Annotated in this window: 29 protein-coding genes, 1 tRNA gene and 3 pseudogenes; 21 read left to right on the top strand and 12 right to left on the bottom strand. The window is 43.8% G+C overall.

Features of this window, described 5'->3' with window-relative positions:
• Nucleotides 1-27: 27 nt before the first annotated feature.
• Nucleotides 28-222: pseudogene (locus tag H9653_RS09160) on the top strand (transposase); the annotation flags it as partial.
• Here the strand turns inward: H9653_RS09160 and H9653_RS09155 are convergent.
• Nucleotides 204-746 (bottom strand): hypothetical protein, encoded by a 543-nt coding sequence (locus tag H9653_RS09155; RefSeq protein ID WP_191692012.1) that lies wholly within the window; start codon nucleotides 744-746, stop codon nucleotides 204-206. The pseudogene H9653_RS09160 and the gene H9653_RS09155 sit on opposite strands and share 19 nt — an antisense overlap.
• 167 nt (nucleotides 747-913) lie before the next feature.
• The gene (locus H9653_RS09150; RefSeq protein WP_191692010.1) at nucleotides 914-1,924 is read right to left on the bottom strand and encodes a hypothetical protein; all 1,011 of its coding nucleotides are present in this window, start codon (nucleotides 1,922-1,924) and stop codon (nucleotides 914-916) included.
• A 254-nt stretch (nucleotides 1,925-2,178) separates the two neighbouring features.
• Between H9653_RS09150 and H9653_RS09145 the strand changes: the two genes are divergently transcribed.
• The 6 genes from H9653_RS09145 (at nucleotide 2,179) to acnD (ending at nucleotide 10,736) form a co-directional block, all read left to right on the top strand.
• Entirely contained in the window at nucleotides 2,179-3,156 is a 978-nt protein-coding gene (locus H9653_RS09145; RefSeq protein WP_068404719.1) for a LysR substrate-binding domain-containing protein, read from the top strand.
• 339 nt (nucleotides 3,157-3,495) lie between these two features.
• Entirely contained in the window at nucleotides 3,496-4,794 is a 1,299-nt protein-coding gene (locus H9653_RS09140; protein ID WP_404814810.1) for an NRAMP family divalent metal transporter, read from the top strand.
• Nucleotides 4,795-5,179: 385 nt separating this feature from the next.
• Nucleotides 5,180-6,070, top strand: coding sequence for a methylisocitrate lyase (gene prpB / locus H9653_RS09135; protein ID WP_144297896.1), 891 nt, complete (start codon nucleotides 5,180-5,182; stop codon nucleotides 6,068-6,070).
• A 108-nt stretch (nucleotides 6,071-6,178) separates the two neighbouring features.
• Nucleotides 6,179-7,318: a bifunctional 2-methylcitrate synthase/citrate synthase gene (gene prpC, locus H9653_RS09130; protein ID WP_102076568.1), complete on the top strand. Its 1,140-nt coding sequence runs from the start codon at nucleotides 6,179-6,181 to the stop codon at nucleotides 7,316-7,318.
• 78 nt (nucleotides 7,319-7,396) lie between these two features.
• Complete coding sequence (locus tag H9653_RS09125) at nucleotides 7,397-7,792, top strand: hypothetical protein (protein ID WP_191692008.1); 396 nt, start codon at nucleotides 7,397-7,399, stop codon at nucleotides 7,790-7,792.
• A gap of 310 nt (nucleotides 7,793-8,102) precedes the next feature.
• Nucleotides 8,103-10,736 carry a Fe/S-dependent 2-methylisocitrate dehydratase AcnD gene (gene acnD, locus H9653_RS09120; RefSeq protein ID WP_191692014.1) on the top strand — a complete coding sequence of 878 codons (2,634 nt, stop codon included), beginning with the start codon at nucleotides 8,103-8,105 and terminating at the stop codon, nucleotides 10,734-10,736.
• 110 nt (nucleotides 10,737-10,846) lie between these two features.
• Here acnD and H9653_RS09115 read toward each other — a convergent pair whose 3' ends face one another.
• Both H9653_RS09115 and H9653_RS09110 read right to left on the bottom strand, forming a co-directional pair.
• Nucleotides 10,847-11,137, bottom strand: coding sequence for a type II toxin-antitoxin system RelE/ParE family toxin (locus H9653_RS09115; protein ID WP_191692007.1), 291 nt, complete (start codon nucleotides 11,135-11,137; stop codon nucleotides 10,847-10,849).
• A gap of 31 nt (nucleotides 11,138-11,168) precedes the next feature.
• Nucleotides 11,169-11,390 carry a TA system antitoxin ParD family protein gene (locus H9653_RS09110; protein ID WP_068404729.1) on the bottom strand — a complete coding sequence of 74 codons (222 nt, stop codon included), beginning with the start codon at nucleotides 11,388-11,390 and terminating at the stop codon, nucleotides 11,169-11,171.
• A gap of 106 nt (nucleotides 11,391-11,496) precedes the next feature.
• Here H9653_RS09110 and prpF point away from each other — a divergent pair, with 106 nt between their 5' ends.
• From prpF to H9653_RS09090, 5 genes are all read left to right on the top strand, one after another.
• Nucleotides 11,497-12,750, top strand: a complete 1,254-nt coding sequence (gene prpF, locus H9653_RS09105; protein ID WP_191692006.1) for a 2-methylaconitate cis-trans isomerase PrpF — start codon at nucleotides 11,497-11,499, stop codon at nucleotides 12,748-12,750.
• 153 nt (nucleotides 12,751-12,903) lie between these two features.
• On the top strand, nucleotides 12,904-14,751 hold the full coding sequence (locus H9653_RS09100) for an ABC transporter ATP-binding protein (RefSeq protein WP_068404733.1): 1,848 nt from the start codon (nucleotides 12,904-12,906) through the stop codon (nucleotides 14,749-14,751).
• A gap of 76 nt (nucleotides 14,752-14,827) precedes the next feature.
• A complete protein-coding gene (locus H9653_RS09095) occupies nucleotides 14,828-15,418 on the top strand; it encodes a GNAT family N-acetyltransferase (RefSeq protein WP_191692005.1) in 591 nt (196 codons plus the stop codon).
• A gap of 139 nt (nucleotides 15,419-15,557) precedes the next feature.
• On the top strand, nucleotides 15,558-15,749 hold the full coding sequence (locus tag H9653_RS12660; protein WP_318242165.1) for a hypothetical protein: 192 nt from the start codon (nucleotides 15,558-15,560) through the stop codon (nucleotides 15,747-15,749).
• Between the two features lie 37 nt (nucleotides 15,750-15,786).
• Nucleotides 15,787-17,070 carry a bifunctional 2-methylcitrate dehydratase/aconitate hydratase gene (locus H9653_RS09090; protein ID WP_318242166.1) on the top strand — a complete coding sequence of 428 codons (1,284 nt, stop codon included), beginning with the start codon at nucleotides 15,787-15,789 and terminating at the stop codon, nucleotides 17,068-17,070.
• Nucleotides 17,071-17,258: 188 nt separating this feature from the next.
• Here H9653_RS09090 and H9653_RS09085 read toward each other — a convergent pair whose 3' ends face one another.
• Entirely contained in the window at nucleotides 17,259-17,900 is a 642-nt protein-coding gene (locus H9653_RS09085) for an SDR family NAD(P)-dependent oxidoreductase (RefSeq protein WP_318242164.1), read from the bottom strand.
• A 372-nt stretch (nucleotides 17,901-18,272) separates the two neighbouring features.
• On the opposite strand from H9653_RS09085, the gene H9653_RS09080 reads away from it, so the two are divergent.
• A complete protein-coding gene (locus H9653_RS09080) occupies nucleotides 18,273-19,679 on the top strand; it encodes a DUF2868 domain-containing protein (RefSeq protein WP_191692004.1) in 1,407 nt (468 codons plus the stop codon).
• A gap of 59 nt (nucleotides 19,680-19,738) precedes the next feature.
• Nucleotides 19,739-21,424: a DUF3482 domain-containing protein gene (locus tag H9653_RS09075; protein WP_191692003.1), complete on the top strand. Its 1,686-nt coding sequence runs from the start codon at nucleotides 19,739-19,741 to the stop codon at nucleotides 21,422-21,424.
• A 53-nt stretch (nucleotides 21,425-21,477) separates the two neighbouring features.
• Here H9653_RS09075 and H9653_RS09070 read toward each other — a convergent pair whose 3' ends face one another.
• The 3 genes from H9653_RS09070 to H9653_RS09060 form a co-directional block, all read right to left on the bottom strand.
• A complete protein-coding gene (locus H9653_RS09070) occupies nucleotides 21,478-22,521 on the bottom strand; it encodes an ArsA family ATPase (protein ID WP_191692002.1) in 1,044 nt (347 codons plus the stop codon).
• A 52-nt stretch (nucleotides 22,522-22,573) separates the two neighbouring features.
• Nucleotides 22,574-22,885, bottom strand: a complete 312-nt coding sequence (locus H9653_RS09065; protein ID WP_093070887.1) for a cory-CC-star protein — start codon at nucleotides 22,883-22,885, stop codon at nucleotides 22,574-22,576.
• Between the two features lie 115 nt (nucleotides 22,886-23,000).
• Nucleotides 23,001-24,683 carry a carbon starvation CstA family protein gene (locus H9653_RS09060; RefSeq protein WP_191692000.1) on the bottom strand — a complete coding sequence of 561 codons (1,683 nt, stop codon included), beginning with the start codon at nucleotides 24,681-24,683 and terminating at the stop codon, nucleotides 23,001-23,003.
• 302 nt (nucleotides 24,684-24,985) lie between these two features.
• Between H9653_RS09060 and H9653_RS09055 the strand changes: the two genes are divergently transcribed.
• Together H9653_RS09055 and H9653_RS09050 are read left to right on the top strand one after the other, a co-directional pair.
• A complete protein-coding gene (locus tag H9653_RS09055; protein ID WP_105245835.1) occupies nucleotides 24,986-25,654 on the top strand; it encodes a hypothetical protein in 669 nt (222 codons plus the stop codon).
• 102 nt (nucleotides 25,655-25,756) lie between these two features.
• On the top strand, nucleotides 25,757-26,320 hold the full coding sequence (locus H9653_RS09050) for a hypoxanthine-guanine phosphoribosyltransferase (RefSeq protein WP_068404752.1): 564 nt from the start codon (nucleotides 25,757-25,759) through the stop codon (nucleotides 26,318-26,320).
• A 99-nt stretch (nucleotides 26,321-26,419) separates the two neighbouring features.
• On the opposite strand, the gene recD is transcribed toward H9653_RS09050, so the two are convergent.
• The 3 genes from recD to H9653_RS09035 all read right to left on the bottom strand — a co-directional run bounded on the left by recD (nucleotide 26,420) and on the right by H9653_RS09035 (nucleotide 38,012).
• On the bottom strand, nucleotides 26,420-28,627 hold the full coding sequence (gene recD, locus H9653_RS09045; protein ID WP_191691999.1) for an exodeoxyribonuclease V subunit alpha: 2,208 nt from the start codon (nucleotides 28,625-28,627) through the stop codon (nucleotides 26,420-26,422).
• Between the two features lie 101 nt (nucleotides 28,628-28,728).
• Nucleotides 28,729-33,279, bottom strand: a complete 4,551-nt coding sequence (locus H9653_RS09040; protein ID WP_191691997.1) for a UvrD-helicase domain-containing protein — start codon at nucleotides 33,277-33,279, stop codon at nucleotides 28,729-28,731.
• Nucleotides 33,280-33,503: 224 nt separating this feature from the next.
• Entirely contained in the window at nucleotides 33,504-38,012 is a 4,509-nt protein-coding gene (locus H9653_RS09035; RefSeq protein ID WP_191691995.1) for an exodeoxyribonuclease V subunit gamma, read from the bottom strand.
• 468 nt (nucleotides 38,013-38,480) lie between these two features.
• On the opposite strand from H9653_RS09035, the gene H9653_RS09030 reads away from it, so the two are divergent.
• From H9653_RS09030 to H9653_RS09015, 5 genes and pseudogenes are all read left to right on the top strand, one after another.
• Complete coding sequence (locus H9653_RS09030) at nucleotides 38,481-39,053, top strand: hypothetical protein (RefSeq protein ID WP_144297910.1); 573 nt, start codon at nucleotides 38,481-38,483, stop codon at nucleotides 39,051-39,053.
• A 65-nt stretch (nucleotides 39,054-39,118) separates the two neighbouring features.
• Nucleotides 39,119-39,949, top strand: coding sequence for a hypothetical protein (locus H9653_RS09025; RefSeq protein ID WP_191691993.1), 831 nt, complete (start codon nucleotides 39,119-39,121; stop codon nucleotides 39,947-39,949).
• Nucleotides 39,950-40,021: 72 nt separating this feature from the next.
• Nucleotides 40,022-40,097: transfer RNA gene (locus H9653_RS09020), tRNA-Arg, on the top strand.
• Nucleotides 40,098-40,274: 177 nt separating this feature from the next.
• Nucleotides 40,275-40,495: pseudogene (locus H9653_RS12710) on the top strand (integrase arm-type DNA-binding domain-containing protein); the annotation flags it as partial.
• A gap of 27 nt (nucleotides 40,496-40,522) precedes the next feature.
• Entirely contained in the window at nucleotides 40,523-41,476 is a 954-nt protein-coding gene (locus H9653_RS09015; RefSeq protein WP_404814811.1) for a tyrosine-type recombinase/integrase, read from the top strand.
• A 358-nt stretch (nucleotides 41,477-41,834) separates the two neighbouring features.
• Here the strand turns inward: H9653_RS09015 and H9653_RS09010 are convergent.
• Nucleotides 41,835-42,011, bottom strand: a pseudogene (locus H9653_RS09010) (IS3 family transposase); the annotation flags it as partial.
• Nucleotides 42,012-42,089: the final 78 nt, after the last annotated feature.

Genomic DNA, 42,089 nt, shown 5'->3' with positions numbered 1-42,089 from the left:
AAGCCATAATATGATCCCCGTCGTTTTCCTAAAAGGAAAAATGCCAAACAGCCTAATCCAGAGTTTGATAGCTATTTGTACAAGCTGCGTCATCTTGTTGAAAATATGTTTGCAAGGCTCAAGCACTTCCGTAGTATAGCCACTCGCTATGAGAAGTTAGCTCGTAATTTTAAGTCAATGCTTTATCTAGCGTGTACTATCGTTCATTGTAAGATGAATTGAAGACACGCCCTAGGGTCGGTTGCTAAGTTTGTATTCATTTGCTTGGCAGATGCCCTATTCTGAGCAACTGACGTGCTGTTAACTCCTAATGGTACCTGAGAATTTTTTGAGAGTAAGTAATTGAAGGCAAATACGGCAAGCAAGAAGACAGCGCAAAAGATAGCCATGACACTGAGAAACTTGGCATAATTAAGCGACCTACTCTTTTTAGGTTTCTTTGTAGATTTAGCCGTGTCAGCGTAAAATGGAGAGGTTGATTGGTGAGCTGTGACTGTTTCGTTAGAATGAATGATATCTAAGGATTGATGGTTCTCGCTCTGCTTATGTAGCTTATGTACCATAGTCGCATCCGCTGCAGAATTTTCTAACGCTTTTTGCTTATCTTGCTGCTGCATGTAGCGCTCATAGGGCCGACGCATACGCTTTCGACCCTCGATATTCAAGATAACATCATCACTGTTAAGGCTACTGCTAGGCAGCTTATTAGCGATATCAGGATTTCCGTCATTACTTGAGGGGTTCATAAGTCAGTACCGTATCCATATATATGATGAGCGGTATATATCCGCGTCTTTATATGATGATACGTAACCTATGACACGATGCAATGATTTTTGGAATGAGCGTAAGAATTAACAGATAAACGGTATCAAAACACAAGCTCGTTGCTCAAAATCATTATTATCACAGCTTAATCGTTGGTCTCACGATACAAGGTACTTTGTGACTCTTCTCTAAAGTCCTCGTATGTAATGGCTGGCTCAGATGCCGATTCATTTTCTGAATCATCGATAGCGGCGGCTGGTTTACGATTAACGTCTTTGTTGTCGGTATTTACCACCTGAGGCTGAGTATTTACAGGCTGTTGCTTGCTGGCATCATTCGAAGTATTTGTTGCATTTGCGGTATTATTATCGCTGTTATTACTACTGTTTGTCGTGCCAGCGTTATCAGACGCTGCCACCTTAGATTTAGGTTCAGGTTCAGGCGCTGTGGTTGACGTTGATAAGACCCCCGTAAAGATAAGGGCTAGTACCACCGCAGCAATGAATAATGAGCCCACTATCATGCCAATAATGAGCGGTTTTTTGCTACTTGCCAGCTTTTTATTTTTTGAGAGGGTAAATGCGGTTGGACTTTGTACTACCAAACCGTCGTTATCTATGTTCTCATTAGTACTTTTAGAATCATGATCTTGAATGTTTTCATCGTTTTTAGAATGGTTTTTAGAAATGTGCTTGGCATCATCTAAAGAGTCTGTACTGGAAAAGGAGGCTTTTTCTTTTACCATAGCATCATGAGGTAGGTCAGCTTCATTGCTTGCTGTACCACTTACCTCTAGACGCTCATCTTCATCAAAGAAATTCAAATGAACGCCGGTACTTTTACTGCTCGTTCGCTGTAGGCTGCTCTCTGGTTGAAAATCCTCTTGCTGGCTGGCAAACAATTCGAGCTCCGCGGCACTCAAAGGCTCGTATGAGGACAGTTTATCAGCGTTTTTTAGCGGTGCGAGCCTGCCGTTGCCGCTAATACTACTGGCTTGTTCGCCATCTTCATTGTCATTGCTGTCCACATTTTCGACACGCGTGATAAAGCGCTCATAGATATCGTTTTTACGCGAGCGTCTACGCGGCTTAGCATTAGCGATTTTAGCCAAATTTGCCTCTAGATCAGTGCTTTTCTTGCTTTTTTTGTCGCTCATGAAGAGATACCAGAACAGTGAATGCCACAAAAATTAGATGATTGCTAAAATTAAGGTATAAATGATTTTTTACGTTTTATCTATATAACTAATTTACATCAATTGTTTGCTAAATTGTAACACTATCGTTGCCACACAATATAGTGTGTCACTCCCTATCCTTCAAGTATAATTTTAGCTGGGTCGCTGCTATTTACATAAAATAGCTAACATATCTGATTAAATGAGCGTCATAAACAGGTGAGTATCATCATATGGATCTAAAACAGCTCAATGCCTTTATCGCTATCGCTGATCTTAAAAGCTTTAGCGCCGCTACTAGCAAGACGGGGTTGTCACAGCCGACGCTTAGCCGGTTGCTCAAGCAACTTGAAACCGATATGGGCGTAGAATTAATCGACCGCTATCATAGACCGCTCCACCTGACCGAAGCGGGCGCGTTTTTTTACGATAAAATCAGCACCATTCTGACAGAGATTGATACCGTCACCAGTATGACCCAGCGCTTATCGGCGCCAAGTGCGGCTTTAAATATTGGCTTTGTACCATCGGTGCTGTACGGGCTATTACCTGAGGTTATCGCCAAGCTAAAGCAGTCTCATCCTGATATTGAGGTCAATCTCAAGGACATCAGTTCCTATCAGCAAATTCACGCCTTAAAAAGCGGTGATATTGATATTGGCTTTGGGCGTTTTGCGCATCAAGATCCGTGGATTCAGCAAATACTATTGCGGCATGAGCGTTATCTGGTAGCACTGCCTAAAGCACATCCGCTCGCCGATAGCGATGAGCAGCGTCTGATTGACTTGGCAAATAACCGCTTGATTTTATACCATCAAACCCATCTGCCTATTTCGACGACCGCGATACCTATTAAGTCTTCTAACGATCAGCCTTCTTTTGAGCCAGTCACTGAGCCTTTGCTGCATTTATTTGCCCAATATGGTATTTCACCATTTATGACCACCACCGTCAGTGATTTACAAGTGGCGCTCGGTTTGGTTGCCGCGGGCGAAGGCATTACTTTAGTCCCTGCCAGCCTAAAAACGGTGCGTACTGAGCAAATCGTCTATCGTCGCCTATTGCATGAAAATGCTACCTCTCCTATCTACCTGCATACCCTTAAAGACTTTATCCATCCAAAAATCCCCGACTTACTTAGCGCGATTTATCAAGTCTATGAGCGCCGCGGTATCACTTATCGCAAGCAAAGTTTTACCTCGCAAGGGTAAAGAGTATTAAAGTACGTCGAAGCGCTTTAAATCGTGCGAAATGGCAGCTATCGGCAGCATATTGTGGTATAAAGAACCGGCAAAAAAATTGGCGCTAACCCTTGATATTCATAAACTATTATGCTAACCATCAAGAATAGGTATGCAAACTATTAGTAATAATAATTAAAATAATCCTTATCTTGCTCAGCAGCAGTATGCTAAAGTCGATACAAGATGAATCGTTTTATATTTATAGTTTAACTGCTATATATATCGTATAAACCATTTCTCTCATGATCACTGGCAAACTGACACAGGTAAGTGATGTTTTGCCGTTTTAACCATTTCGAGGTATTCATGACCACACAACCACTCAACACTCCAAGCGCCACCGACGATGGCGCAACTGGGTACGCTGTTCCCCAGCAAGAAGGATTTAGCTGGCGGATTTTTGGCCCCGGTATATTAATGGCGACTGCTGCTATCGGTGGCTCGCATCTGATTTCATCGACGCAGGCGGGCGCGCTATATGGCTGGCAGCTGGCGATTATGATTATTTTAGCCAACGTCTTTAAGTATCCGTTTTTTCGCTTCGGCACCGATTATGTTTATGATACGGGCGAGAGTTTGATCGCAGGCTATGCCAAACGCTCAAAGGCCTATCTTTGGATTTACTTTATTCTCTCCATCCTATCAGCGGTGATTAGTACGGGTGCGGTGTCCCTAATAGCAGCGGTTATCTTAGGCTTTATGCTGCCCGCCTCTGTTCAGCTCTCAACCATGAGCTTGTCGATGATTATCGTAGCAGTATCATGGTTCTTCTTGATTGCTGGTCACTATAAGCTGCTCGATGGCGTGACCAAGTGGATTATGATTGCCCTGACCACAGCAACGGTCGCCGCGGTGGTCATTGCCGCTGGCAAGCCAACTGTTATGGTGACAGATTTTGTCGCCGCATCTCCTTGGAATCTTGCGACCTTGGGTTTCATTGTCGCACTGATGGGCTGGATGCCAGCGCCACTTGAGTTTGCAGCGATTACCTCGATGTGGACGTCAGCCAAAAGAAAAACCGACAACACCACTCACCGCCAAGGTTTGTTAGACTTTAACGTTGGTTACGCAGTGTCGGCTATTTTAGCCCTGTTTTTCTTAGCGTTAGGTGTGTTCGTACAATATGGCTCGGGTCAAGAGATTGAACTGGTCGGCGGCGCTTATATCAATCAGCTGATTAACATGTATACCGCCACCATTGGCGAATGGTCACGCCTACTGGTCGCCTTCGTCGCCTTTATGTGCATGTTTGGCACCACGATTACCTGCGCTGATGGTTACGGCCGCGCCAATGCCGAATGCTGGCGTTTGATTAAAGGTCAAAGTGAGATTAATAAAAAACAAATCGCTTTTTGGACCACTTATGCGATTGGTGGCGGATTGGTGATTATCACTTTCTTTACCGGACAATTAGGGGTGATGCTTAAGTTTGCGATGATATCGGCGTTTGTCTCGGCGCCTATTTTTGGTTGGCTTAATTATTCATTGGTTAAAAACCATAAAAAACTATCAATGGGTATGAACGCTTTATCCATTGCAGGTCTGATATTCTTGGCAGGTTTTGCGCTCTTGTTCCTTGCTAACCTTGCAGGATTTATTGGTTAAGCAATATTTACCATTAAGATTTTATGATATAGAAGTAAAAAAAGCCCTTTTAGCCCTGCTATGAGGGCTTTTTATTGTTAAGTGATTATTTTTTTTAAGAGTTGACTGACAAAAAACCCAGCTATTTGTAACTAAATGTAAATTAATTAATATGGTAAAGATGACGACTTTAGTAATATGAATAACTATTATGATAAAGGTTTAAAAAATGGATATTACTATTCTACAATTGAATATATTTAATATAAGTAATCACTGTTTAAAGTAAATTTAATATAAGCTTGAGAAACACCGCTTTGCAGACATGGATAATTGGGTATAATCAAGCACAACAATTTTATCCTTCATCACACGATAAGATTACCCTCCACGTAAGGACGACGATATGACCTCTTCAGCTGGCGCTCGCTTTCGCAGTGCAATAAAACAAAAAAACGATAACAACCAACCATTACAAATTGTCGGCGCGATCAACGCTTATACGGCGATGATGGCAACCCAAGTCGGTCATCAAGCGCTATATCTTTCAGGTGCGGGCGTGGCCAATGCCTCATTTGGTCTGCCTGATCTAGGGATGACCAGCCTTGATAATGTCTTAGAAGACGCACGCCGTATTACTGATGCAGTTGAGACGCCGCTATTGGTCGATATCGACACTGGCTTCGGCGGTGCCTTCAATATCGCTCAAACCATTAAAAAAATGGAAAAAGCCGGCGTTGCAGCGGTGCATATCGAAGACCAAGTGGCGCAAAAACGCTGTGGACATCGCCCAAATAAAGAAATCGTTAGTATCTCTGAGATGGTTGATCGTTTAAAAGCGGCACTTGATGCCAAAACAGACAAAGACTTTGTGGTCATGGCTCGTACAGACGCCCTATCTGTTGAAGGGCTTGATGCAGCGGTTGAGCGCGCCGTTGCTTTCCAAGAGGCTGGTGCTGACATGATTTTTGCCGAAGCATTGACTGATATTGAGATGTACCGTAAGTTTACCGACGTACTTGATATTCCAGTGCTTGCCAATATGACTGAGTTTGGTCAAACCGACCTTTATACCACTGAGCAGTTATATGACGTTGGGGTTGATATGGTACTGTATCCCTTATCAGCGTTTCGTGCGATGAATAAAGCGGCACTAAACGTTTATCAGCATCTGCTTGATGATGGTACGCAAGAGAAAGTCGTCGATACCATGCAAACGCGTATGGAGCTTTATGACTTCTTAAACTATCATGAGTTTGAGCAAACGCTAGATAAGCTGTTTGCCAATAGTAAATAAGCATTAAGTCAACCATAAGCAAAATCATCTACCTTTGGTTTTGCTTATTCACTTTTAGTCATCTTTATTTTTTAACTCAAAAAGAGCTACCAACAAAAGGAATTTAACATGGCAGCACAGAACCAATCAACAAAAGTATTGTCAGGCGCAGGTCTACGTGGTCAGGTCGCGGGCAAGACGGCACTATCGACGGTCGGTAAATCAGGCTCAGGTCTAACCTATCGTGGTTATGATGTGTCAGAGTTGGCCGATAAATGCGTCTTTGAAGAAGTGGCTTATTTGCTACTTTATGGCAACTTGCCAACCCAAAGTGAGCTTGATGCTTATCAGACTAAATTGAAAGGTTTACGCGGCTTACCTCAAGCATTAAAAGATGTGCTTGAGCGTATTCCTGCGGACGCCCATCCGATGGATGTATTGCGTACCGGCTGCTCAATGCTTGGTAACCTTGAGATGGAAACCGACTTCTCACAACAGAACGATAAAACCGACCGCATGCTAGCGGTATTCCCATCAATCATCAATTACTGGTACCGCTTTACCCACGACAATGTGCGTATCGAAACCGAAACCGATGATGATACGATTGGCGGTCACTTCTTACATCTGCTTAAAGGTGAAAAACCAAACGAGCTTCATACCAAGGTTATGAACGTCTCACTTATTCTTTATGCTGAGCATGAGTTTAACGCCTCAACCTTTACCGCGCGTGTTTGTGCCTCTACCCTATCTGATATCCACTCTTGTATCACTGGCGCGATTGGCTCGTTACGTGGTCACTTACATGGCGGCGCCAATGAAGCGGCGATGGATATGATTGAAGGCTTTAGCTCACCAGATGAAGCCGAAGAAGAGATGATGGCGATGCTGGCGCGAAAAGACAAAATCATGGGCTTTGGTCATGCCATCTATAGCGAATCAGATCCACGGAACGTGGTGATTAAAGGCTGGTCTGAGAAGTTAGCCGCTGACGTTGGTGATACTGTGCTATACCCAGTATCGGTACGCTGCGAAGAAGTGATGTGGCGTGAGAAAAAGCTGTTCTGTAATGCCGATTTCTTCCATGCCTCTGCCTATCACTTTATGGGTATTCCAACCAAACTATTCACGCCAATCTTTGTTTGCTCACGCTTAACTGGTTGGGCCGCTCACGTGTTTGAGCAACGCGCTAACAACCGTATCATTCGCCCAAGTGCCGAATATACTGGTGAAGAATTGCGCCCAGTACCAGAGATGAGTGCGCGTTAATTTTTCTTGATGTAGAAGCTACGTAGAGTGTGCCGATTTGATGCACTCTACCATTACTTTTAAATAAGTTAAAACCCCATGATATTTGACAATACTTTCGATATTAAATCGGCATTAAAGAATGCACCGTTTTTGCATACTTGGTGGTCTTGCGCCAAAGAGGGTACAGACTTTAAGAAAACTTTTACAGACGAACTGGAAAAAGAGCTTTATATAGGCCATCCGCTATATGGACTTGAGGTCGAGATCATTGCACGACGGGGCGCAAATGACGATTGCTTGTTTAAGATTACTCATTCAAACCAAGTGTGTGTTGTACACTTAACTTGGAAGAAGGATACTGAAATTCCTCCTTACCCACTAACGCATATATATGAAAGCTTAGACCACTGGTATGAAACAGACAAAATGTTATTGGTTATGCTATCGGTCTTATTACAAATTTGGACTTCGAAAGTTACATTTATGCTTTAGACAGCAAAGAATGTCTGTTGACGGATAATGAGTATCTAAGTTTTATTTCTTTAAATTTTGATAGTAGGTTTGAAGCATTGATAGCTTTTAATCAGTGGTTTAGAAAAAAATTCAAAGATGCTAGATACGATTTATTAGAGATGAATAAAAGATTTAATAAGTGATTGAATATTTTCCTCTACTAAGTTTTTTTAGCAAAGCTACTTTTTATTATTAAAAATGATTTTGCCAAACGAACTATTCTTTTCAATCCACATTGCAACCAGCCAACAGCCAAAGGTGACTTATGGACAACGCCCTCGTACAACCGATGAATGAACAATTTAAAAAACCATTACCCGATACTGATTTGTATTACTTTGACGCCCGTGAAGCGATTGAAAATATCGAAGCTGGCGCCTATGACAAACTACCGTTCTGCTCAAAAGTATTGTGTGAAAACTTGGTACGCCGCTGCCCACCAGAAGACTTAACCGCAGCCCTTAAGCAGCATATTGAAGGCAAGCAAGACCTCGATTTTCCGTGGTATCCTGCTCGCGTCGTCTGCCACGATATTTTAGGTCAGACTGCGTTTGTTGACTTGGCAGGTCTACGTGATGCTATCGCTGAGCAAGGCGGTGACCCATCAAAAGTAAACCCTATCGTACCGACTCAGCTTATTGTCGACCATTCACTAGCGGTTGAACATGCAGGCTTTGAAGAAAACGCTTTTGAGAAAAACCGCGCCATCGAAGAGCGCCGTAACGATGACCGTTTTCACTTTATCAACTGGTGCCAGTACGCCTTTGATAACGTCAACGTCGTACCGCCTGGTAACGGCATTATGCATCAAATCAACCTAGAGAAAATGTCGCCGGTTGTGCAAGTGGTACAAAATAAAGCCGGTGAACAAGTGGCGTTTGCCGACACTTTGGTTGGTACGGATAGCCATACGCCGATGGTTGATGCTTTGGGTGTGATTTCAATCGGTGTTGGCGGGCTTGAAGCGGAAAGCGTCATGCTAGGCAACCCCTCATACATGCGCCTGCCAGATTATGTTGGGGTCAAATTAACGGGTAAATTGCAAAAAGGCATTACTGGTACCGATTTGGTATTAGCTATGACTGAATTCTTACGTGATGCAGGGGTGGTATCTACTTATATCGAATTCTTCGGTGAAGGGGCACGCCAATTAAGCGTCGGTGACCGTGCGTCTATCTCAAACATGACCCCAGAATATGGCGCCACTGCCGCGATGTTTTATATCGATGAGCAAACTATCGACTATTTGCGTCTAACGGGCCGTAGTGAAGAACAAATCAAACTGGTTGAGCAGTATGCTAAGCAAACCGGTCTGTGGGCTGACGGTATGGAAAATGCTATTTATCCACGCGTTCTTGAGTTTGATTTATCAAAAGTCGTTCGTAATATGGCCGGCCCTTCACGTCCGCATGCGCGCGTATCAACCACAGACTTGGTTGCTAAAGGCATTGCTCATGGCGAAGGTGATAAATTACCTGAACCAAAAGATGGCTTAATGCCAGATGGCGCGGTGATTATCGCCGCGATTACCAGCTGTACCAATACGTCTAACCCGCGCAATATGGTTGCTGCTGGTCTTGTCGCCCGTAATGCGAATAAAAAAGGTTTGCTGCGTAAGCCTTGGGTGAAATCGTCATTAGCACCTGGCTCAAAAACGGTCAAGATGTACTTAGAAGAAGCTGGCCTGATGCCTGAGCTACAAGAAATCGGTTTTGACGTGGTTGGCTTTGCTTGTACTACTTGTAACGGTATGAGTGGCGCGCTTGATCCTGATATCCAGCAAGAAATCATCGACCGTGACTTATTTACCACCGCTGTACTATCGGGCAACCGTAATTTTGATGGTCGTATCCACCCGTATGCTAAGCAAGCATTTTTAGCGTCACCGCCATTAGTGATTGCCTACGCTATCGCCGGTAACATTCGCTTTGATATCGAAAAAGATTCGTTAGGTAAAGATCAAGCTGGCAATGACGTGTATTTAAAAGACATCTGGTTTGATGACGATGAAGTTGATGCTATCGTCGCCAAAGCGGTGAAGCCTGAGCAATTTAACGCCGTGTATATCCCAATGTTTGATGAAGCCAAAAAAGACACCGGCAAGGCGCTAAGCCCACTGTATGACTGGCGCGAGATGACCACTTATATCCGTCGTCCGCCGTATTGGGAAGGCAAAATGGCGGCGATGAATAAGCTAAAAGGTATGCGTCCACTGGCGGTGCTTGGCGATAATATCACCACTGACCATTTGTCACCGTCTAACGCGATTTTGGGCGATTCGGCTGCTGGCGAGTACCTTGATACCATGGGCCTGCCTGCGGAAGACTATAACTCTTATGCGACTCATCGCGGCGATCACTTAACGGCGCAGCGTGCAACATTTGCCAACCCTAAATTGCTCAATGAGATGGTACGCGACGAGAACGGTGACGTAATTCAAGGGTCACTTGCTAGAGTAGAGCCAGAAGGTCAGGTCATGCGCATGTGGGAAGCGATTGAAACCTATATGAACCGCGAGCAACCGCTGATCATCATCGCCGGCGACGGCTATGGTCAAGGCTCAAGCCGTGACTGGGCTGCCAAAGGTGTACGTCTGGCTGGCGTTGAAGTCGTGGTTGCAGAAGATTTTGAACGTATCCATCGTCAAAACTTGGTCGGTATGGGCGCGCTCCCCTTGCAGTTTAAAGAAGGGGTCAATCGCAATACCTTAAATATCGATGGTACTGAAATATTCGATATCGAAGGCGAAGTATCTGCTCGTGGTGAGATGACGTTAGTGATTCACCGTAAAGACGGTAGCGTCGATAAAGCACCTGTTATCTGCCGTTTAGATACCGCTGATGAGGTGAAAATGTATAACGCTGGCGGTATGCTACAACGCTTTGCCAAAGAGTTTATCGATGGCACGTTAGATATCGCGTAATCCGCATGAATTTTGAGTAATCAAAGAGCCGATGTTGTATAAATTATACGGCATCGGTTTTTTAATCTTTAGATATGAAAAATAATGAGCCTAGTGCTTTATAACGAGCATTAAAGTATTAATTTAACGTCCCGATAAAAGTTCTCATGTGGGCCAAACATTAACAAGGTAAGGACAAGTTGACCATCATCGATTTGATAAGCCAATAATGTTAACTGCTTTAGCATTTTAAACTTATAAATTCGTACGGACGATAAGTCACCTACCTTTTGCACACCTATATCAGGATGGTCAATGATGGCACGTACAGCATCATCTAAATCAGCTTTCTGATTATTGTGCAATTTTTTAACGGCTTTTTTAAAACTATGCGATTGAATAATACTTAAAGGCTGAGTCATTATTTATCCAAAGTAAACTATCCAAAGTAAACTATCCAAATTCGTAGGGTTCAACCATACCAGCATCAACTTCTGCTTGCGCAATCAAAAGCTGACGAACAAATTCGTAAGACAGATCAGGGTTGTCTTCCATAATTTGTCCAATGGTAGCCCAATGCTCTATTTGCTTTGGTGGGGTACGATGTTGTGCTTTAGATATCGCATAGGCTTTATCAACCAGCGCCTTGTTAAGACGTATGCTCGCAGTGGACATAACTTTCTCCATATTCAAATTCAAAATATTAACCCTTGTGGCATTTTACCACAAAAATAGTGTATTAACGACTCTCATCCTCATAAACAGATATAAGGAATAAGAAATGACCCAATCAACTTTAAAAAACACACCAAAATTTGCCCCACAAGTCTCAGTTCCTGCTACCTATATGCGCGGCGGTACTTCAAAAGGTACTTTCTTTAAACTATCTGATTTACCAGAGCGCTGCCAAGTGGCCGGTAAGTCGCGTGATAATTTCCTCTTGCGAGTTATTGGCAGCCCCGACCCTTATGGTAAGCAAATTGACGGCTTGGGCAATGGTAGTTCTAGCACTTCAAAGACGGTAATTTTGTCTAGAGCATCACGCGCAGATCACGATGTCAATTACTTGTTTGGACAAGTCAATATCGCCAAACCTATGATAGATTGGGCGGGAAATTGCGGTAATTTAACCGCAGCAGTTGGTGCTTGTGCGCTTAATATGGGCTTAGTTGATGCTGATAAAGTTACTAATAGTATTGATGACAGTAGTGAGAGTGGCATTTGCGAAGTACGTATTTGGCAAGAAAATATCAGTAAAACCATTATCGCTCATGTGCCTGTTTACTTAGATGCGCAAGGCAAGGTACAAGTGCAAGAAACCGGCGATTTTGAATTAGACGGTGTGACCTTTCCTGCTGCCGAAGTAAAGATTGAATTTATCGACCCGGTAGATTCATCAAGCGATATGTTCCCCACGGGCAACCTAATCGATGATTTTGATGTGTCTGGCTGTGGTTTAAGTACCGATAGCGTCAAGGCCACCTTTATCAGTGCCGGTATTCCAACCATCTTTATGAAAAGCGCTGATTTGGGCTTTACTGGTACGGAACTGCAAGGCGACATCAATAGTAATAGCGAAACCTTAGCTAAGTTAGAGGCAATCCGTGCCAAAGGTGGCGTTGCGATGGGGTTATTTAAAGACGTCAGTGAAGCACAAAGTAGTCAACATATTCCAAAGATTGCTTGGGTTGCCCCTGCACAAAGTTATAGCGCCTCAAGTGGCAAAGCCGTTGATGCAGCAGACATTGACTTAGTCGTACGCGCGATGAGTATGGGACAATTACATCATGCGATGATGGGTACGGCAGCGGTGGCGATTGCCGCAGCAGCAACGACGCAAGGTACATTGGTCAATGAAGCAGCTGGTGGTAGCGAATTAGGTGAAGTGCGCTTTGGGCATCCATCAGGAACGCTACTCGTCGGCGGTAAAACCGAACGCGTGAACGGACGCTGGCAAGCCAAAAAAGTCTCCATGAGCCGCTCTGCACGCCGTATTATGGTTGGTGAAGTTTTTGTACCAGCGGATGCTTTTTAATAACGACAATTTTTAGGAAACGAACTTAAAAGAAAATTAAAGGTAACAAGGTTTAAGATACTGCTTAAAGTCTTTATACTGGTGGTCGCTTATTATTATGAATAATAAGCAGTTAATACATGCCAATATCAAATTAAATAGCGCCTTAACCCTATGAGTACTCCGCCACGCCGTGTTCCTTTAGACATCAAGCCGCCCACCAAAAAAAAGGAACGGGGGGCTTTGCTGTGGTCGATTTTAAAAAGGCTCGGAGAGTTTGCAAGACCCTATCGCGGGCTTTTTATTTTAACCTTAATATTGACAGTGCTTGGGTCGTTTACCGCGCAGGTGAATGCCTTTGTCTTGCAATATACCATCGATACTTTGACCAATATTGTTGGTTTACCTGACCCATGGGTAGAAGGTATAAAATTACTGACGCTCATTAGCGTGATTTTATTGGTGAAAGAAGTCCTTAACGTCATCATTACCTTTGGTCAGCGCTATTTTGGTGAGCGTATCCGTATTAACCTATCGCGTGATTTGTCACAAAAGGTAGTTGACCGTATTTTGTCTTACAAAATGGCGTTTTATACCAGCGACGAGAACGCCAGCGGTAAGCTGCAAACCCGCATTGATTTGGGGGTCAGCAGTCTCACGCAATTGGTACAAAACTTCTTTATTGACATGCTGCCGCTGTTTGCCAGTGCTATCGTGTCATTAATCATTATGTTTAACGCCAATTTTTGGGTCGGTATGGTCGGTTTGATTATTGTGCCGATTTACTTTTTTGTCAGTCAGCGCCAAGCCAACCGTCTGCAAGGGTTTCGCAAACAAATGCGCCAATATCGCGAGACCAAAAGCGGCTTGGTGATTTCGATTATTGACTCTATCACGGTGATTAAATCCTTTGTGCGCGAGCCGATTGAGTCCGGTAAGCATTGGGACATCCAAAAGGATATGACCGCCAATCAGCTACGTATTCGCAGTATTGCGTTTATGTATAACGCTGGCAAAACCTTTATCGAGCAAATCGGCGTGGTGGCAATTATTGTCCTAACCTCATATTTTGTGCTCAACGGACAGATGACCATTGGCGCCATTATGTTCCATATCCTACTGTTTCAAAACGTCGCGGCTCCCATTCGCGAATTGCACCGCATTTACGACCAAATTAATAATGCCCTCACCTATGCCGAAGGCTTCTTTGATATCTTGGACGACGACCAAGCAATTGAAAACGAAGGTAAAGTCAAATGTACCGATTTAAAAGGTCATATCGAGCTAAAAGATGTCAATTTCTCCTACCCCAATGGCAAGCAGGCGCTGCATGATGTGAGTTTTAATATTCATCCCAATCGTATCACCGCTTTGGTCGGATTAAGTGGCGCAGGTAAAAGCACGATTATTAATTTATTGGTCAAATTCTATGACCCAAGCAGCGGTACTATTTGCCTCGATGGGCGTAATTTAGAGGACTACAGCACCCATGACTTGCGTGAGCAAATCGGCTTAGTGCTACAAAAGAACCATATTTTCTCAGGGACGATCGCCGACAACATTCGTTACGGGGCGATGGATGCCACCGATGAGGAGATTATCGACGCCGCCAAACAAGCCTCTATTCATGAGCAAGTCGTTGGTATGCCTGAAGGCTATGACAGTGAAGCCAAACTACTCTCCGGCGGACAGCAGCAGCGTATCGCGCTGGCAAGGATGTTTTTAAAAAACCCACCGATCGTATTTTTGGATGAACCAACGGCCAGCCTTGACGCTATTGCCACCCAGCAAATTAAGCACAGTCTAGATTTAATTAAAAAAGACCGTACGGTGATTATTGTCTCGCACAATATCTCGCAAATTATCGATGCTGATGATTTGGTGGTGATTGAAAACGGCCGTGTGATGGAGACTGGCACGCATGAGGAGCTTTATGCCAATCACGGTAAATACTATGAGATATTCAATGCCATGTCCGATAGTTTGAATTTAGATAAAATCAGTCAAACCTTAAATAGTTAATATAGGGCGAAATCGTTATAATGCTCAGTCTTTAAGACATTAAAAAACCCTTTAAATCGTTAAAAGCTAGCCGACTATGACCTGTGAATTTTCTATAAAAACCTTTGATGAGCTGACTACCGTTGATGTTTACCATATTTTAAAAGCGCGCTCACAAGTATTTGTGGTCGAGCAAAACTGCCCGTATCAAGACATGGACGAGTTGGATTTTGATTGTCTGCATCTGGTCGCCCATCAAGACGAAGCCTTGATTGGCTATTGCCGCATCATTCCGCCGCAATTTAATCATAAAAGATCCTCGGTTAATCCGTCAGGTCCGATACCGGCGATTGGCAGGGTTCTGGTGTTAGCAGAGCATCGCGGCTATGGCGTTGCCCGTCAAATGATGCTTGAAGCCATCAAATACTGCCGTAAAAAGTATGGTAAAAAAACCATCATCATCTCCGCGCAGACTTATTTGCTAAACTTTTACGAATCACTTGGATTTATCGTTGAAGGTGAACGCTACCTTGAAGACGGTATCGAGCATGTCACCATGGTTTTACCTGTCATTAAAAAAGTAAAGGTGAAAAAAGAAAGCTCGGGAATGGTGAGTAGTATTCTCAGTTTTTTGCTATTAATATTGGCACTTTTATTCATTGTCGGTTTGGTTTATCTCATGGTGTAACTTATGAAACGATAAAACAGTCTTACACGACTTCACTGTTGTTCGATATTGAGTATGTTATTTTTGATGCATCACTGATTGATAAATCATGTCGCTTATCAATCACTCCAATATTCGACTCAAGGAAGAGGTAACGATTATGTCTACGACTCAAAACGCTACGGTAGAGAGCAATATCCGTCCAGAGTATGACGATGAAATTCAAAAAATCGCCGACTATGTGCTTAATTACTCTATCGATAACGACTCGCCCAATAGTGCCGATGCTTGGAATACTGCTCGCCACTGTCTGATGGACACCCTAGGCTGCGGACTGTTGGCACTTTCCTGAATGTACCAAACACCTCGGACCCGATTGTGCTGATCAAATTACTCCTAATGGCGCGCGCGTCCCTGGTACGCCTCATAGACTTGACCCCATTAAAGCCGCTTTTGATATTGGCTGCATGGTGCGCTGGCTTGATTATAATGATACGTGGCTTGCTGCTGAATGGGGACATCCCTCAGACAACTTAGGCGGAATTTTGGCAGTGGCGGACTATATCAGTCAGCAAAACGTCAGCCAAAATAAAGCACCGCTCACCATGCGCGACGTTTTAGAAGCGATGATTATGGCGCATGAGATTCAAGGTGTGCTTGCCTTAGACAATTCATTTAACCGCGTGGGTCTAGACCATGTGTTCCTCGTCAAACTCGCCTCAACGGCGGTGGTCGCCAAACTCTATAAATTACCACGTGAGCGTATCATGGCGGCGATCTCGCAAGCGATTGTCGATGGTCAAGCGCTGCGTACCTATCGTCATGCGCCAAACGCTGGTAGCCGTAAGTCATGGGCGGCAGGTGATGCCACCAGTCGTGCGGTACGCTTGGTCGATATCACCCGCCGCGGCGAAATGGGCATCCCGGGAGCATTAACCGCGCCGCAATGGGGTTTTTATGATGTGTTGTTTAGCCATACCAATAAAGACCTAGCACTCAAACCTACAGGCGAGTGCCGTTTTACCTTTCAGCGCGAGTTTGGTAGCTATGTGATGGAAAACATCTTATTTAAGATAAGCTTTCCTGCCGAGTTCCATGCCCAGACCGCCTGTGAAGCAGCGGTTATTTTGCATCCTATGGTTGATGATAGAATCGATGATATTGAAAAAATCGTCCTGACCACGCATGATTCAGCGATTCGAATTATCTCCAAAGAAGGCGCACTTGCCAATCCTGCCGATCGCGATCATTGTTTGCAATATATGGTTGCCGTGCCTTTATTGACGGGTGACTTGATGGCAGAGAACTATGAAGATGATTACCACGAACAGCATCATATTTTGATTGATGGGCTGCGCCGTAAAATGGTCGTCGTCGAAGATCCCAATTATTCAAAAGATTATCACGACCCAAGCAAACGCTCGATTGCTAATGCCATTCAGATATTCTTTAAAGATGGCAGCAGTACCGATAAAGTCGCTGTCGAATACCCGATTGGTCATAAGCGCCGCCGCGCAGAAGGTATCCCAGTACTCAAAGCAAAGTTCCGAGCAAGCTTGGCAACGCGCTTTATTGACAGTTGCTGTGCGGATATTTTTGCGCTATGTGATGATCAAAAGCGCTTAGAGCAAACCCCAGTCAATGAGTTTATGGATCTATTTGTCGCTAATTAATGTTAAAGCGTATAAATAGTTCAGTGCGTTTTTGTTTTTATAAATTGGGTTTTTACCAATTTTTTACCAGGCTTTTACCAAGCTATCGACTCACCTGCCCAATCGACAAAACAACCAGATTGGGCGGAAGTCATCCTATCAAGTACTTCTAGTAAACGCTCGGCGCTATAAGCTGGCGAGAACAGCTTTTAGTCAGCCACATTGCCCTGAAAAGGCGATGATAACTGGGTATCGACGGTGCCTGGCTGCATGACGACCACGCAGACATCCTTTAGCGACCGACTCCATTCAATGCTCAAATTTTTCATACCCATATTCAGTGCCGCTTTACTCATACGGTAGCTGTACCAACCGCCAAGCTGATTGTCGCTAATACTACCAACCCGAGCCGATATGGTCGCAAAAATCGCCGGCTTATCCGCATTGCGCTCGGCTTTAGCCAGTAGTGGCTTGATATGCTTGGCAATCAGCAGGCTGGCTAAGGCGTTAATCTGCATATTCTGTAAAAAGAAGTCCGTCTCCAATTGTCGTAGCGCTTTTTCTGGTTGATTATGCGGCGTATGCAATAGCCCCACACAATTAATCGCCCAATCAATATGAGTGGTTTGCTGCTTAATATCAGCAATGGCTTGCTCGATACTTTTCTCATCGCTGACATCCATCGGTAACCAATACAAATTATCGGCCGCAAAATTAGGCTGATTTGTATGATAAGTGGCAAATATTTTTCCACTGCTTTTATTATTAGCACTCATCTCTATCAGCTGTTTAACCATCGCTTTGCCGATACCACCGCTAGCGCCAATGATTAAATAGTTTTTTTGATTCACAAAGCACTCCTTATTATCATATATAGTGAGAGAAAAGTAATATCAATACATCACGCACTGCTGATATCAATTTTTCTTGCTTGCTGTGCCTGCGCAGACAGAGGCTACGAAAAATTGATATCAGCAATACCGTAGCGTTTTTAGGGTATTTTGACTATATATGCATTCTTGCATTCATTTTGGCGTATTTACTTTACATTTACTATGCTAAAACGCTAAGAATAATAGAAGTTATCGCTATTCTATATAGGCTACAATAATCACTGACGGGTAAATACTCGACATCTATCAATTGAGATGTCTAACTGCCGTTAACCTTTAATCTTAACCTTTTAAATTTAACCAACGCCTTTATACGGATGTCATCGCCCTATGCTATCGCCCCAAGACCAATTGACTGAGCTGGTACGAACGCTTGAGACGCAGCAGCATGTCTTTGCCACTGACCCGCTACTTATCACAGAAAAGCTGCAAAGTGAGGATGGGAAGCCCATTCAAAAGTTGCATCGCCGCGCCTCGCGTATCGATAGTAACGGTGCGCTGGCACGTGTGCTTGGTAAAATTGATGGGCGCATCAAAGGTATTATGCTGGTTATGAGTGTGCTGTGGTGCATTTCGGGGTTTTTGGGGCTGTTTACCTTGCTGCAGACCAATGTGGTGAACTTCTTTTATGTGCTGGTTTGTCTGCTTGGCTTTCATACCATCATGCTCTTAGGCTGGCTAGTCATGACTTTGATTAATCAAGGTAAGCAGTCGTCAAATTGGTTTGCCAGTTTTGTGAGTCCAAGTTATCTGATACGCGGTAAGGACGATGTCACCAAAGCGGCGGTTGATTTGTACGAGCGTCAATTACAACACAGCGGTATGCGTTGGTATCTGGGGCGCTTTAGCCATCAATTGTGGCTCGCTACCTTGACTGGTATGCTGCTGGCGATCATATTTTTGTTGATTGTGCGCCAGTATAGCTTTAGTTGGGAGTCGACATTACTCTCTGATCAGGCGCTGATCACTTTGACTCAAATACTCGGCTGGTTACCAAGCAAAGTTGGATTTACCGTGCCTGACAGTGCTGCTATCGTACAGAGTCGTTTGGTGACTGATGCCATGCCCTTATCGATGGCGCGGCAATGGGCAGGTTTATTGGTCGGTAGCTTGCTGATGTACGGTATTGTACCAAGGGCGATTGCTTGGATATTTTGCGCCTTGATGTTCCGACGTAAAAAGATGCGTTTGGATATCAAGCAGCCATATTATCAAAAGATTCTGAACTTTTGGCAGCGTCATGTGGTCGATGCAGATGATTTTAAGGCAGCGCCTGCTCCTGTCGCGCCAAAAGCGACAGTGAGTACTGGCAAGAAACTGGTTGCTCTACTTGAATACCCATCACAGCAGGATCATTGGTGGCAATCAGGACTTAGTGCCGACATGAGTAGCCATAGTAATAATATTAACAGTAACATTAACAATGTCGAGAATTTCGGTATTGTTGACGACCGTGATGATATGGAGCGCTTAACGACTTATTTGGACAGCCATCCGGTTCAAGTGCTACTAGGTATACATAGCAAGGCTTTACCTGACCGAGGTACACTGCGTAAACTTGATCGTATTGCCGAACATGCCGCAGACGGCCTTATTGTACAGCTGCTCGGTGATGCCAACACCGCTAACACCAACGAGCAAGAGCAAGACTCAGAAATCCAAAGCGCAGAAAATCAGGGCGTTCGTTATCAGCAGTGGCAGACCGCCCTTGCCGCTCGAAAAATCGGCTTGGTTTAGCTTGCTTGTTTAGATACTCTAATACCGATACTCAATAATATTAATAATAAGATTCTATTATGAACAATGACAATAATAATCAAAGCAACCATCAAGATAATGCCAAAGCTGTCGGCCTGTTCGCCGATAAAGCCTATGAGCCCGTACGCGACTCAGAAGCTGATTTGAAAAATGAAAATGTGAATGCTGATACAGAGCTATCGCTGGATAAACCAGCGTCAGATGATCAAGCGCTATCGGTTAATACTGCCTTTAATAATAATGTCTCTAAAAAGACCATTGCCAGGGGCGAAGCACTCAAACTAGCGGTCGTTGGTCATACCAATACCGGTAAAACGTCACTACTGCGTACGTTACTCCGCGATGTTTATTTTGGGGAAGTGAAAAACGAAGCGGCAACCACTCGGCATGTCGAGCAAGCAAAATTAACCGACAGCCAAACGGGCGAAGTATTGGTGGTGCTGTATGACACGCCAGGTTTAGAAGATGCTTCGGGGTTAATGGATTGGCTAGAAGACAACACTGCCAGTCGCCGTGACGGTATTGAGCGTTTGCAGCAGTTTTTGGCAGCCGATATTGCCCAAGGCGGCAATGCGCTAGCTAACAATGGTAACAATGAGGACTATAGCCAAGAAGCCAAAGTAATTCGGCAGCTGCTGGCAAGTGATATGGCTATTTATGTTGTCGATGCGCGTGAGCCGGTACTCGGTAAGTATAAAGATGAGCTGGCTATTTTATCTTGGGCGGCGATACCGGTTATGCCGGTATTTAACTTTACTGACAGTCAAGATGCCAATATCGACGCATGGCAGACGATGCTGGCAAGACGTAATTTGCACATCTCAACGCGCTTTGATTCCGTGGCTTTCGAATTTAAAGATGAGATGCGCTTATGGCAAAATCTTGCCATCATGCTCACCCATTCTGAGATGCTTGAGCAACTCATGGCACGCCGTACAGAAAACTGGGCGCAGCTCTATGAGGAGGCCAATATCATCATTGCCGATTTTTTATTAAATGTTGCCTCCTTTGTGCGTGAAATTAGTGAAGATGATGATCCAATGCCCGTACTTGCGCAAATGCAAGAAGCGGTCAGGCAGAGTGAACGGGCAATGCAGAACAGCCTGCTTAACTTATATAAATTTTATGATAACGCCGTGGCAGCAACGCCACTTGAGTTACAAGCCTATCAGCAAGACCCTTTTGACCCTGAACTGCTCAAAAGCTATGGTATTCGTACGACATCTGGTGCAGCAGCGGGCGCATTATTAGGTTTGGGTATTGATGCGGCGGCACTCGGCACCACGTTAGGTTTGGGCGCTGCCATTGGCGGTATCGCAGGCGGGCTATTATCGAATACCAGTAGCATCGCTGATAAAATCACTGGCGTAAAGCGCTTATATATCGACCCTGCCACCCTAACCTTACTCGCCACGCGAGCGATAGATTTGCTCACCGCACTGCGTCATCGTGGTCATGCAGCAACCGATGCCACCCAACTGATATATAGCGGCGCAAAAAACGATGCTGATATCTCAAATAACGACAACCTAAGTAACGATAATGAAGAAAGTGTCGTGACGCCGTGGCCGCCACATAAATTACCCAGTGAGCTTAAAAAAGCTCGCGGCAAACCGCAATGGTCATCACTTAGTAGCGGTAAATCTGAACAGGCTCAGCTACTACGTGCAGATATGGCGTGGTCGCTGGCAAGTAAATTACAGTTATATAAGCCTGAGCGTTAAGTGTTAACCGTCGCTTTCTTTTATTTTTCAAACATATGGCTTTCAAGCGACCTTTAAGATGGTGGGCGTAACAGCATACTTAATGCTTCAGTACCGCGTATGTCTGTTTGCTGCAAGTAGATTGGATACAGTGGATACTTGGAGAAACTGTTTTCAATATCCTGCAGCAAGTGCTGTTGCCGCTTGGCACGAAGAAGCCAAAATTCATCTGACTGCGTGGGTACTATCAGCTGATTGATAACTATCGCGGCTGGTGTGAGTTTACTTTCTTCCAACTGTTCGATAGCGCGTTTGGTTTCTGCCAGTGGTAGCACATCGGCAGTCATCACCAATACAATCGCTGTTTGGCTACGGTCATGAAGCAATATCCCTGCTTGTCGAAACAGCTGTTTACGTTTTTCTAGTACGGCTACCGCTTGCTCCCAGCGGTCGGGCTTTTTTTGGGCAAACGGATTTGGCACATCTTTTTTATTGATGTCTTTTTGACTGCTCTTTTGATTGTGGCTGTCTAAATGGTTTGCGACTGAGCGTAATTTTGCCTGTCGCCGCTGCTGTGCTAGCAGCCCATCTGTCCATGCGCCCATCATCTCTGGCAATACGAGTAAGCGCAACGTATGGCCAGTTGGCGCGGTATCAAATATGATATGTTCATACTTCTTATCAGAGTTGGCATCTGCGGCGCAGACGAGATGCTGACACATGGACTCGAGCATCGCTGCTTCTTGTGCACCGGGTGCTGATTTTGATAGCCTCAGATGCTCACGAATTTTGGGCATCATATCGGGATTGGCATAAGCACTGATGGTATGCTCAACTTGGGCAAAATGCGCATCGACGATGACGTCAGGATTTAGCTCGATTGCATCAAGATAAAGCGTTACCGCTGTTTTCTCGTTACTTAACCGCATATTAAGCACATCACCCAAGCTATGGGCCGGATCGGTTGAGATAATCAGTGTCTTTTTTTGCTGGCTTGCGTAATAACTGGCAAGTGCGGCGGCAGTAGTGGTTTTTCCCACACCGCCCTTACCGCCGATAAATATAATCGGTTGTGCTTTTAGTTGTTCTACTAATGTATGTAGAGGATGTAATGCCATATTTTTATCTCATTTCTTATATTATTTTTATTTTTCAATCATGAATAAACGATTAGCAGCAGCCAACATGGTCAAATGGGCATCTATCCATACCCATGCGGGTGTGCCATTCGTGAAAGTTTTCTAAAAATAACGGCTGTAACTCTAAGGTATAAAAGCTGGCAGGATTATCAATGCCTAAGCTTTCAGCAAACATCAGCAGCATAAAGAAATCTTCTTCATCACGGGCAGCACGTGCCATCGTTTGGCGATAAGGTGCATGATAAAACTCATTTAGTCCTGCCACAAACCGTTGCCACCATGGTTGAGTACTCTCTGGTGGTTGGGCGTTTTCTATATCATTTGATGTGTTTTTATTTTCCATAATTCGCTTATACCCTACTTATTTCTTATTGCCTATCATGCCTATGTGATACAAAAAACGCCAGCAATTGCTGCTAGCGTTTTTGAGTTGATAAATATTTAATATGGTTTAGCGTTTAAATGTCACCGCTTTTGCCTTTGTGTATCGACCACTCTTTACGCAGTACCGACAGACTCTCAAACGTCACCAAAATCGTTGCGATCAAGATAATGATGTCCATAATGATCAGTAGCCAATTGCCATCAGTGAAGAAGGTTTTTAGCTGAATTAATAGAGCAAAGACAGTCATAACTAATAAGAAAGTCAGTGGCCCCAAGGTGTACCAAACTGGCTTACCCTTACGCAATAAAATAACCGTAACAATCATCAAGGTTAGGGCTGCCATCAGCTGATTGGTCGTACCAAATAGTGGCCAAATAATCATGCCACCTGCACCATCAATACCACCGGCGCCAAATGCTAATAATAGACAGCTACCGACGGCAAGGAAAGTAGCCACGACACTTTTACTTAGCACTGGAATGTTATAAAACTCACCAAACTCTTGGAATATATAACGTTGTAAGCGGACACCCGTATCCATCGTGGTGCCAGCGAATAATGCTGCCATAACAGTGAGCATTGTTTGAGAAAGCACCATATCGATACCAACACCTGCATTTAAGATGGTCGCACCACCATCAATAAAAGCACCGATAGAGCCGTCGCCAAATTTTTGATAAACCGCTTGCCAATCACCGAGTGTCGCAAAACCTGCGGTGGCCGCAAGAATGGCGCCCAGTGCGAGCATACCTTCACCCATAGCGCCAAAATAACCAACAAAACGTACATCGCCTTCTTTATCAATCTGTTTAGAAGTCGTTCCGGTCGCCACCAAACCATGGAATCCTGAGATAGCGCCGCAAGCAATAGTGACGAATAACAATGGCATTAATGACGGCGTGCCGATGGGTAAATCATGATTAATCGCTGGCGCGACAATGTTTGGTGTCGCAATAAATACGGCTGCATACAATAAAATCAAACCAACAAATAATTGTAACCCATTAATATAATCGCGCGGTTGCAGCAGCATCCATACTGGTAATAATGAGGCAATCGCCGCATAGGCGAATAAGATAATAATCCAAACCGCATTATCAGGCAAGCCAAAGACCGTTTCAGGCAACACAATTGGGAACATAGGGCCAAGATAGATCAGACCGTATAAAGCAGTGACGCCAATGATAGAGACCCAAATCAGATTCATCTTGTAGCGATAGATACACTGACCGATGATAAAGGCCACCACCAATGCGCCCCAAACAGGCAATACAGCAGATGGCGTTTTGATCATCATGTTAGCGATAGCCACACCAAACACCGCATTGACCATCAATAGTAATAAGAAAATAACCACCATCATCAAGCTACGGACACGGGTCCCCATGACCGTACCAGCAATAGAGCCAATCGACTGACCTCGATTGCGCATACTTGCCCAAATGGCCGACATATCATGCACACCCGCCATAAAAATAGTACCGAGCACCACCCAAATGATGGCTGGCACCCAACCCCAAATCACGGCAATGGCAGGACCAATGATCGGCGCCGCTCCAGCGACTGAGGTGAAATGATGTCCCCATAGCACATATTTATTTGTGGGGACATAATCTACCCCATCTTTCATTGTGTGTGCTGGCGTGGGACGGTTGTTATCCAATGCCAAAATTTTAGTGGCAATAAATTTTGAGTAAAATAGGTAGCCGCAAAGCATGGCAGCTACACCGAATAAAAGTACAATAGCACTATTCATCTCATCTCTCCCTAGACAGGTAGTAGGTAGTCTTATAAGTTCAAGCTTTTTAAATCAAAATATGAAAAATATGCTAAATTAGTGTGCAGTGAGTGACTCCTCTCACCTGTCATCGGATAAATCGTCGGAATCTTGCGAGACTAGTATTCATCAGTAAAATCTGGAACTTTACTATTCAGGCACATCGCTAATTAGCATATATTGTGGTGAGCCTTTGCCAAAAATTCTGGTTAAATGGTAACCGATTTCACGATAAATGTAACGTTCATAAGGCATGAAAAATAACAAATAAAGGAAGCATAATGGCACATTATTTTGGATTCGTTCCTTCAGACAAATTAAAAGCGCTTATTACTGAAGCAGAGCAAGTGGTTGAATCAAATGAGTCAGTAGATTACTACCCTTATCGCGACGCGTTGACTCACCAAACCGCGCGTGACCTGATTGACAACCTACTCGTCGGCTTAGTGGATATTATTCCAAACCCTGAGCGTCAAGCAGCCATGCGCAAAGTGGTCGGCACCGTTGAAAAAGCGACGGACACGCTATTAAACATCCTACTGGGTAAAGAAAACAACGAAGAAGTGCTACCCAGCTTTCATTTTTTAAGAGATCGAGCGACATTTATCGATAATGATGGTATCAAGCGCATTGGTTTTCAGCTGTCTGACAAAGACGCTATGACCATCGACAAAGGCTTTGCAGCGATTACGCCTGAGCATACAGATATGAAAACCTTTAAAACCGCGCTTGAAACCATGAACGAGGAAACGTTGACACACTTTGTCAGCCGCTATGCTGAAACCTTAAAGCTTGGCATGATCAAACGCAAATCTGTGCCCGTTGCCAAAGCGGCCATCGACAAAGGCATGTCTATGGCATTAAACAAGCTATTGCCCGATTTGCCAGATACTTCCTTAAACCGTTTGGCCAATTATTATCGCCCATTTATCGTAAAAAAACCTGAATAGCGGTTGTATTAGCAACTATTATGTTTTTATTAAAACGGTAGTGTTGGGCAAATTTGCTAAAATTTGCTAAAATAGGCGGCACTTTTATCAAAGGCGCAACTCATGACCCAAATTAACAACCAAGAAATTGAAAAAACCCTGCGCAACTCAGAGTGCCTGATCAGCAGTATCGAAGTAGCCGCTGCTTATGAGCGCTTGGCCGCCCAGCTCAATCTACATTATGCCGGTTTAAACCCAATCGTGATGGTCGTTATGAACGGCGGACTTATCCCAGCCGGTCAGCTATTGACTCATCTAACCTTTTACCATCGCATGCATTATATCCATGCATCACGCTATCGTGATAATGCGGGTACCAATGAGCTTGATTGGAAATTTAAGCCTGACGTAAGTATCGAAGGCGAACACGTTTTATTAATCGATGATATTTTTGACGAAGGTATTACTTTAAAAGCCATTGTTGAAGAATTAGGTAAAGAAAAACCCTTATCGATTGAATGTTGCGTATTACTCAATAAAGAGCATGATCGCAAAGTTGCAGACTTTGATGTCGATTTTGTTGGTATCAACGTTGCAGATCGTTATGTCTATGGCTGTGGCATGGATTTCCATGGTTACTTGCGTCATCTGCCTGGTATCTACGCTATTAAAGAAGACAAAATCTAGTCATTCTTTGGTTGAATGTTTTGAATGTATCGCATAATAAAAAAGCATCCGACTGGATGCTTTTTTATTGCTTATTGCTTTGATTGTAGTCAGTGGCAATTAAAATTGCAATGCCAAACCCGTATGGCGCTCAGTGGGTGTTTGGACGGCCTTTTCCAAAGCGGATTTCGTACTATATATGGTTACCTGTTTTTTGGCACGAGTCACAGCGGTATAAATAAGTTCTTTACTCAGCAATCTTGCATGACTATTATCAAAAGTAATGGCCACATGATCAAACTCAGACCCTTGCGATTTGTGAATAGTCATCGCATAGGCTGTGGCGATCACCTCTTCATTGAGAAGATTGACGGCTATCCCCTGCTTCTTGTTTTCAAAAAACACTTCGAGTCGACTACGCTCATTACCAGTTTGCAAACAAAACCCAATATCGCCATTAAATAATCCTAGCTCATAATTGTTTTGAAGGACCATAACGGGACGACCATGAAACCATGTGTTTTGACCCAGTGGTAGCTTAAGCTCAGTAAGGTGCCATTGAGTAAAGTATTTATTAATATAATGGTCGCCCCACTCGCCATTATGGCCAGCAGTTAACACCCTGAACTGATTAAAGGTTTCCATTAATGAAGCAATGGTATCTTTAACTGATTCTGGCACGGATTTTTCTATCGGATTTATCAGCAGCGTTTTTATTTTGTTTATGTAAGTATGGTAGTTTGATGTGAGGTTTGAGATATTTTTATTCTTGCTTAGGCTATTTTCTATTTCATTATGTAGAGAAGCTTCTGTTTGTAAGGGGTTAATGTTATTCACATATTGAAAACTCAGTACCTTATCATGCTTTAACAGCTGCCAAATAGTATGAGTATCTGTCTTTGCCTTATTAATTTGATAAGCAAGCTTACCAATACCCGAATCTGATGTAAATCGACGACTCTCTGTTAGCTCTGCATGGATAGGCTCTAACCGCGGAATGCGGCACAAGTCAGCCAGTACCGCCCCTGCATCTACAGCTGCCAATTGGTTTGCATCTCCTAGTAGTATCAGCCTTGCGCCAGGCTTTACCGCACTCACAAGATAGTTCGCCAGCTCCACCCCTAGCATCGACGCCTCATCGACGATAATAATATCCTCGCCCAGTGGATTATTAGCATCATAACGCGGTCTGCCAGTACGTCCGATACCTAGCAAGCGATGAATGGTTTTGGCTTCTTGTAATTGTAGTTCGACATTCGCGGTGTCTAACGCGGCTTGCAAAGACTCTTGCATACGCTGTGCCGCTTTACCAGTTGGGGCTGCTAATGCCAAGCTAGCACTGTCAGTGCTAAATCTAATGCTTTTAGACGCATCTGCCCCACTCTCTGTTGCCTGTTGCAGTGCAATCACTAGCTGAGCAACGGTGTAGGTCTTCCCCGTACCTGGTCCACCAGTAATAATGCTAAAGGCGTTGTTATTGGCGACATTAATTGCCTTTATCTGATTTTCGTGTAGGTTTTCGGGTATTGCTATCTCTAGCGGTGTTACCTGATGGTCTAAAATAGTGTTGATGCGCGCGGCTAAGTTAAATTCTGCTTGCCAAGCTCTGTGTAACCAAAAAGTGATTGCTGCGTTTTGTTTATCAGCCTTTTTGTTATTTACAAGCTGATAAACGATAGGTTGATTATTTTTGCTTAGGCTATTTATATTTTCATTCTGGTTTGTATTAGCATTAACGTCAGCGAACAAAGTGTGCTCATCGATTAACTTAGAAAAAAACGTTAAGTTACTATTTTTCAATAATTGGTAGAGTGCCGCTACTGTATCAAGCCTTTTAACCAACATCTCTTTTTCATGATTACTGAGTGCCAGCTGCGCCCATAGCTGGTCTTGCTTAGCAAACAAGTTCTCTAGCAGTACGAATATTGATACCTCAGCCGTAATATCCACCTCTGACTGAACCTCTATTTGAGTGTCATTCAAGGCAATAAGCGGCATCGCTAGCATCTCTAACAGCTGCTGTTGCCAAGCATATAGTGTCACCACTTCGTCATTGATATGACCGCTGAGCGGTACTTCGTGCTCAGTTTCCTGAATGGTGAGTACAGTATGCCCCTCTTCTAAATGCGCGGCTAACATAGTAAATAAGGCTGCAAATAAACCGCTGTCTGGTGTTCTGTCTATTTTTTCACTACCAGTATTAAGCTTGGCATCGGTCACGTTATACGCTAAATGCGTTTGCTGACGGCGCAGCAAAATATAATCACTGATGTTGCTGGCCCAGCTTTCTTGTAAGCTAATAGCAGCGCTGCTCTTATTATTATTCATAAATTATTACTCATGGTCTGTTTTTCTCTATACTTATAGGATTAATCGCTACAGTAATTTGTTGCATCAAATTCGTAATTGCATTCATTTTGTGTACCCTGCTAACTGGGCATGCCAAACAATGCATCTAAGGCCTTAATAAAATCAAAGGGAATGTCCCACGTCACCAGTCCATAGCGGGCACTGTTTGTTGGTTTGTCATGCATTGTCTCACTGGCTATTGAGTCGCCGCCACTCAGTACATTCGCCTCTTTTGCTTTAGTCACCAACTGAGAGGTTGGATCATATACGCCTCGTAAAAAGACATACTCCACCGCGCCCAAATACTTAGCTTCATTGCCTACATAATCAGCAATTCGCATCGACAAAAACCGATGCAATGCCACTTGATAAATGGCTGCTTGCAACCAATACCCTGCTTTGGACATCGCTTGCTTGAGCGTAGCTTCGTTATAATCGCTTAGGCTATTTCCTAAAAAGTTACTTTTATAATCGACGACATAATACTTGCCAGCATGCTCATACACCAAATCGATTTCACCACGTAAATAACGATATAAATGCGCTTTGTTTTGCGGGACAAGATTAACATGTTTGTCGGTTTCATTAGGCAGGTACTGCTGAAAGAGTCTATTAATATCTTGTGCTTTAAAACGCTCTGACAGTCCCATATTGAACTCTAATTCAGCGAACCTCTGACTTGCATCGATAGAGCGTAACGGCTGATCAGACGCTAATAGCGGCGTATGTAGCACCTCTTCAATCCAGCCAATGAGAGCTGCATGCTTGCTAGCATCTATCGAGTCCGAATCCAATGAATCAGTATTTAATGAAGAACTATCGCCTTGCTCTTGCTTCTTCGCTTGTAATCGACGGCTTTGGGTTTCAGCACTGCTATACACCAACGGCAGCTGATAGCTACTAATAGCTCTATCGATAACCTGAGACCACTGGGATTTATTATTAAAATCAATTTTTTCAAATATCTCATGCAAAAATGTACCCGCATTGGCACCTTTCACAAAGGTAAAACGAATATCATCCTCTAACTTGGGACTTGCCTGATCGACTTGCGCGGCAGCGTCATGACTATCTGATGCATGACCACCCAGTGACGGTGGAACTGACGTTTCGGTGATATTGATATCAACATCAATATCTATCGCATCATCAATACGCTCATCCATCACAGCCATTGTCTGCGTTGACTCATCTAGCTGACGGGCTAAGGCGGTAAAACTGGTCTTAGCCCAACCGTAAAAGTAATTGATTTTCATAACTTCTGAAAAATCATCATACTCAATAGGTTCGGTTTTGGGCGTAATAAAATCGGGCGATCCACTTTCTGTTAATTTGCCTGCTTTAGTAGCAGCACAGTTATCGTTATAGAACTCATTGACCTTATGCCCTCTAATCATACCTATGGTGCCTTTGAATCTATCTGGCAATTCAAATTTTGGCTCTGGTGACTCAAACCAATAGAACACCGGCTTTAATTCAAACCCTGTTTTGTTGTGGGGATCTCGCAGTACCACATAAAGCTGTTCACTGGCGCGCGTAAAGGCCACATAACCAAGCCGGCGCAGCTCCTCGAAGCCCTCCTGCGTTTCAATATCGGTATAGTAACCCTTTGTGGTCGCAGAGCCTTGTACAGGAGAGAATCGGCGCTGATTGCCTGTCGATTGCTGCGCCAACGCTGACTGACTTTGTTGAGTAGCATCTTGTTGGGTAGGGTTTTGTTGCGCGTTGTAGAGATACAACCCATAGTCTTCTTTATTACCTGACTTCCTACTGGCATCACCCATACCCAGCACATAGACAATAGGAAACTCTAACCCCTTTGATTTATGAATGGTCATTAGCTGCACGCCAGATTCTGTCGGTAACGGATACTGCTTGGCCCAATCGCTGCTAGGCGCGCTATCTATGTTTTGTCTAAACCAGGCCAGCAGCTCGTATTCACCCATGCCGATACCATACTGCGCTAATATATCCATTACATGACGCAAATCCATAATATGACGATCGCCTTCTGGATGCGCGGCTAATGCTTGCCAAACGCCTTGCGGCTGCACAGGGCTTTGATCTAACAAGTAATGCATGGCCGATAATACGCCAAAGTGCTGCCAACGCTGGGCACCTTCTTTTAAATAGCTAATAAAGTCTTGATAGCTTTTCTTATTGTCGATGGCTTTTGTATTAGCGCTATTTAAATCTACAGCTCCTGCCTCATGGTCAATCATCATGGCTTTAATGTCTTTGATACTCAGGCCATACAAATGACTGGTCAGCACCCGATTAATCATGTCATGACGATACGGATATAACATAGCACTCAGCAGCGCTGCCACATCCTCTGCCATGACGGTTTCGAAGATACTCACATCACTGGTGGTCAAGGTTGGCACACCAAGCTTTACCAGCTCATCTTCCACCCGTTTTAAATCTTTTTTGGCACGTGCCAGCACGCCAATATCGCTCGGCTGAATCGGCTTGCCTTTTAACGCCTGACCACTGCTGAGTAAGGTCGCAATATGACGCGCTGCGATCTCGAACTCATCATACTCAAGCTCCTTGTCCTTATCATAAGGCAAGTGCAACACACTCACTGGCTGAGCAGAGAGCACGTCATTTACCAAGTCGCTACTTAGTATGTTTGAATCATTAAACCAAGACAGCTGATTTTCTTGCTTTTCAGCTTTAATGTGCTGGTAATAAATACCACTACCTAACTGTGCCAGCCTATTCTCTTGAGTCACTGGCGCAGGCATACCGAACCAACAGTTTAGGGCATTAATCACACTGGCGTTTGAACGACGATTAACATCGAGCGTCCATAGGCTGCTTTTTTCAAACTGGGCTTTCATATAATTGTAGTTGGCGACATCACCGCCGCGAAACCCATAAATGGCCTGCTTAGGATCGCCTACCAACAACAAAAAATCATGGTTGGTTTTATTAGTAGCCTGTTTGTCATTGGCCAACGGTTTACGTTTATTTGTTGGCAAATAGATGCTTTCAATCATAGTGGCTTGCTCGCCATTGATATCCTGCGACTCATCAATCAATGCCACTGGATAGTGATGACGAATATAACGTGACAGCTTCTCTCCTTGCCGACCCGTTAATGCTTGGTTTAAACGTACCATCTGCAAGCTAAAGGTAGTTTCACCGCGCTCTTCTAATATAACCGGTAGCCTGTCACGTACCGCCAACACGATATGGCGATTGAGATTGGCTAAAATAGTAATAACGTATTCATCGAGCTTTTTGCTTTCTTCAATATACCGTTTAAAGTCACGAACCACCTGCAACTCATTAAATATCAAATTAACTCTTTCACCATCTTTTGGCTTGTAGAACTGTTTGCCTATATCATCAGTTTTCTGAAACGCTTCAATTAACTTTCCAGTATAAGTTTTTTTGTCTGATATGAACTTATAAGCGGCGGGACCAGACTCTTCTAACACTTGAACGATTTTCGGCCAAGACTCTCTGTTATTCTGCAACTGTCCTTTGGGAACTTCATAGTATTCGCCATCAGGCTTAAAGAAAGCATCAAGCTCATCGCTGCGCTCAATGATACTGCGGATAAGCCGCTCGTAACCCTCCAAAGAAAAATCACTGCTCACAACCTCGTCAATTGGCGCAGAAATAAAATTCAGCGACCGAGTTACATAGCTTTTATGATCGCCCACCGCCGTCAGCTTACCTTGCTGATCCATCAATGCATACAATTTAGGTTGCTCGTGATACAGCCTACTTTGAAACTGACGCAGCTCATCATGAACAATACTGTCCGTCACTTGCTCAATGCTGCTGTCTTCAATAATAGCCATCCCTTGCTGATGACCGGTCTCGCTACTGTATTCCTTCAACCATTTTTGCGCCAAGCTATCAAGGGTTCCGACAAACAGCTTGTCCAAGGTGGTTAATACAAGCGCCGTGCGTCGAATGGCTTCTGTCATAGGATAACTGTATACATGATCAAGCAAGTAGCCGACCAGATGCAGATTGATAGGGTCTTGCATGATGTCATCTAAGCGCACATATTTAGCCTGAGCGACTAACCAGTCCTCACGATCTTTTTTTGCTTGTGCACGCTTTTCAGCAGCAGCTTTTTTGTCATGAACGTTGTTATAAACAAAGTCTTGATTTAGTTCATCTGCATCTATTTCAGCGTTTGAATCCGTATTTGAGCTATTGACTGCTTGCTTATCACTATCAGGTGTCACCTGTAATATATGTGGATACAAACTCTCTTTATTAGCGCGGTCAGCACTCAGGCTATTCACCCATTGCAGCAGCTGATAGAAATCCACCAAACGATCATGAATGCGCTGACGCATCTCAGCAGCCGCAGCGCGAGTAAAGGTCGTCGCAATGATTTGCTCTGGTGCACGCCGTGCCTCAATCAACAGACGCAGTACAATGCCAGTTAGTGTCCACGTTTTACCAGTACCAGCTGACGCTTCGATAAGATGCCGACCCGTCAATGCAACATCAACCGCTGGTATCACATCCGCATTATTCTTAGGCTTAATCATGTCGTGATTCGCAACCTCACTGTCAGTCATACCCTGATATGTATCAGATGCGTGTGGCTGGGTAGAAATGTCCATCATGTGAGTGGTGGCGGTAAATTCTGTCATAGGGGCGTACACTTTTTATTATCAATTAAACCAAAGGGCAAAAAACGAACCGTTTTAAACAGTTTTAACGCCAATCTCAACTTATCGTAGGCTTTTGATTTTTATAGAATTTAAAATTCTAATTGTTTTAACTGAAATTTTAAAAACTAAGTAAACCAATAACATTAGAAAAATAAGTTGAGAGTGGGGTAGTTTTAAACAGTTTTAAGTAACCAGCTAGCCTGCTAACTATCTAGACCAACTAGCGCTGTGAACATCGGCTCATACAGTGGCTGTGCTAACGTCGTTAATGCTGCTGATAAGGCTTTAAACGCGTCTTGATCACGCAGTACATATTGCCAAATGGCATGCTGCGAGCAGGTATCATATACCGTGTCTACGTGATAGTTAGGTCTTAGCCAATCTAAGAAGTCTGCGCGTTTTGGCCAATAGCTGCCAATCTCATCTTCACTCTCTGCCGCTTTTGCGCACTTATCAAGATAACTGAGCGCATATTCTGGCAATAAGGTAATCGGCACTTGACCGACTAGCTTGCCAAATATCGCCCACTTTATCAGCTCGGTCACGGCATCTTCATACACAATAGGGCTTAACTTAAATGTGATTACATCTTTATATTTACCAACTTGCGAGTTGGATTTGTTAAAGCGCCAAATACTCACGCCATCATCTGCTGCGACTTGCTCAGCAGTGGTACGTCTGGCAACTTGCCAATACAGATGCGACAACCAAAACTTGATTAAATGCTTGGGGCTAGCAGAATTGGGCAGTATGTTTAACCACTGCTTGGGTGAGTTTTCCGCATAGGACACGCCAGCCTGTAGATTAAAGGGATGGTGATTGGCATCTATCGATACTGATGTAGGAACTGATATTGGTACTGAACCTTTTATTTTAACTATTTTAGGCAATAGCTTCGGTAGTGGCGCATTATCAGCATGGTTCAACACAGTCGCTAACTCTAGCTGAACGGGATGCTCGGTGGTTGGGGTCAGTAGCTGCAAACCACCTATCTCGCTTGCCTCTAATATCTGGGCATCATCCAAGCCATTAGCAACTAGCTGTTCTTTAAATTCCTGACATTGCTGCTGCAGTTTTTGTTTTTGATTGGGCAAGGTCGTTTGGCGCGCCACACCTGCTGGCATGATTTTTTGATACATCAAGATTGGACTGTCTTGCGTGGCGGTGCTGTCGGTACTATTATTTGCTGCATCGCTCGCCAGCTCGTTAATCAGATACTCTTTTATCTGATAAGTCGTTAGATTGTCTAGGAATAGTGGCTCTTGATGTGCCATCGCTTCCTCACCCTGCACCACATGCACCTTTTGAGTACGCAAAAATGCCTTGGCAGGATGGCGCACTTGATAGGTCAATACCCCTTCAACGTCTATCTCTCCAATATTAAATACAGTTTCGGAAAGTGCCTTTTTAGTAAGGTCATTAACCTCACCAGAATCATTGAATACAGCTGTTGCGTCTAGTGACAACATCTCAGCTATTACATCTAAGGTTTGATTGTCTACTTGTCCTAACTGACCTAGAGATTGACCAAGCAGCTGAGCAATTGATTCGTACTGTGCTTTGGTAGGCAAGCTAACCAGTTCTGCATGCTCACTAAATGCTCTGCCCTTTAAGGTATTAAACACTGCTTGCCAAAGCGGCGCCGGAGGAAACTGACGTTTTTGCGCAAGCTTGGTTCTGCGCATGGCTGTATTCAAAAGAACATCTAACTCATCTGCATTATCAATAAGGCTGTTGTCTTGAATATTATTTTCAGTGTGGATAGCTGTGCTTTCATTCAAATTGAGCTTAGGAGTGTCAGACGCTTGCTCACAAACATCTGCGTCTTCAATGTCTGTTTCAAACAAACTCTCATGAAACGGCAGTGCTGGATGCTCAGTTACCAGCCACTGTTTAATCAATTTAGGTAAATAACGCTTAAGGCTCTCGGTGGTAGAATCAACATTCTCAGGTAATGTGTCTAACGCTTCAAGCGAGTTGACCTGCCACTGCACCTCACCTTGCAAAAATTGTAATAGCTCACTGACTGGGTTGGCTGGCAGGTGCTCGTGGGTGTCTGTCAGACTTTGACCGTTATAAAATATCCAGCAAGCACTGCGCGCGCACAGCAATGCGTCTAAAAACGCACCATTATCGTCATCTTCACTGACTCTGTCGCCGCGACGGGCATTAGTGGCTTTCATCAAATCATAGCGATTATCAAGATCACGCCCAGGGAATTCAGAGAGATCCATATTGAGCATCACCACCAAATCAAAAGGCACGTTTCTTAACGCACCAAATCGACCAAAGGTAATCACCCCAGTCGGCTCGGCACTGACCTGCTGACTCTCAAGCTCTGCTTCAATACTGTCCAGCATAAAATTCAGCTTTAATGGCAACTGCTCAACGCCTGCCAGCCTTTGCTCTACTTCTTTTTTGTTAGCATTACTGACACTATCGCTACTGGCGTACTGTCTATAGTGACGATTGGCCCTCAGGCTTGATTTAAAGCCATTCATAGCGTTATAGATGGCGCGCATCGTACGCGTTTGATCGACATCACTAAAGTAGCGATGAATGACTTGTTTCTCAATCTGATCAAGCCAATCTTCCGCTTTTAGTTTTTGTGTATGATCATCACGGCGCGCAGTCAAACCGGCATAAATACGACAAAGCGCTTCAATAATTATCGCATCATTTAGGCTCACTTGCGGCAGCGGCAAACTCATTTCCGGCAAGGCAGTGCTTGGCCACTCTTCCTGTGCCAAAGGATATAAGCAATCGCTTAAACTGGCCTCTGGCATCACGAGACCCAAGGTTAATCTATCTAACGCTTGAGCAAAGGTAAATCGGTAGTCATAGTCGTTGCTATCTAGGGTTTTTTTAAGATGCCATTCATCAAAGCCGCGAATAAAGCCTGCCTCTACCAGTAAATCACAGCCACGGCTCATCTGATCATGGGTTAAGCCAAAACTTTCATGCAGCGGTGGCAGCATTAGCCAATCAAGCACCTCGGCGGCTTCAAAGCGGGCACTATGACTGCCTAACAGCTTATAAAAACCAATGATGGCTTCCCATAGCTGACGAATATCTGCATCGACCACACCAGTTACCTTTGCAGGCAAGGTCAAACCGTCTTGACCTTTACCACTGACGAAAATAGAGCTGATCAGCGCATGGTGACGCTCAACATCGGGCAGCAACACGACAATATCGGATATATGGCGTTTTTTCTTACCAGGTTTTAATGGCTCATTCAACCAGCGCCCAATCATAATACGCAGTACTTCAAGTTGACGCTGCAAACTATGGCATGAATGAATACTTAGGCTATTATCTTGTGCAGACATTGCCCAAAAACGCTCCTTCTCAAAGCGTTTATTCTCTAATGCTTCATCGTCATACCACGGCGTCTCTTGCTCATCTTGATCAGAGCCGGTCTCTAGTTGTTTACTGACTGCTTGCGATACTTTGGCCGCGGTCGCTTGCTGGGTAGACTGCTCATCGAGCATCAACACATCATTTTGTAAACGTCTCAATAAGCTTACGCTCTTTTGCAGCTGTTGCGCACTATCATCAAAATCAATACTGAACTCGTCGCTCAAGCCATCATTGCTATCATCGCCCTCATTAAAGATGTCCTGCCACTCAACGAGTGCGTCTTGGTATTGCTCATTACCCGATAAATTAGCAAGCATGGCAAAAGTATCACGCGACTGTTTGCCCAAACGTGATAGCAAACTGTGCCCATAATCACGCAGAAACACGCTTTCAGGGTTAATGATCTGTTGACGCTGTAGCCATGATTTATCAACAATATCCGCCCAAAACAGCTTGGATGGGTTGTAGTGCAGCAGTGTGATATCCATGTATTGTGACAAGCGCTGTAAAAAGTCGAGCTCGGTTTGTGGCAATTGCTGAATGGTAAAAATGCGCAGAACTTTGGGCAGTTGAGCACGCTCATTCGCCTTGTTGCTTTTTAGCGCTGACCAAAAAGTATCCTCAAGTGCCACCCGGTGCTGATGCACATCGGCAAACAAATGCGACCATAAGAAACGCTGCGCGACCTCTAACTCTACATAGTGCGCCACCAACCATTCAGGGGTGCCACGTGCATACTTATCGAAGCGCAAGGATAGTGCATCCTTATCCGCTATCAGCGCATCCACATTAAGCGGCTTATTATGTGACCACAGATCCAACCAGTCCTCACGATGGGTTAAATAGCGGTTAAACACCCTCGCCAAATCACTTGCCAGCTGCCAAATACGCGCATCTTGCTGTGCCTTATCCTGCTGAACTTCTTCTTGCGGCTCATCAATCAAAGACGCCAGCAGTGGATGAACGGGATGTTTTTCATCAGCGACAATCGCCTCTTGATAGTAAGTCAAATAACCAAACAATCGCCACTGCATTACCGTTGGTGACAGTACTGCCACCTCAGGCACATTCAACGTTGACGCTACAGGGTTTTGTTCTAATAAATAGGCATTGTGGCGGCTCAACACATCCTGCATCAATATCCACTGATACTGACCCCAAAACGTCGTCGTCACTAAGGTACTGATACCCGCTTGGCTTGCAATAGACTTGTCTAGCCAATCACCAAGTACCATTGATGGCACAATGACAACAAACTCTTCAAAAATGGGTTGATTTTTGGACTTATAGGCCTCCAACAACTGCTCAACTAAAAGCTCGGTGCGGTGCGACTGAATAATGGTAAACATAAATGAGGTAATCTATTTGAATGAATAAAGCTGGAATAGTAAAAATTGAGTATTAAAAACAACACGACGAGCGTGTAAATTTTACGGCAAAGCTGATGATAGCGTATGGTTTCATACTTTTTCTGAAGAAGAAACGTGGTAGGCAACACTCATCAATCTATGTTTGCTGCTCGTTAGTCTGTTGCATTTCTGCTAGCATAATATCGATTAAAAACAGTAGATATTATAGTACCAATTCATGCATAACACCCTGTGTTTGGCAGTAAAACTGTCGCTAATAATAAACGATGAGTATTAATAACACGGTTGGTAGTGAGAAAAGCTAATAACGTGCGCAATCTGCTGATCAGTGTGCCACTGTTCGCGGTGGTTTACCAGCACGTCACCTATAAAGCAAGAGCGCTTGCGACAACGGATGTCGCTCTACCCTTTACCTAAACTTTTTTGTTAAAGAGATAACAGAATACTATGCCCATGCGCCCCATTGATGCCATTTTCGTTCATCCTAAACGCCGGTTGTATGTTGTATACTACCGCGGTGAGCTGTGGGAATTGCCCCGCATGAAAATTGATGATAGGTCATGGCAAAACAGGCAGCCTTATACTGACGATAGCAGTGGTCTTTATCTTAGCATCCATCAAGCCATTAGCGACCCGATATTGACCCAAAAACTTCGTACTTTAAACTTGCCAGCAGCGGTGCGTGGCAGCACGTTACCACGCTTTGAAGCATGGTGGGAAGCCCACGGTTTTAAATGGCTTAAAGACAAACTTACCACCGGTGAATCGCCATTGGCCGCGCATCAGGCTTTGCAAGCATTGTCTACTAATATGGCAGCTGCTCAAGCGACTGATAAACAAAACGCGCCTGTTTCAGGCTTCCAAGTAGTATCTAATGATGCTAGCAGTAATAACGAAAATAATCCTACCCAACAAAAAACTAATGAGCCAAGTACGGCAGCACCTGTAGCAAAAGACGCGGACATCTTTGCTCATATGCTGGCAGATTTAGTAGACGAAGTATTAAACCATCAAGAATAAATCTGTTACCATTTATCATCTACTCTATCAATTAACCACATTAACCAAAAAAAGAGCGGTAACTTATGAGAGATTACAAGCTGCTATTAGCGGGGCTTATTTTACTGCTGCTGATTATTTTTATCGCCATCTTTACTTGGTTATGGACCAGTAACCGCAAAAATATGGACCCTTTGCCGATTATGGCAAATAACAATGATACATCGTCTGCGGATAATGACGAAAATACCATTGCAAAAAGCACCTTGCACATCCAAGCAGAAGATGGGCTGCAAGCACCTTTAGATGCGGTGATTGCAAGCTTTCAAGCACGCTATCCAAATATGCAAATATTAACAAACTATGTGCCTTCGGCTGCCCTTTTAACGTTATTCGTTAATGATTTTGCCGACAGTCATCGCACCGACGATGAGCGCGCGTCTTTTCTCATAGATACCGATTTAATCATTGCGAATGGCAAGCTGTCAAAAGAGCGCCTAGCGCCTTTGCAAGAACAATTAAAAACCGCTCAAGACAAGCACAACCAAAACAAATTAAATGATAGTAGCGCCCAAGTTAAAAAAGCAGAAGATGGCGTAGATGAAGCTGATGCAGAAGTGGCGGCTCACGCCAAAAGCGATAATACCAATACCCGTAGCCTGAGTTCTTTTGGCTATGCCCTACAAGGCGAGCAAGCGGTAGATGGCGTGGTATTAACGCAAAACCCTGCGGCGATTAATTTTAGAAATTTTTTGCTCTCAAGTACCGGACAAGATATCTTAAGCCAGCATAATTATACCAATATCGACGGTTATAAGAATGATATGGACAATTTATTTCAACCAAGTTCACGCGCCAAACAAGCAACCGGCGAGCTCTCGGTAGATGTATCCGACGCGCTTAGCAATGGTAAATAAGTCTAAGGCCCGCTGCCTGATGATTACGCATTGCTTTTGTCAGACCTTTTTTTTACAATAGCACTCCACCACGCGCCTATAGCTCAACAGGATAGAGCAGTTGCCTCCTAAGCGATCGATCGGGGTTCGAGTCCCTGTGGGCGCACCACTTCACTATACCGTAACACCCCATATCACCCCGTAAGCCTTATGCTGCGGGGTTTTTTATAATCTTCATTTAACCTTATACTCCTTTAAAACCCCATAAGTAACTCTTGCATACCGTAATTAATGCGGTATTATTTACGGTATAGATAAAAATAATTAAAATGGATACCGTAAAATCATGGCAAAAAATAAACAGCCTCTAACCCATACTCAAGTTAACCAAGCAAAACCAGCTGATAAGCCATATAAAATGACTGATGGCAGTGGTCTATACTTGTACGTTAGCGTCGCTGGCACTAAGTCATGGCGTATCGATTACCCTGAGCCCTTAACAAAAAAAGAGTGACAGTTACTTTAGGAAAATTTCCTGAAATTACACTGGCCCATGCTCGGCAGTTAAGAGGTGACATAAAACATACCCTAGCAATGGGTAAAGATCCCAGAAAGGTTAAAAAGGATAATGAACGCCAGAAACTGCTAGAGTCAAACAACACTTTTGCTATGATTGCTGAGGAATATATATCAAGACAAACCCACCTATCGCCTGCTACTCATAAAAATAACAGGCGTTATGCTGCTTATTTGAATGAAGTAATTGGTGATATGCCCATGAAACAAATAAAACCTATTGATGTATTGGATGCATGTAGAACAATAGAGAGTAAAGGTTATTTAGAAACTGCTTTAAAGATGAAGTCGCTGGCAGGTCAAGTCTTTAGATATGCTGTTCAAACCGCTAAAGCAGAACGTGATGTAACTCAAGACTTAAAAGGTGCTTTAAAGCAACCACCAATTAAGCACTACCCTGCTATTATTGATCCTGTTGAATTTGGTCAAATGCTACGTTCTATTGATGATTATAACGGTTCTTTTGAGGTGAAATGCGCTTTGAGATTGATGCCAATGTTATTTGTTAGGGCTGGCGAGATGAGGTATGCTAAATGGTCTGAGTTTGACTTAGAGAAAAAGACTTGGGTTTTTACACCCCGTAAGACCAAAAGAAAGACAGGAATATCACTAATTGTACCACTGCCAAAACAAGCTGTAGAGATATTGTCCGAGTTAGCTGAGCACAAGAGAAGTGAGTTCGTATTCCCAGCCATTCACACCACCGTTCAGCCAATGTCTGAAAACACGATGAACCAAGCTTTAAAACGCCTTGGCATAAGTGGTGATACTCATACTGTTCATGGATTCCGAGCTTCGGCTAGAACCATGATCGTTGAACAACTAAAGTATGATGAAAAATTTGTCGAGTTACAGCTAGGCCACAGGGTACCTGATATGCATGGTCGCGCATATAACCGCGCGCAATTTCTAGATGAGCGTAAAGAGATGATGCAAGAATGGGCAGATTATTTAGATAGGTTGAAGTTGTAACTAATAAAAGAAACTCTACTCAGAATGATATAAAATTTTTACTATTAAATAGCTGTAATTCCACATTAAGATAAAAACCTATTACTGCCAACGCATGCTTTGAGTAACAACGATTTAAGAGCATCGTTTATATAATTTCCGCTGCTTATTTTGTCAATCGACTAATTAATACAATAAATGGTGAAGCCATGTCTCAAAAAAATAATGGAAATACCAAGTCTAATACTAATTACGGTGTGATAAGAAGTGAATATAATGACGGCGCAATATCTATAAAAGGGCGCAGAAGCTTATTATCACTTACAGAATCAATGACCCCTGCTGTCAAATCCGTAGAACCAAACTTGGGAGATTTTAATTACGCAGCCTGACGATAGTAGTCAAACCACACCTGTCTTGGCGCTCGATAGCCCAAGCCCTTTTGAATCCTAGTCTGATTGTAGTACAGCTCCATATAACTGATAATATCATTGATGACTGTGAACCTTGTTTTATAGTCTTGATGATATACCAGCTCATTCTTTAATACGCCCCAGTGTAGTGGCATAATAAAATTGGACAGCTTCTAAGAGGTTATAATAACCCAAAGAAGGAAACTAGTATGACCAACAAA

Source organism: Psychrobacter communis, from assembly GCF_014836505.1.
GTDB lineage: Bacteria > Pseudomonadota > Gammaproteobacteria > Pseudomonadales > Moraxellaceae > Psychrobacter > Psychrobacter faecalis.
Note: the sequence above shows the minus strand (reverse complement) of the source record. Positions and strands in the feature narration are given on the sequence as shown.

What these genes read in the sequence shown, in the direction of transcription:
- H9653_RS09155 (WP_191692012.1), bottom strand. Translation starts at nt 746, where the DNA reads ATGAACCCCTCAAGTAATGACGGAAATCCTGATATCGCTAATAAGCTG.
- H9653_RS09150 (WP_191692010.1), bottom strand. Translation starts at nt 1,924, where the DNA reads ATGAGCGACAAAAAAAGCAAGAAAAGCACTGATCTAGAGGCAAATTTG.
- H9653_RS09145 (WP_068404719.1), top strand. Translation starts at nt 2,179, where the DNA reads ATGGATCTAAAACAGCTCAATGCCTTTATCGCTATCGCTGATCTTAAA.
- H9653_RS09140 (WP_404814810.1), top strand. Translation starts at nt 3,496, where the DNA reads ATGACCACACAACCACTCAACACTCCAAGCGCCACCGACGATGGCGCA.
- prpB (WP_144297896.1), top strand. Translation starts at nt 5,180, where the DNA reads ATGACCTCTTCAGCTGGCGCTCGCTTTCGCAGTGCAATAAAACAAAAA.
- prpC (WP_102076568.1), top strand. Translation starts at nt 6,179, where the DNA reads ATGGCAGCACAGAACCAATCAACAAAAGTATTGTCAGGCGCAGGTCTA.
- H9653_RS09125 (WP_191692008.1), top strand. Translation starts at nt 7,397, where the DNA reads ATGATATTTGACAATACTTTCGATATTAAATCGGCATTAAAGAATGCA.
- acnD (WP_191692014.1), top strand. Translation starts at nt 8,103, where the DNA reads ATGAATGAACAATTTAAAAAACCATTACCCGATACTGATTTGTATTAC.
- H9653_RS09115 (WP_191692007.1), bottom strand. Translation starts at nt 11,137, where the DNA reads ATGACTCAGCCTTTAAGTATTATTCAATCGCATAGTTTTAAAAAAGCC.
- H9653_RS09110 (WP_068404729.1), bottom strand. Translation starts at nt 11,390, where the DNA reads ATGTCCACTGCGAGCATACGTCTTAACAAGGCGCTGGTTGATAAAGCC.
- prpF (WP_191692006.1), top strand. Translation starts at nt 11,497, where the DNA reads ATGACCCAATCAACTTTAAAAAACACACCAAAATTTGCCCCACAAGTC.
- H9653_RS09100 (WP_068404733.1), top strand. Translation starts at nt 12,904, where the DNA reads ATGAGTACTCCGCCACGCCGTGTTCCTTTAGACATCAAGCCGCCCACC.
- H9653_RS09095 (WP_191692005.1), top strand. Translation starts at nt 14,828, where the DNA reads ATGACCTGTGAATTTTCTATAAAAACCTTTGATGAGCTGACTACCGTT.
- H9653_RS12660 (WP_318242165.1), top strand. Translation starts at nt 15,558, where the DNA reads ATGTCTACGACTCAAAACGCTACGGTAGAGAGCAATATCCGTCCAGAG.
- H9653_RS09080 (WP_191692004.1), top strand. Translation starts at nt 18,273, where the DNA reads ATGCTATCGCCCCAAGACCAATTGACTGAGCTGGTACGAACGCTTGAG.
- H9653_RS09075 (WP_191692003.1), top strand. Translation starts at nt 19,739, where the DNA reads ATGAACAATGACAATAATAATCAAAGCAACCATCAAGATAATGCCAAA.
- H9653_RS09070 (WP_191692002.1), bottom strand. Translation starts at nt 22,521, where the DNA reads ATGGCATTACATCCTCTACATACATTAGTAGAACAACTAAAAGCACAA.
- H9653_RS09065 (WP_093070887.1), bottom strand. Translation starts at nt 22,885, where the DNA reads ATGGAAAATAAAAACACATCAAATGATATAGAAAACGCCCAACCACCA.
- H9653_RS09060 (WP_191692000.1), bottom strand. Translation starts at nt 24,683, where the DNA reads ATGAATAGTGCTATTGTACTTTTATTCGGTGTAGCTGCCATGCTTTGC.
- H9653_RS09055 (WP_105245835.1), top strand. Translation starts at nt 24,986, where the DNA reads ATGGCACATTATTTTGGATTCGTTCCTTCAGACAAATTAAAAGCGCTT.
- H9653_RS09050 (WP_068404752.1), top strand. Translation starts at nt 25,757, where the DNA reads ATGACCCAAATTAACAACCAAGAAATTGAAAAAACCCTGCGCAACTCA.
- recD (WP_191691999.1), bottom strand. Translation starts at nt 28,627, where the DNA reads ATGAATAATAATAAGAGCAGCGCTGCTATTAGCTTACAAGAAAGCTGG.
- H9653_RS09040 (WP_191691997.1), bottom strand. Translation starts at nt 33,279, where the DNA reads ATGACAGAATTTACCGCCACCACTCACATGATGGACATTTCTACCCAG.
- H9653_RS09035 (WP_191691995.1), bottom strand. Translation starts at nt 38,012, where the DNA reads ATGTTTACCATTATTCAGTCGCACCGCACCGAGCTTTTAGTTGAGCAG.
- H9653_RS09030 (WP_144297910.1), top strand. Translation starts at nt 38,481, where the DNA reads ATGCCCATGCGCCCCATTGATGCCATTTTCGTTCATCCTAAACGCCGG.
- H9653_RS09025 (WP_191691993.1), top strand. Translation starts at nt 39,119, where the DNA reads ATGAGAGATTACAAGCTGCTATTAGCGGGGCTTATTTTACTGCTGCTG.
- H9653_RS09015 (WP_404814811.1), top strand. Translation starts at nt 40,523, where the DNA reads ATGGGTAAAGATCCCAGAAAGGTTAAAAAGGATAATGAACGCCAGAAA.